The organism is Gordonia sp. NPDC062954, from assembly GCF_044543825.1.
Taxonomy (GTDB): Bacteria; Actinomycetota; Actinomycetes; order Mycobacteriales; family Mycobacteriaceae; genus Gordonia; species Gordonia tangerina.
Genome location: NZ_JBITWL010000002.1, coordinates 1 through 56,667, shown reverse-complemented (window position 1 = coordinate 56,667; position 56,667 = coordinate 1). Strand labels below are relative to the sequence as shown.

The window sequence follows — 56,667 nt, the reverse complement described above, 5'->3', positions numbered from 1 at the left end:
CTTCTTGCGATCCTCCATGCCGGCTTCCGAGATGCGGTCGTCGGCGCGTGTCGCACCACGCTCGGTGACGCGGGTGATGGCGATCTCGTCGATCACCTTCTCGACGGTGTCGGCGGTGCTGAGCACACAACCGGTGCAGGTGGCGTCGCCGACGGTGCGGAATCGCACGGTCTCGATCTGGGTCTGCTCACCCGGATACGGCTCCAGGAAGCGGGTTTTCGCCAGATACATGCCGTCGCGCGGTATCACCTCGCGCTGGTGGGCGTAGTAGATGGGCGGCAGTTCGATGTTCTCGGCCGCGATGTACTGCCAGATGTCGAGTTCGGTCCAGTTGCTCAGCGGGAACACCCGGATGTGCTCACCCTTGTGATGGCGGCCGTTGTAGAGCTGCCACAATTCGGGTCGTTGAGCCCGCGGGTCCCATGCCCCGAATTCGTCGCGGAAGCTGAACACTCGTTCCTTCGCACGCGCCTTCTCCTCATCGCGCCGCGCACCACCGAACACTGCGTCGAACCGGTTCTCCTGGATGCCGCGCAGCAACGCCGTGGTTTGCAGCCGGTTGCGACTCGCCCCCGGGCCCGTGTCCTCGACGACCCGACCCGCGTCGATGTCGTCTTGTACCGAACTCACCACCAGGCGGACGCCGGTCTGTTCGACGACCCGGTCGCGGTACTCGATCACCTCATCGAAGTTGTGGCCGGTGTCGACATGCATGAGCGGGAAAGGCGCGGGCGCCGGCCAGAACGCCTTGCGAGCGAGGTGGAACATCACCACCGAGTCCTTGCCGCCGGAGAACAACAGCACCGGCCGTTCGAACGTCGCCGCCACCTCGCGCATGATGTGCACCGACTCGGCTTCGAGCGCCGCGAGATGTGTCAACTCATAACCGTGGTGTACACGACCGTCTCGCGCACCCGCGTCTTTTGCACCCGTAGCGCTCGAAACCATTCGTTCTCCTTGACATGTCGAATACTCGACACTAAGCATTGACTATGTGACACAGACCGTAGGCGAGTCTGCTGACGCACGTCAACCGGGCTCGCCGCCGACCGCGCGTGTGATCAGCATCGTCGAACTCCTCGCCGGATCGGATCATCCGTCGCTGACGCTAGCGGAGATTGTCCGTCACACCGGGTTCTCGCGAGCCACCGCACACGCCATTGTCGGTGAACTCGTCGACCATGGTTGGCTGCTTCGCGAACCCGGCTCCGGCAGGTATGCGATCGGTCCGGGGTTCGTCACGCTCGCCCGCACAGCCCGACAGGCCGATCATGTAGACCGATGGGCCGCTGTGGCCGCCCACCAACTGAGTGAACGGTTCGGCATCGCCTACTTCGTGGCCCGCCGCGTCTCGCCGGATATGATCACCGTCGCTGATCATGTCGTTCCTGCGCCACTGGCCGACGACGACACCTCGCCATGGTTCCGGCATGGTCAGCGCGTTCGGTTGCGGCCCCCGATCTGCCGCGAGTTCATCGCCTTCGAACCCGAGCACATCCGCTCTGCGTGGCTTGCCCGAGCCCCGCAGACCACTCGCGCCCGCCTTCGCGACGTTCTCGACGTGGTGGCCCAACGCGGCTATTCGATCGAGCGGATGACCGACGACCACGTCGCCATGGTCGAGGCACTGAGTTCCCTCGACACCATGTCCGAACGCCTCCGGTCGCGGGTCGGAGACCTACTCACCGAACTGTCGATCATCGACTATCTGCCGCACGAGATCGTCGGTGACGTCGCGGTCGTGACGGTCGGGACACCCGTCCGCGACGCCGACGGCCACGCCGTCGCAGCCATCGTCGCCTGCCCCAACACCACGCTGAGCGCCGCCGAACTCACCGAGCTCGCCGAGGCGACTCGCTCGGCTGCGGCCGAGATCGCGGGACATCTGCGCTGACGGCACGCGATCGGCGACGCCACCACCAGCCCAGCAGGATGACCGCCAGCGCCACGATGACGACGACGTCGAGCACCGGGCTCGCCAGCATCGACGCGCCGTTCTGCAGCCACTGCTGAGTGTCGAGCCCCACCGGCTCGGGCACACCGAGGAAACCATCGGTGAGCCAGAATCCGATTCCCACCACGATGAGCAGCAACCCCGTGACGAGATGCGTGGTGTGCACCCGCACCCGACCGACCGACAGTTCACGCCCGCGCAGCCTCGATCGGCCGTCGTCGCCGAGTCGGTTCCAGATCGCAGCGATCGCCATGAGCGGCACCACCATCCCCATGCCGTAGACCGCGAGCAGGAGCCCGGCACCGCCCATCCCCCGTGACGCGGCCATCGTCAGCACCGCCCCCAGGATCGGCCCGGTGCAGAAGCCGGCGACCCCGCTGACCGCACCCAGCAGCAGCGTCTTGGCGAGGCCGGATCGCTGCATCGATTCGGCCTGAATACGCGACATCCCAGGCATCAGTCGCGTGAGGTCGAAACCCCGGCCGAAGATCTGCAGAACCCCGAGAAGGACGATGAGTACCGACGCACCGGTGATGATCTGGGACCGATGGTCGGCCACCAGGGCTGCGAGCGCACCGACCCCGATACCGACCGGCAGCAGCGTGATCATCAAGCCCACGTAGAAGACCACGCCATGCACGATCAGCCGCCCGCGTGCACCCACCGACGACGCGAAGAACGCCGGTAGCAGCAGTGCGGCACAGGGACTCAGCAGGGCCAGCGCTCCGCCGGCGAACGCGGCGAGTAGTCCGATGTCCACCGTCAGTTCCCCTCCAGCCCCGTCAACTCGTCGAGGGTGTCGAGAAAGACCTTCGTCGGCTGCGCGCCGGCAATCGGCTGGCCACCGAGAATGAAGCTGGGGGTCGAGAACGCTCCGGCCGTGGCTCCGAGCTGCTCATTCGCATCGATCGCCGTGCGTGTCGTCGCCGAGTTCATCTGCTCGCGGAACAGGTCAACGTCGAGATTCAGGTCGCGTGCGGTCTCGACCAAGGCCTCGGCGGACAACCCGGCACCCGTTCGGGGATGCCCACCGGCGAAGAGCGCGTCGTGGTAGTCGAGATAACGCCCCTGCAATGCCGCCGCATACGCGGCCAGCGCGGCACGCCGCGACGCCTCACCGAACACATTCACCTCCCGCATCTCGATGCGGAGTTGACCGTCGTCGACCCGCTTGAGCAGGACGGGCAGGGTGTCGTGGGACCACTTCGCGCAGAAGGGACACTGGAAGTCGCTGAACACGATCAGCGTGATGGGCGCATCGACCGCCCCCAGTGCCAAGGGATCGTGCGGGTCACGTCGTTCGAGCCCGATGTCGTAGGGGAATTGGTCGGTGCTGTTTGCAGCAGTGTCGCCGGACGTCGGTTGCGCATCGTCGTTCGTTTCGTAGATCACGACGAAGGCGACCAGGGCGATCGCGATCGTCACGATCACTCCGGGGATCAGCCACGACGACCAGAACGAACGCTGCACAGGCATGGGCACTCCGATTTCCACCTCGACATTACTATCTCGGATAGTAAACAACTATGCGAGATAGTAATCAATGTGGCATCGTCGGCGGCATGTCCGATGTCGCTGCACAGGTGTGGGCCGCCCTCCGCACCTCACCCCGGCTGGTCGCCACCGCCGTCCGCGACGCGACACGCGTCCAGATGGCCGCGGCAACCGCCGTACCCGTCGCGGTACTCGTCGGGGTGGCCACGGTGCTGATTCCCAACGACGTCTTCTCCCGCGAGGTCGCGCCCGTCGCCTGGAACTATCCGACGCTGCTGGTGACGGCGGTGCTGTCGGGGCTGCTGGCGGCGACCTATGTGCGAACCGACTCGTCCAGCCATAACAGCGAGACCGCAGATCCGGCGGGTGCACCCCCATCCCGGACCGACGGGCTCGGTCCGATTGGGGTCGTGTTCTCGTGGTTCGCTGTCGGCTGTCCGGTCTGCAACAAGCTGGCGGTGCTGGCGCTCGGGTATTCGGGTGCGCTCACCTGGTTCGCGCCGCTCCAGCCGGTGCTGGCGCTCGCGGGTATCGCGTTGCTGTGGACTGCGTTGGCCGTCCGGTTGAACAACCAGCGCAGTTGCCGACTCCCCCGCCACCATCGGGCAAGCGCGGCGTGATCGAGGACCGGACGGTGTACCCGTGCGCATGACAACCGGCACAGTCCGCCAACAGTTGGTTGCACTGGCGGCGACGGTGGCGGTGGCGGTCGCGGTGGTGATCGCACTGCTGACGAGCAACGACGATCGGTCGGCCGGTTCGCCCGCACCGGCGACGACACCGTCGGCCACCAACGTCAATCTGGGCCCCGCCGGCGATACGCCCCGCCGCGCCGACGACGACCCGCTGGTACTCGGTTCTCCCGACGCACCGGTGACCATGGTGGTGTTCGAGGACTTTCGCTGCGAGTACTGTGCGCACTTCACCCGTACGATCCAACCCGCTCTGATCGACCGCTATGTCGACACCGGAGTGCTGCGGATCGAGTGGCGGGACGCACCGATGGCCGGACCACAGTCACGCTCGGCAGCTCGCGCCGGTCGCGCCGCCGCAGCTCAGGGACACTTCTGGGCGTTCGTGCAGACCGTGATGGAAGCAGCTCCGGCGCAGGAACGGCCGGATCTGACACCGGAGGTGCTCACCTCTTTCGCCCGGCAGGCCGGTGTCGACGATCTCGACCGATTCGAACGCGACATGCGCAGCGACACCTTCGACTCCGAGATCGAGTCCGATCTCGCACTCGCGAAACGCCTCTTCATCCCGCCGGTTCCGGCGTTCTGGATCAACGGCACCCCCTTACTCGGCGGCCTGCCTCTCCAGGTGTACGTGAACGTCATCGAGGGCGTCCGACCACCGCGATGAGGGTCGAGCGCAGAACGAACCCACCCGGCAGTCGACTATCCCACATAGTCGAGGTACGGCATACTCGGGTCGTGTGGGAATCGGGTCAAACTGCGCGGGGGGCCACCCGCGCCGGCGAACGACGAACTCGTGGGCGCATCGTCGTTCGTTCATCGTCGGAGCTGATCGACGATGAATGATCGCAGCCCACAACAGCTCCCCTCGCCCACGCCCGATCCGATGCGGCTCGGCGCCCTCGAACAGCAGGTGATGGATGTGGTCTGGGACAAGCATCCGGTGGCCATCCGCGACATCATCGACGCACTGCCCGGCGAACCGGCCTACACCACCATCGCCACCGTCCTGCGCAACCTCGAGCGCAAGGAGATGGTGCGACCCAAGCGTCGACCGGGGTCGGTACGCTATCGGCCGGTGCGCGACCGCGAGGAGTACGCCGCGCACCTGATGCAGCGTGCGCTCAACACCGCCGGCACGAACCGCGAGTCGTCGATGCTGCATTTCGTCGAGACGCTCTCCACCGACGACATCGATGTCCTGCGTCGCTATCTCGCCGAGAACGCCGAGGGGCGATCCGAAGACCGATGACGTTCCTCCTGATGTTTCTGATCGCTGCGGCTGTCATCGCGTGGTCGGTCCTCGGCCCTCGCGCCCTGCGTCGTGCCGCCCCCTACCTGGCCCGGATGCCGCGAGCTGCGACGCTGGGCCACCTGGGTCTGATCGCGTCATGGGCGGCCGCCGCGCTGGCCATCGGACCGATGTTCGCCTGGATACTCACCGGCCCGGAGGTCCTGTCACCCGACACCACCGAGGTCTGTCAACGCTGCCTGGCCACCGCAAGCCCGATCGCCGGCGTCTCGATTCGCACCGGCCTGCCGACTGTTGCATTGCTGGTCGCCCCGGTTCTGGTTGCCGCCGTGGGCCTCGGGATGAGCGCCGTCCACGCCGCGCGCGCATGGCGCCGCGCGCGAAGCGACGGCTCAGATCTACAGACGAGAACCACCTGGCACCGAATCGCCGGACGGCGGGTCCGCGTACTCGAGCAGGACGATCCGACGGTGTTCGCGCTCCCCCGTGCCCACGGCGGCGTCATCATCTCCGAGGGCGCCTTACGCTTGCTCGACGATGACGAGGTGCGCGCGGTGCTCGCCCACGAGGACGCCCACGTGCGCCAGCGCCATCATCTGATCATGCTGATCGCGACCACCATCAGTGCACCGGTGCGTTGGGTGCCGCTGGTCGACTCGGCCATGTCCGCGATTCGCCAGTACCTCGAAATCGCCGCCGACAACGCCGCCCGCCGCGCCGTGAGCACCACCGCCCTGGCCAGTGCGCTCCTCAAGCTCGAGCCCCACCACCCCGAGGTCGGCGCCCACCATGCCGCCCTCCATGCCGGTGGCCCCAACCGGGTCCAGCAACTCGTGGCCAGACCCGATGCCCCGCGCAACGGCGCTGTCGCCGCGGCCGGGGTGGTGGCATATCTGCTGCTCTCCGCGACGGTCACGGCCGCCATTTATGCGTCCTACCTGCTGGCCGCCGACGCGTGTCTCCCCTGAGCAGCGGGTTTCTGACCACGCTGTCGGTGATCGACTCACTGTTGCCACCTCCGCATCGGGCCGGCTTGCGTACCTCACGGGACCTCCCACCTACCAACCAAGCACTTGCTAGGTTAAGCTCGGGTCATGAGTGATGCCGTCATCCCGCCCGCACTCGGCCCGGACGATCTGGGTCCGGATTCGTCGCCGGTCGCCTACGAGGTGGGTGGCCCCGAGAACGCCGTCGCCTACGTGACGCTCAACCGTCCCGAGTATCGCAACGCCCAGAACTCGGTGATGACATACTCGCTGGACGCCGCGTTCCGCAAGGCGGTCGACGACGCAGCGGTCAAGGTGATCGTGCTACGCGCCAACGGCAAACACTTCTCGGCCGGGCACGACATCGGCACTCCCGAACGTGACTTCGACACCTACTACGACAACGTCGCCACCCTGCACTGGGACCACTCCGACAAGTCCGGCGCCGACCAGCGTCTGGCCCGCGAGATGGAGGTGTACATGGGAATGTGTCGCCGCTGGCGGGAGATCCCCAAGCCGGTCATCGCGCAGGTTCACGGCGCCTGCATCGCGGGTGGGCTCATGCTGGCCTGGATCTGCGACTTCATCGTCGCCTCCGACGACGCCTTCTTCTCCGACCCGGTTGCCCGGATGGGCATACCGGGCGTCGAGTATTTCGCGCACGCCTATGCCCTCGGCACCCGACGCGCCAAGGAGATCCTGTTCACCGGCGAACGGTTCACCGCAACCCAGGCCGCGGAATGGGGCATGGTCAACCATGTTGTGACCCGCGACGAACTCGTCACGAAGGTCGACACCATCGCAGAGAAGATGACCGCGATGCCGATGCAGGGGCTGTTCCTGTCCAAGAAGGCCGTCAACATCTGCGAGGACCAGATGGGACTGCGCAACTCGATGGACTCGGTCTTCGGGTGGCATCACTACGCCCACGCCGCCAACGCCGAATCCGGCGGCGACTCACTTGGGGGGATGGATGCCAAGTCGATGAAGGCGTCGTCCGGCGCCGGGAGCGGGTCGAATGTGAACGGCAGCGGCAGCTGACATGGACCTCTTCTTCGACGACGACGCCGAGCAGTTCCGCGCCGAGGTGCGTAGCTGGCTCACCGACCACGTTCCTGCCCAACCCCTTCCATCCATGGACACCGCTGAGGGGTTCGAGGCGCACCGCGAGTGGGAACGCACCATGGCCGCCGACCGGATGTCGGTGGTGAGCTGGCCCGAGGAGTACGGCGGTCGTGATGTCGGCCTGTTGCACTGGGTGATCTTCGAGGAGGAGTATTACCGTGCTGGCGCGCCCGGCCGGGTCAGTCAGAACGGCATCTTCCTGCTCGCGCCGACGTTGTTCGAACATGCGCACCCGGATCAGCTCGCGCGCATCATGCCTCGGATGGCGCGTGCCGACGACATCTGGGGGCAGGCCTGGAGCGAACCGGAGGCCGGCAGCGACCTCGCGTCACTCCGCTCCACGGCCACCCGCACCGACGGCGGGTGGTTGTTGAACGGTCAGAAAACCTGGAGTTCACGCTCGAGTTTCGCGGACTGGGCCTTCGGCCTGTTCCGCACGGACAAAGAGGCGCAGCGCCACCGCGGTCTGACCTACTTCATGTTCGACCTACGCAGCCCGGGTGTCACGGTGCGCCCCATCGCGCAGCTCGACGGCGAGCCCGGTTTCGCCGAGTTGTTCCTCGAGGATGTCTTCGTCCCCGACGACCCGGCCGATCCAGGTGGCAGTGGCGTCATCGGCGCCGTCGACAACGGCTGGAAGGTTGCGATGAGTACCGCGGCCAACGAACGCGGGCTGTCGTTGCGTTCTCCGGGGCGATTCCTGGCCACCACCGACAGGCTGGTCGACCTCTGGAAGCGCAATCACGACGCGGTGTACGCGACCGCCAACGTCGATGCGCGCGTGGCGGATGCGTGGATCGGGGCGCGCGCGTACGAGTTGTCGACGTATCAGACGGTCAGTCGCCTCGCCGCGGGTGGACAACTCGGCATGGAGTCGTCGATCAACAAGGTCTTCTGGTCGCAGTGGGACATCGTCGCCCACGAGACGGCGCTGGACCTGCAGGGCGTGGATGCCGAGCTCGACGACGCGTGGATGGACGGCTATCTGTTCTCGTTGTCGGGGCCGATCTACGCCGGCACCAACGAGATCCAGCGCAACGTGATCGCGGAACGGCTCCTGGGCCTACCGCGTGGGGACCGGTGAACCATGGATTTTCTTCTCTCTGATGTGCACGATGACCTCGCGTCGACCGTCGACGCGCTGCTCGCCAAGGCCGACATCCCAGCGCGGGCACGGGCGTGGACCCATGGTGATCACCACCCGGTCGCAGAGGTGGTGACCGCCCTGGCCGAGACCGGGATCACCGGACTGCTCATCGACGAGAGCAGTGGCGGGTCATCGGCCGGTGCCACCGAGATGGTGGTCGCGATGGAACAGGTCGGTCGACATGCCCTGCCCGGGCCGATCGTGGAGACCGTCGCCGTACTACCGGTACTCCTGCGCAGCGCCGGCGTATCGGGCTCGCACCTCAGCGCATTGGCCGAGGGCGCACTGGCCACGTGTGCCATCCCACCCATCGCACCGCTGGCCCCCATCGCCGAAACCTCCTATGTGGTGATCGATGGCGTGCTGAGCACCGCCACCACAACCGACCGGGTAGCAACCGTCGATCCCACCCGAATCCTGGCCGAACTCGGCCCCGACGAAGTCCTCGCCGAGAATGTCGATGTTCACGACGCCGCCGACATCGGCACACTGGCCACCGCCGCCCAACTACTGGGGATGGCGAGCGCCATGCTTGCCTCGGCTGCCGACTATGCGCAGGCCCGCAAGCAGTTCGGGCGGGCGATCGGTTCGTTCCAGGCGGTCAAGCACCACCTCGCCGATGTGGCGATCGCGGTCGAGATGGCCCGCCCGCTCGTCTATGCCGCCGCCTTGGGCGTCGACGGTCTGGTGCCCGAAGGCACCGATGTCCGCCGGGATGTGGCAGCGGCGAAGGTCGCTGCCGGTGACGCCGCCTATCTCGCATCGCGACGCGCACTGCAGGTGCTCGGCGCGATCGGGTACACCACCGAGCACGATCTGTCGCTATATCTCACCAAGACGCGGGCCCTGCTGACCGCGTGGGGTACGCCCGCAGATCTGCGCCGACGAGTCCTGGAGTCACTGTGACCGCAACGACCGAATCGACGGCCATCTCCGCCGAGGATCGCGCCGCCCTCGCCGAGGCGATCAGCGAACTCGTCACCCGCCGAGGCGATTCGGCCAGCGCACGGGCCGCCATGCGACACACCCCGCGGATCGACCGCGCACTGTGGGACACCCTATGCGCCGAGATCGGGGTGGCCTCGTTGCCCATCCCGGAGGCCTACGGCGGGGGCGGTGCGTCGTTCACCGAGACCGGTGCGGTGTTGGAGGAGTTGGGTCGCTCGCTGTGCCCGGTCCCGGTGTTGACCTCTGCACTGGCGACCGCCGCCATCCTGCTCGCCGACGACGACGCGACCAATCGTGAACTCCTGCCCGCGTTGGCCGCCGGCGAACAGATCGCGACCCTGTGCTGGGCGGACCCGCGCGGTTGGTCGTCGCCGGGCGTCAACGCCGACGCCGGATTGCTCTCCGGCGCTGCCGAATACGTTATCGACGCAGAATCTGCCGATCTGTTCATCGTGTTGGCGGGCGGACGTGAGACCACGACGCTGCACGCCGTCGGAGCCGACGCCGACGGGGTGCGGATCACGCCACTACCGGTCGTCGACGCGAGTCGCCCGCTCGCCCGGGTCGAATTCGACGAGACACCGGCGACGACGATCCCGTCCGGCCCCGATCTCCCGGTTCGCCTGCGCATCCTGGCGTGGGCGCTACTGGCTGTCGAGCAGGTGGGCGGTGCCGCCGCGGCGCTCGACCTGACAGTCGACTACACCAAGTCGCGCAAGCAGTTCGGTCGCACGATCGGTTCGTTTCAGGCTCTCAAACATCGGATGGCCGACATGTACGCGGCCGTGGAGGCCGCGCGGTCAGTTGCGCGGGCCGCGGTGGCCGCGGCGGTGGCCGGCGCACCCGACGCCGAGGATCTCGCGGCGGCCGCTCACGTGCAGTGTTCGGAGGCGTTCTGTCTCGTCGCCGGCGAGGGCATCCAACTTCACGGCGGTATCGGGATCACCGCCGAGCACGACATCGCGCTGTTCTTCAAACGCGCTCACGGTAGTGCTCAACTGTTCGGGCAACCGCACGAGGTGATCGACGAGTTGAGTCGCCGCCTACTGGCCTGAGCCTGGCGGACCCGCCGCTCTCCACTCCAGGTCGCCCACGACCATCGTCACCGTCGGAAGCACTCCGACAATGATCCGGGCTCGCCGAACCCGCACTTGACTACTTCACTCCGATGCGCTTAGTGTTGCCGCTATCACAAATTGAAACGTTTCAACGCACTGTTGTTTCGAAGACCTCCACGTCGGCGTCCTGCTACCGGGCCGTCGCGATCAGCCGAACAGGAGTGACATGACGCAACGTCAGCGCGTGTGCTTCGTGATGTACCTCAAGCCCGACCGCGTGCAGGACTACCTCGATGCCCACACCACCGTGTGGCCCGAGATGCTCGAAGCCCTACGGGAGGCCGGCTGGCACAACTACTCGCTGTTCCTGCGCCCCGACGACGGCATGATCGTCGGCTACCTCGAAACGGACGACTTCGCCGCGGCCGCTGCCGCCATGGAGGCCACCGACGTCAACACACGGTGGCAGCGGCAGATGTCGGAGTATTTCCTCCCGGCGAGCACCGCCGACCAGACGGCAGGCGCCAACCCCGACACCGTCCGTAGCGAGCTGATCGAGTACTTCCACCTCGACTGATCGGAGCCTTCCCATCCCCGACCCGGCTTGACCTCATCGACCCCACCCTCTCTACTGAGATCGACGCAAGGAAGCACCATGAAAGTAGGAGCGCGCTCCACCACCGGCTGGCGGGCGACCATCTCGGTCGCCATGTCGAACTACATCGAGGCCGGCTCCATCATCGCCATCGCCACCAGCCTGGCGTTCTGGCAGGACGAGTTCGGCATCAGCAACTTCGCCGTCGGCCTGCTCGCCGCCCTGAGCGCGAACGCCTTCGGCGCCGCCATCGGCGCGGCGATCGGCGGGCCGCTGTGCGACCGGTTCGGCCGCAAGAAGATCTACACCTACGATCTGCTGGTCTACATGGCCGGCGTGCTCCTCGCGGCCTTCGCGGTCAACTACTCCATGCTGCTGGCAGCGTTCATCATCACCGGCATTGCAGTCGGGGCCGGAGTTCCGGCCTCATGGACCTATATCGCCGAAGAGGCCCCATCGGTGGAGCGCGCCAAACACGTGGGGACCGCCCAGCTCGCCTGGTCGGTCGGGCCCCTGATCGGTTTCGCGCTCGCGGCCGCGCTGGCGCCGCTCGGACTCCTCGGTTCACGATTGATCTTCCTGCACCTGTTCGTCGTCGCCGCCGTGGTGTGGTGGATTCGTCAGGGACTCGCCGAGTCGAAGATCTGGAAGGACGAGGCGGCGCGCGAGCCACAGGCGATCGAGTCCGCAGTCGGCGCTCGCGGCGTCAAGGGCCTGTTCTCCAAGAAGGTCAACATCACCGCGCTACTGTTGCTCGGCGGCATCTATCTCTTCTGGAACACCGTGGCCGGCCAGGCAGGCATCTTCATGCCGCGGGTGTACGAGACCGCGGGCCTGCACAGCGAGGTCCAGCAGAACCTGCTGCAGGTGCTTGTCTGGGGCTGCACGGTCCTGGCCACCTATTTCGGCTTCATGCGCTACGCCGACCGCGTCTCGCAGCGCGGCTTGTATGTCTTCGGCGCCGCCTTGGGCATCGCCGGCTGGCTGGTGCTGGTCCTGTTCACCGACAGCGGTATCGCGACCATGCTGGTTTTCGCCGTGCTGTGGGGCATCTCGTCGGGCATCGGCGCCCAGGCCTTCTACAGCCTGTGGGCCAGCGAACTCTTCGCCACCCCGTACCGGGCCAGCGCGCAGGGCATCATGTTCTTCGCCGTCCGTGCCGCGACAGGCCTGCTCAGTTACTTCTTCCCGACGATGCTCGCGGCCACCGGCCTGCCGGCGGTGGGCGCTTTACTCGTCGGCCTGCTGACCGTCGCCCTGGTGATCGGCGCGATCTGGGCGCCCAAGACGCAGGGTAAGACGCTGCAGGAGATCGAGGTCGAACGCTACGGCACGCCACTCTCGCCGGAACTGGGTGGCACCCCCTCGGGCACTGATCTCGCGGCCCCCCGGCCGGTCACGCACACTCCAGCCTGATCGCCGCCTACACCCCCTAATTGAAACGTTCCAACACTTCCGCCGCCGGTGCTTCCTCCCGACGCCGGCGGCGGGGGCTCCACCGAAGGACCCCTCATGACCACCATTGACGAGACGATCCTCGACAACCTCCAAATCGAGCTACCCTCCTGGGCGTTCGGCAACTCCGGCACCCGGTTCAAGGTGTTCGGCACCCCGGGCACCCCGCGCACCGTGCACGAGAAGATCGCCGACGCCGCCAAGGTCAACGAACTGACGGGCCTGGCGCCCTCGGTCGCTCTGCACATCCCGTGGGACACCGTCGACGACTACCGCGCGCTCGGCCGGTACGCCGAGGATCTCGGGGTTGCGCTGGGCACCATCAACTCCAACACCTTTCAGGACGACGACTACAAGTTCGGCAGTCTCACCCACACCGACAAGACGGTCCGGCAGAAGGCCATCGACCACCACCTCGCCTGCATCGACGTGATGGGTCAGACCGGTTCGCGCGATCTGAAGATCTGGCTGGCCGACGGCACCAACTACCCCGGACAGGGCGACATCCGCGGCCGCCAGGACCGTCTCGCCGAGTCACTGGCCACGATCTACCAACACATCGGCGACGACCAGCGACTTGTTCTGGAGTACAAGTTCTTCGAGCCCGCCATGTACGTGACCGATGTGCCCGACTGGGGCACTTCCTACGCGCACGTCAGCGCGCTCGGCGAACGGGCGATGGTCTGCCTCGACACCGGACACCACGCCCCGGGCACCAACATCGAGTTCATCGTCGCCCAGCTGCTCCGCCTCGGGAAGCTCGGCTCGTTCGACTTCAACTCCCGCTTCTACGCCGACGACGACCTCATCGTCGGCGCCGCGGACCCGTTCCAGCTGTTCCGCCTCCTGTTCGAGGTGGTGCGCGGCGGCGGCCTGGACACCGGCTCACCGGTGGCGCTGATGCTCGACCAGTGCCACAACGTAGAGGACAAGATCCCCGGCCAGATCCGATCGGTGCTCAACGTGCAGGAGATGACCGCACGTGCGCTGCTCGTGGACACCGACGCCCTGACCGCCGCCCAGGAGGCCGGCGATGTGCTGGGCGCCAACGCCATCATGATGGACGCCTTCTACACCGACGTCCGCCCGATGCTCGCGCAGCGCCGCGAATCCCGCGGCCTACCGGCCGATCCGATGGCCGCCTTCGCCGCCTCCGGGTACGCCGAGCGCATCGCCGACGAGCGCGTGGGGGGCACCCAGTCCTCCTGGGGCGCCTGACCTACCGAACCCATCCCGAGGAGAACCGAACTCATGACCAACCCCACCGTCACCGAACTCATCGCGCGGTCCAACCGCCTCGGCGCCGATCCGAAGAACACCAATTACGCCGGCGGCAACACCTCGGCCAAGGGCACCGACACCGACCCGGTCACCGGCGAGGACGTCGACCTCCTGTGGGTCAAGGGCTCCGGCGGAGATCTGGGCACGCTCACCGACAAAGGGCTGGCTGTGTTGCGGCTAGACCGGATGCGCGCGCTCGTCGACGTCTACTCCGGCCTCGAGCGTGAGGACGAGATGGTCGCCGCCTTCGACTACTGCCTGCACGGCAAGGGCGGCGCCGCCCCGTCCATCGACACCGCCATGCACGGCCTGGTCGACGCCGCACACGTCGACCACCTGCACCCCGATTCCGGCATCGCGATCGCCACCGCCGCCGACGGGGAGGCGTTGACCCGCAAGATCTTCGACGACCGCGTCGTGTGGGTGCCGTGGCGCCGACCGGGCTTCCAGCTCGGCCTCGACATCGCCGCGATCAAGCAGGCAAACCCGCAGGCCATCGGATGCATCCTCGGCGGTCACGGCATCACCGCGTGGGGAGACACCTCCGCAGAAGCCGAGGCGAACTCGCTGGAGATCATCGAGTCCGCCGAGCGCTACATCAGCGCCAACGGTCGCCCGCAGCCGTTCGGCTCGCAGCTCGACGGTTACGGCGCATTGCCCGCCGACGAGCGTCGCGTCAAGGCTGCTGCGCTGGCGCCTTTCATCCGTGGCCTCGCCTCAGTGGACCGTCCGCAGGTCGGTCACTTCACCGACGTCGACCCAGTGCTGGAATTCCTGGCGGCCTCCGAACATCCGCGCTTGGCCGAGCTCGGCACCAGCTGCCCGGACCACTTCCTGCGCACCAAGGTCAAGCCGCTGGTGTTGGACCTGCCCGCATCGGCGACGATCGAGGAGAGCAAGCAGCGTCTGGCCGAACTGCACGAGAGCTACCGCGCCGACTACCGCGCCTACTACGATCGGCACGCCACCGCCGACAGCCCCGCGATGCGCGGTGCCGACCCGGCGATCGTGCTCATCCCGGGCGTCGGCATGTTCAGCTTCGGCAAGGACAAGCAGACCGCACGCGTGGCCGGTGAGTTCTACCTCAACGCGATCAACGTGATGCGCGGGGCCGAAGCCGTCTCCACCTACGCACCCATCGACGAATCGGAGAAGTTCCGCATCGAGTACTGGGCACTCGAGGAGGCCAAACTCGCCCGCATGCCCAAGCCCAAACCCCTGGCCACCCGCATCGCGCTGGTGACCGGTGCGGCATCGGGTATCGGCAAGGCAATCGCTGCGCGTCTCGCCGCCGAAGGTGCCTGCGTCGTCATCGCCGACCTCGACGCCGCGAAGGCCCAGGCCGCGGCCGAGGAAATCGGGTCGACAGATGTGGCGATCGGTGTAGCCGCCGACGTCACCGACGAAGCTGCCGTGCAGGAGGCGATTGATGCCACGGTGCTCGCCTTCGGTGGCATCGACCTCGTGGTAAACAATGCCGGGCTGTCGTTGTCGAAATCGTTGCTCGACACCACCGCCGCCGACTGGGATCTCCAACACAACGTGATGGCGCGCGGTTCGTTCCTGGTGAGCAAGGCCGCTGCCCGCGCTTTGATCGACCAGAAACTCGGCGGCGACATCCTCTACATCTCGTCGAAGAACTCGGTTTTCGCCGGCCCCAACAACATCGCCTACTCGGCCACCAAGGCCGACCAGGCCCACCAGGTGCGGCTGCTCGCGGCCGAGCTCGGCGAGCACGGCGTCAAGGTCAACGGCATCAATCCCGATGGTGTGGTGCGTGGTTCGGGGATCTTCGCCGGCGGGTGGGGCGCCCAGCGCGCCGCGGTGTACGGCGTCGAGGAGAAGGACTTGGGCAAGTTCTATGCGCAGCGCACCCTGCTCAAGCGCGAGGTGCTACCGGAGAACATCGCCAACGCCGCGTTCGCGCTGTGCACCTCGGACTTCTCGCACACCACCGGTCTGCACGTGCCGGTGGACGCGGGCGTCGCGGCCGCATTCCTGCGATGAGGCGCTCTGACCGGTCGGCCCAGGTCGCCGCGATCGACCTGGGCGCGACCAGCGGACGTGTCATGCTCGCCGACATCTCGCCGGGCCGGCTCGAACTCGAGCAGGTCGCCCGGTTCGGCAACGACCCGGTCCACCTCTTCGACGGCCGACGGACGGCACTGCACTGGGATGTGCCCGGCCTGTTCCGCGAGGCCTGCGCCGGACTGGCCGAAGCCGGCCGCCGATCCGACGACCTCGTCGGGATCGGAATCGACTCCTGGGCCGTCGACTACGCACTACTGCGCGACGGACGCATGCTGGGGCTGCCGCATCACTATCGTGACGACCGGACCGCCCCCGGTGTGAAGGCGGTGCACGCAGAACTCGACCCGGCGGATCTGTATGTGCGTAACGGGCTGCAGTTCTTGCCATTCACCACCGTGTATCAGTTGGCCGCCGAGAAGCGCTATGGCCTGCTCGACCACGCCGACAGCGCGCTGCTCATCCCCGACCTGCTCGCCTACTGGCTCACCGGACGCCGCGGCACCGAACGCACGAACGCCTCGACCACCGGGCTGCTCGGTATCAACGGCCAGTGGGATACCGCGATGATGGAGCGCCTGAATCTGCCGGTCGGGCTGTTTCCCGAGATCGTGGAAACCGGATCCGATCTGGGATCGCTGCTTCCCGAGGTCACCGACCGGTTGGGGCTGGCCGACGCGCCACACGTGACCGCGGTCGCCTCACACGACACCGCCTCCGCAGTTGCGGCGATCCCCATGGACCCATCGTCGGCGGCCTATATCTCGTGCGGCACCTGGGGTCTCGTGGGTGTGGAACTCGAGTCACCAAACGTCTCGCGTGCCGGATGGAAGGCCAACTTCACCAACGAGGTCGGCGCCGACGGCCGGATTCGCTATCTGCACAACGTGATGGGCCTGTGGCTGCTCAGTGAGACGGTGCGGCACTATCAGCGCGACGGCTACCGGGCAGATCTGTCCGAACTGCTCGCCCAGGCCGCCGATGTCACACCGGCGTTCGACGTCTTCGACACCGACGACGCGCGATTCCTACCGCCCGGCGACATGCCCGGGCGTATCCGGGATTGGTACGCCGAACGCGGCATGCGGCCGCCGATGACGTTTCCGGAGATGGTGCGGGCCATCATCGAAAGCCTCGCCGCGGCGTTCGCCGAGACCGTGCAGCGGGCCGCCACACTGTCCGGGAAAACGGTGCAGACAGTACATCTCGTCGGAGGCGGATCGCAGAACCGGTTGTTGTGTCAGCTGACCGCCGACCGTCTGGGTCTACCCGTGCTGGCCGGGCCGGTCGAGGCGACCGCGCTGGGCAACGTGTTGATCACCGCGCGCGCCCATGACCTCATCGACGGTGACCTGGAGGCGATGCGCCACATCGTCGCCGACCGCTTCCCACCGCAACACTACGTTCCCCGCCGCACGCACGTGCCCCCGCGCCGCGACGCGGTTGGGGCAGGAAAGGCATGATCATGAAACGTCGAGTTCCCAAGGTGGCAGATCTCGCTCCGTTGATGCAGTTCAAAAAGCCGCAGTTCGACGCCAAGAAGCGGCGTCTGGACGCCGCGCTGACCATCGACGATCTGCGCACGATCGCCAAACGCCGCACCCCGAAGGCCGCGTTCGACTACACCGACGGCTCAGCCGAAGCCGAACTGTCCATCGCCCGGGCCCGACAAGCGTTCGCCGACATCGAATTCCACCCGGCGATCCTGCGTGACGTGTCCAAGGTCGACACCTCGTGCACCATCCTGGGCGGACGTTCGGAACTACCCTTCGGAATCGCACCGACCGGCTTCACCCGCATGATGCAGACCGAAGGCGAATACGCCGGCGCCCGCGCCGCCGGCCACGCCGGCATCCCGTTCTCACTGTCGACGATGGGCACCGCCTCCATCGAAGACGTCAAAAACGCGAACCCGTCGGGCCGCAACTGGTTCCAGCTGTACATGTGGAAAGACCGCGAACGCTCGATGGCACTGGTCGAACGCGCCGCCAACGCCGGCTACGACACCCTGCTGGTCACCGTCGACGTACCGGTCGCCGGTGCCCGCCTGCGCGACAAACGCAACGGCATGTCCATCCCACCGGCATTGACCGCGAAAACCGTACTCAACGCCCTGCCCCGGCCACAGTGGTGGATCGACTTCCTCACCACCGAACCACTCGCGTTCGCCTCGCTGGACCGCTGGTCGGGCACCGTCGCCGAACTGCTCGACACCATGTTCGACCCCACCGTCACCTTCGACGATCTGGCCTGGATCACACGCCAGTGGCCAGGCAAACTGGTCGTCAAGGGCATCCAGACCATCGACGACGCCAAAGCCGTCACCGACCTCGGCGTCAACGGCATCGTGCTGTCCAACCACGGTGGACGCCAACTCGACCGCGCACCCATCCCGTTCCACCTGCTGCCCGAGGCGGCCCGCGAGGTCGGCAACGACACCGAGATCATCCTCGACACCGGCATCACCTCCGGCGCCGACATCGTCGCCTCCATCGCCCTGGGTGCCCGCTTCACCCTCATCGGCCGCGCCTACCTCTACGGCCTGATGGCCGGCGGCGAAGCCGGCGTGAACCGAACAATCGAGATCCTCGCCGAGCAGATCACCCGCACCATGCGCCTACTCGGAGTCGCCTCGCTCGACGAGCTGACACCGGCGCACGTCACCCAACTCCAACGGTTGGCGCCACGCGATCGTCACGTGCAGTCCCAGCCACCTGCCATGTAGCACTCGGCCGCGAGCCGAGCGTCGGCCCAACGCCGGTCGCGCAGCGACGAACGGAGTGAGGGGCGTATCGAGACCCCCGCCGGCGCCTCGATACGCCCCTACACCGCCGCGTCGACCTTCCGCCGCTCCGCGAACTGATCGCTCAGCCCGACGACCAAAGCGATCAACACCAGCCCGGCCGCGGTCATCAGGCCGAAGCGGAACGCGTGCGCCCAATCTCCATGCGTGGCCACCACCTGGCCAAAGAACACCGCGCCGACCAGTGCGATGCCGGCCGCCGAACCGATACGCTGCCCGGTCTGCAGCACGCCGCCGGCGATACCGGCCTTGGTCACCGGGATCTCGTCGAGACTCAAGGTCAGGTTGGGTGAGATCACCAGTCCGGACCCGACACCGGCAACCAGCAGCGGGAACGCCGCAGCGTAGCCGACGTTGTGACCCGGCACGAGGTAGGCGGCCAGCACCGTGGTGAGCATGCCGACGAACACGAGCGCAAGTCCGACGATCACCAGTGGCCTGCCAGTCTTCTCGACCAGCTCACCGCCGACACGCGCCGACACCGCGGAGCCGAGCGCAAACGGAGTCACCGCCAGGCCGGCCATCAGGGCCGAATATCCCAGCCCCTGTTGGATATACAGCGTATAGATGAAGAACACCGTGGTGAAACCGGCGAAGTACACCAGGGCGATCATGCATCCCAGACTGTACGAGCGAATGGTGAACAACGACAGATCGACAAGCTGTTGACGCCCTTGTCGACCCTGATGTCGTTCCCACATCACGAAAGCCGCGATGGACACCGCGGCGATGATCAGCAGCAGCCATTTCCCATCTCCGGTCCACTGCTGGGCCTGCACCATCGGCAGCATCAGACTGAGCACACCCACGCCGAGAAGAACCACGCCGACCGGGTCGAACGACGACAACCGCAGGGCCTGTTTGGTTTCGGCCGGCCGAGCCGGGATCAGTCGAAGTGCCGCAACGAATGCGACCACGCCGATCGGGACGTTGACGAAGAACACCCATCGCCAGCCGTGCTCGGCGCCGCCGAGTTGGATGAGGACACCGCCCAACAGTGGCCCGACCGCGGTGGAGATGCCGATCGTGGCCGCGAACATGCCGAAGGCCCGGCCACGTTCGGCTCCGCGGAACAACAACTGGATCAGTCCGGACACCTGTGGTGACAGGATGCCGCCGGCCACGCCTTGGACCAACCGGGCGATCACCAGCGTCATCGGTCCCTGTGCAAGCCCACACGCCGCCGATGCGACGACGAACAGTGTGAGCCCCACGAGGAAGGTCGTCTTGCGGCCACGCGCATCGCCTACCCGGCCGGCGGGGACAAGTACCAACCCGAACGCGAGCGCGTACCCGGAGACGATCCACGACAGGTCGGCCGACGATGCGCCGATCCCCTGTTCGATCGAGGGCAGAGCGACGTTGACAATCGATACGTCGAGGAGTGTCATGAAGCCGACGACCAGACAGACGGCGAGTGCCTTCCAGCGTCGGGGGTCCGGCTGGTACTGGTCGGAGAACGGGTCGCCGGGTGTGGCCATGTCTGTAGTCAACCATCGCCGACCGTGTCGGGTCGGTTCCCCGAGCCCTATCTGGTGAGATGAACTCATGGGTGTGAGCATGCGCGACGTCGCCACCGCGGCGTCGGTGTCGGTCGGCACGGTCTCCAACGTGCTCAATTCCCCCGACAAGGTGTCCCCGTCGACGGTTGCGCGGGTCCAGGCAGCAATCGACAGTCTCGGTTTCGTGCGCAACGACGCCGCCCGCCAACTCCGCGCCGGACGGTCGCGATGTGTGGGGCTGGTGGTGCTCGACGTCGGCAACCCGTTCTTCACCGACATCGCGCGCGCGGCCGAACGCGAGGCCGGTGACCACGACCTGACGGTGCTGCTGGGTACCTCGGATGAGGATGCGTCCCGCGAGTCCGCCTACGTCGACACCTTCGATGAGCAGCGGGTGTTCGGCCTGATGGTCTCGCCGGTGGGGGACGATCTCGGACGACTCGACGCGTTACGTCGCCGTGGAACGCCGGTGGTGTTGGTCGACCGTGACGCGACCGGTTCCCCATTCGACTCGGTCGCCGTCGACGACATAGCAGGTGGGCGGATGGCGGTGGACCATCTGTGCGGGCTCGGCCGTCGCCGGATTGCCTATGTGGGCGGCCCGTTGACCCTGCGGCAGGTGGCCGACCGCCGCCGCGGGGCCGAGGCCGCGATCGCGGCGGTGCCCGGGGCGAGCTTGGAGGTCATCGAGACACCGACCCTGAGCGTGCTCGCGGGACGCGGCGTCGGCGACGAACTGCAGCGCCGGCGCCCGGCCGAACGACCCGACGCGGTGTTCTGCGCGAACGACCTCGTCGCCATGGGTGTGCTGCAGTCGTTCACGATGATGGGCGGCTCGGTGCGGGTACCCGAGGACATCTCGCTGATCGGGTACGACGACATCGACTTCGCCCGTTCGGCGGTCGTGCCGCTGTCGTCGATCCGACAGCCAACCGCACGGATCGGCGCCACGGCCGTGGAGTTGCTCCTCGCGGCGGCCTCGGATTCACCACATCGCCACACCCCGTCGAATCCCGTGTTCCAGCCCCAACTGGTCGCCCGGGCATCGACACTCGGTGCAGGGCACCAGTGAGGGTGCGAGTCACCGAAAGCGGCGTAACAGGTTCTCCAGCGGCCCGGACAGCAACAGGAGCAGTAGCGGCCACACATCAGCGTCCGGCACGACGATGGCGATGATCAACGCGACCATCAGCAACAGCAACGTACCCACCCCGGACCGGTGGGCCAGCCAATCCTCGGTGTCCTCCCCGGCGATCAGCAGTTCCCGATGTCGCCGACCCCACGCCGTCATCGCCACCAGCGACATGATGGAGACCGCCAGCACGCCGATGTAGGCGGCGTTGGCGCGATCGACATGACGGTTGTCCATCATCGCAGTCACGAATGGCAAGATCACGATGGTCAGCAGCCACACGAAGTGAAGCTCGAACAGCACCTTGTCGTAGGCCCGGAAGTTCTCCATCATCCGGTGGTGGTTGCGCCAGAGCACCCAGATCACGATGAAGCTGACGGCGAAACTGACAATGTCGGATAGGTGGTCGGACAGAACCGTGCCGACCGAGGTCTCGTCTACGATCTCGTCGGGGATGTCGGCGAGCGGAAGCACCAGCAGTGTCAAAGCGATCGCCACCACCGCGTCGGAGAAGGCGATCAGCCGCCGGAACCCCTCCTCGGTGCGCCGGGACTGGTATTCGGACATGGGCGCAACCATACGGTGAGTCCTGCGGGTCCGCCTCCGAAAATTCCGGTCAGGGCGCGAACGCCGCCGCGACCGCGTCGTCGGTGAGCCCGTAGTCGGCAAGGCTGTACCGGTGCTGCGGTTTGCGATCCCCCGACCGACTCTCGTCGTCGAGGGCGACCATCGCCGCTCGGGCGTCGTCGGTGAAGTCGGCGCCGAGCGCTGCATAGACCCGCTCGACGGTGCCGAAGGGATCGGCACGAAGATCGGCGAAGTCGACGTCGACGAACTGTGCCGGATCGTACTTGCGTCGCGCGGCCTCGAACTCACGGAGCCCACGCGACCACAACTCCAACTGCGTGCGACCGATCGTGTCGCCGACAAAAGTGTTCGACCATCCCGGTGTCGCGTTCTCCGCGAGACTGCACATCGACGCGATGATGGTCTCGGGTGGGCGATGGGTCTGGATGACCAACGCATCGGGGTAGGCCGCCATCAGCGCATCGAGAGCGAACATGTGACTGGGATTCTTGAGCACCCAGCGCTTGTCAGGGTCGTTGAGACCGATCATCTGCAGGTTGCGACGGTGTCGCGCATAGGCCGGGGTCCAATCCTGCTCGGCCAGCCACCGCGAGTAGGTCGGCAGGTAGGCCAACGACTCATAGGAGATCGACATGACGTTCTGGCGCAATAGCTGCCAGCATTCCTCGACCTCGGCTGCGCTCATGTAGTGCAAGCCCATGAACTCGGGGTTGTCGACGTGATGCTGTTCGAGTCCGGCGTCGATCTGTTGGTAGATCGGGTTCGACGCCCAACTGTCCCGGGGCGGACGCGGCTGCGGGAACTCCGCCAGCCACATCTGTAAACCCTGGTGTGCGGGGTCTGCGTTCAACAGGCGGTGCAGCGCGGTGGTTCCGGTGCGCGGCAGTCCGGTGACGAAGATCGGACGGGTCAGGGAAACCTCCGCATACGCGGGATTGTTCTTCCACGACGACTCCGACAGCAGGCGTGCGATGAGCGCGCCTTTGAGGAAGAAGCGGAACATCTTGCTGCCTATCTCCGTGAGATCGGCATCGCGTGCATACGATTCCAGCAAGACTTCCAGGGCCGGCAGGTAGTCCTGATCGCCGAAGTCGTCGAGACCTGTTGCCCGGGTGGCAGCTTCGTGCAGATCGTCGACAGTCCCGACGTCGCGCCGGGGTGCGACACTAGTCATGGTATTCTCCGCAGTTCACGTCGAGGGTGTGTCCGGTGATGGCGCTGGCCATCGGTGAGGCAAGAAACACCACGGCCTCGGCGATCTCGTCGGGCTCGGGCAGCCGTTTCAGGTCCGACTTGCTCGCGGTCTGCTCGTAAACCTGCTCGGGCGTGATGTCGTACTTCTTCGCGATCTCGCCGAAGTACCACTTCAGCTGGTCGTCCCAGATGTATCCCGGCGCCACGGTGTTGATGCGAATACCCTTGTCGCCCAGCTCGGTCGCCAGCGTCTGCGACATCGCCAGCAGGGCCGACTTCGCCAACTTGTAGCTGCCGTATCGGGGTTCGGAATGGCGGATCACCATCGAGTTGATGTTGACGATCGACCCGCACGACGTCGCCAACGGGTCGGTGAAAGCCTTGATGACTCGCAGCGTGCCGAGCACAGTCAGTTCGAGACTGGCGCTGATCTGATCGAAGTCGGTGCGCGCGAGTGGCTTCATCGACGGTAGCGCGAAGGCGTTGTTCACCAGCACGTCCGCGCGGCCGAACTCGTCGTTCGTCGATGACACCAGGGCGTCGACCGCGTCGTCGTCGGAGATGTCGGTCGGCACCACGAAGGATCGCCCGCCGCTGCCGAGCGCATCGATCTCGGCGGCAACCTCTTTGAGCCGGGACTCGGTGCGTGCGGCGAGGACGACATGTGCGCCCGCCGCCGCAGCGCGCAGGCAGATCGACCGACCCAGACCAGGTCCGACCCCGGACACGACGACGACCTTGTCCGCGAGCAATCCGGTACCGCTCACAGCAGCATCCTCTCCGCGAACGCGCGCTGACGCGCCGCAATACGCTCGGCCCAGCCGGCCGCGTCGACCGTGTTGTGGGACAGGTAGGGCAGATGCTGCGCCACATCGCCGATGTCGATCACCTGAGCTCTCGGGCCGTCGTCGGTCGTGATCGGCTGATCGGTCCGCTGCCACCGGAACTGCATGATGCCGCTGGTGCGGCCGGTGGTCTCGATCCAGTTCGCGATGCCGGGGTTACGGCGCGACACCACCATCCGGATCATGCCGTCGGGGTCCACCTGTGCCTGTGCCGAGTTGAGGCTGGTCTGGTGGTTGACGTAGTCCAGCGAGATGTACCACATGCTGCCCAGCTGGAAGCCTTGATATGGGGCCGACGTCTTCGGAACGGTGATGACCATTGCCTCGTTGTCGGCGAGTCGGAAGTGCCCGACCGACGAATACTGGGTCGCCAATCCGCCTGGCGTAAGCCGTGGCGTGGTGAAGGTGTTGACCGGTTCGTCGAGGTAAAACCACTTGGGGAAGTTGAACCAGGTGTTGATCCGCGATGTGAGCATCTTGCCTGCGGTGGCGTAACGTCTCGTCACCCGCGCGAGGTCGGGTTCGGTCGGTGCCGTGCCCGCGGTGCCGAGTCGTTCGATCCAGATGGCGCCCTTGTGCTGCGTCCAGTCGCTGTACACCTCTCGAACCGACAGCATCGAGGCGCCGTCGGCGAGTACGAAGTAGTCCGGCCGCTCGCCCTCGATGGGCGGGCCGAAGGTGATCTCGAAGTCGCCATTGGCGTCGATCGGGATGCGCCGGTCGTCGAAGGCGTCGTCGCCGCCGGGGACCGACGACGGCGTGTAGTCCCCGGTTAGCACCTGAAAGCTGAGATCCGCTGTGCTGCCACGATGTCCGCGGACGACGTAGGTACCACCGTCTTCCAGGTCGGCGTGATAGTAGAGGGTGTCCGGGTTGTCGAGCCCCATCTTGGTGGTCGGGCCCGTCGACGTGATGAAGTTCGGGTGGCTCTTCTGTCGCGACCGGACGAGCTGCACGATGGCTGCGATGCTGCCGGCGAGGTAGTCGTACCCTTCGGCAAGGTCTTGTTCGCTGTTCACGAAGTCCGCCGACGCGATCATTTGCTCGGCCTCGGCGATGGCGTCGGTGAGCGGCGCGGTGACGCCGACCGGCGGGGTAATCGAATGGGACACAACTTCCGATTGATCGGTCACTCGTACCCCAACCCGATGATCGAGTAGGCGACGAACGGAGTGAGGAGCCGTATCGAGATCATAGCCAGGTATCGCCTCCGGTCCAGGTGAGGAAGTTCTCCAATTCTGCTTGCGCCGGTGTCACGCGCGGGTGTTCGGTCGACAGGTAGCCGCCGCGATAGAACAGCAACGGCTTGTCCTGCAACACTTCACCGAGGGTCAGCGCGCGACCGATGACAATGTGATGGTCGCCGCCGTCGGTCACCCGTTCCACGTCGCATTCCACCCAGGTCAGTGAGTGGCGTATCACCGGCAGCCCGGCCGGCGACGGGTCCCAGGTGACATGGCGGAACTTGTCGTCGCCAGGTGCTCCGAAGGCCGCGCTCACGTCCTGCTGCCGGTTGGACAGCACGTTGACACAGAACTTTCCGTTCTCCTCGATGACCTTCCAGCTCCGCGACGTCTTCATGGGGCAGAACAGCACCAACGGCGGGTCGAGCGACAACGCGGCGAACGACTGACAGGCGAAGCCCACCGGGCCACCGTCTGCGTCGGTCGTGGTGATCACGGTGACACCGGTACAGAACTGACCCATCGCGGTGCGGAACTGGCGACTGTCGAAGTCGGCCGAACCGTACGGGGTACGGGTCGTATCGGTGCTGGTCATCTCACTTGAACCCGACTGTGAAGTCGTGACCCCAGAGACTGACCGCGGTGCTCTCCCGGGCGATCCATTCGTTGTCGTCGACTGTTCTTCCCTCGCAACCAAATTCGATGTCGAACCCACCGGGCGTCTTCATATAGAAGGACAGCATCAGATCGTTGACATGGCGACCCAGAGTCGCCGACATCTTCACCTTCTTGCGCAACGCGCGATCCAGGCAGAGGCCGACGTCGTCGGAGTTCTCCACCTCCACCATCAGGTGCACGATGCCGGTGCTGTTGGGGATCGGCAGGAATGCCAACGAATGATGACGCGGGTTACAGCCCAGGAATCGCAGCCATGGCGACTCCTCCCCCTCCTCGCGTCCGACGGCCTGCGGCGGCAGGCGCATCGAGTCACGCAGTGCGAAGCCGAGCACGTCGTGATAGAAGGCCAGCGCAGCCTTGTCGTCGTCGCAGGTCAGCACGACATGCCCCAACCCCTGCTCGCCGGTGACGAACTTGTGGCCATACGGGCTCACCACCCGCCGATGTTCCAGTGCGACACCGTGGAACACCTCCAGGGTGTTGCCGGCGGGATCGTCGAACACGATCATCTCGACCACCCGACGGTCCGCGAGCTCGAAATCCTTGGCCTCGCGGAACACCACCCCGGCCGTCGACAAGCGATCTCGAACATCTTGCAGCGCTGCGGCGTTCGCACACTCCCAGCCGGACACATCGAGACGGTCGTGTTCACCCGGAACGATCACCAGCCGCGCTGGGAAGTCGTCCATCCGCAGGTAGAGCCCACCCTCGGTGAGCCCCTTGCCCTCCACCATGCCGAGCACTTTCAGGCCGTATTCGCGCCAGGCATCGACGTCAGTCGCCTCGATCCGCATGTATCCCAGGGATCGGATCGGACTGTCACTCATCTGTTGACTCCTCTAGATTGTCACGCACCAGCGGGACGTGTTCCTCCACCTCACGAGGAGTCACACCATCGTGTCGCCGATGGGAATCCCGAACTCGCCGTTGCCGAATGCCACGTACGCCCGCTCCGGATCGTTGGCGGCATGTACCCGGCCGGCGTGCGCGTCGCGCCAGAATCGCTGGATGGGGGTGCCGTTCTCCAACGCGTGCGCCCCGGAGTTCTCGAAGAGGCGGTCGATTGCCGAGATCGCCCGGCCCGAGGCCCGCACCTGATCCCGGCGCGCAGCCAACCGCAATTCCATCGGGATCTCTTCACCGGCAAGGATCAGATCGTACTCCGCTTGCAGGTTGCCCGACAATTGCCGCCATGCGGCGTCGATGTCGCTGGCCGCCTCAGCGATCCGCACCTTGGCGAACGGATCCTCCTTGGCCTTCTCACCGGCGTAGGCGGCACGCACCCGCTTTCCCTGATGTTCGACGTGGGCGTGGTAGGCGCCGTAGGCCATGCCGACGATGGGAGTGGCGATGGTGCTCGGATGAATTGTGCCCCAGGGCATCTTGTAGACCGGTGCGGTGTTCTGCTCGAGTCCGGGGCTCTGCCCCATGCTCATGGTCCGCATGCTGAGCATCCGGTGACGCGGCACGAACACATCCTTGACCTGGATGGTGTTCGATCCGGTGCCCCGCAAGCCCACCACGTTCCACACGTCCTTGATCGTGTAGTCGCTGCGCGGGATCAGGAAGCTGACGAAGTCGACCGGCTTGCCGTTCTTGATGACCGGGCCACCCACGAACACCCAATCGGCGGTCTCACAGCCCGACGACCACGCCCACGAGCCGTTGACCTTGTACCCACCATCGACCACTTCGCCCATCCCCATCGGCGCGTACGACGACGAGATACGGACGTTGGTGTCGGCACCCCACACATCTTCCTGCGCCTGCTGGTCGAACAGGGCCAGATGCCAGTTGTGGATGCCGATGATCCCGGAGACCCAGCCCGTGGAACCGCATGCGGACGCGATCCGACGCACCGCCTCGTAGAAAGTCACCGGGTCGACCTGATGGCCGCCCCACTGCTCGGGCTGCATCAGCTTGAAGAAGCCGGCACCCTCGAGGCTCGACACCGTCTCGTCCGGGATGCGCCGCAGATCCTCGGTCTGCTGCGCGCGCTGCTCGATCTCGGGGAGGAGAGCATTGATCTTCTCCAGGACCTGTTCGGCCGCTTCGCTACGTTGATGTGCTGGCATCTCGCCCGCTCCTACTCGTTGCTCGACGACCTCGACGGCCGCCCCTGGTTCCCATCTGCTGATGAGATTAGAACACGTTCTCATTTATGTCGAGCACTGGGACTTTGGGCCCATTTGCTGGTCCTAATCACCGCCACATGCGGCGATCGACTCGTCATTTTTGTAACATGTTCTAGTATTGAGACCGTACCGATTCGAGCGGAACGAGCGAATCACACGCCAGAACAGGAGTAACGGATGTCAGCGACCCCCGAGGCGACCGCAGGCGTCACCGCCCACGGCGACGACGTCGCCGTTCGCGAGATCGACACCGGCACGCCCCCGACCCGGTTCGCGCGCGGCTGGCACTGCCTTGGCCTCATCGACGACTTCACCGACGGCAAGCCGCACTCCGTGCACATCTTCGGCACCAAGTTGGTCGTGTGGGCCGATTCGAAGGGCGAGATCAACGTCCTCGACGCCTACTGCCGACACATGGGCGGAGACCTCTCGCAGGGCAGTGTCAAGGGCGACAACGTGGCATGCCCATTCCACGGCTGGTTGTGGAAGGGCAACGGCCGCTGCGCCGGCGTTCCTTACGCCAAGCGCAACCCGAAGCTCGCCAAGACCCGAGCGTGGCCGACGATGACCCGCAACGGTCAGGTGTTCGTCTACAACGATCCCGAGGGCAACCCGCCGCCCGAGGAGTGCATCATCCCCGAGCTCGACGAGGTCGGCTCCGACGAGTGGACTCCGTGGACGTGGAATCGCATCGTCATCGAGGGTTCCAACTGCCGCGAGATCATCGACAATGTCGTCGACATGGCGCACTTCTACTATGTGCACTTCGCCCTGCCCGACTACTTCAAGAACGTGTTCGAGGGCGAGGTCGCCGCGCAGTACATGAACTCGCACGGGCGACCGGACGTCACACTCGGCACCAATTACGGTGACAGCCGGCTGGAGTCGATCGCCGCGTATTACGGCCCGTCGTACATGCTCAACCCGATGGTGCAGTACTACGGCGGTTTCGCGATCGAGACGATCCTGACCAACTGCCACTACCCCATCGACGAGAACTCGTTCGTGCTGATGTACGGCGTGATGGCCAAGGTTCCCGAGGGCCTGACCGCCGAACAGGCCGCGAAGATGGCGTCGAAGATCACCGCCGGCGTCGAAGTCGGATTCTTGCAGGACGTCGAGATCTGGAAGAACAAGACGCGCATCGACAATCCACTCCTCGTCGAGGAGGACGGACCTGTCTATCAGCTGCGCCGCTGGTACGAGCAGTTCTACGTCGACAAGGCCGATGTCGACGAGGAGATGACGCAGCGCTTCGAATACGAGATCGACACGTCGAAGGCCCTGGAGAGCTGGGGCGTGGAGATCGAGGAGAACCTGCGGCGCCAGGAGGAAGAGGCTGCCGAAGAGTCCGGGGCGCCGGCGGCCGAGCCCACAGAGAAGGCGCAGGTGTGAGGCGATGACACGGGCGGCCGCGCGCCAGGTGGCGTCGGGAGGTCGTGGCTGGGCCAAGGCCCCCGACTTCGACGACGATCCCGAGCGCCTGGCTGCCGTGCAAGCCGCCACCGAACGCGATCGCGCACACTATCTACGTGGCGGGATGCGCGAAATCGAGTGCCGGTCGTGTCATGCCTGCGTGCTGGTCAAGAAGACCAGCACGTTCCACACCAGCGTGCAGTGGACCGCCGACGCCCGCGAGCGCTGCAACGAACTCGAGCGGGCCGACGACGGGGGCAAGGCCTTGTTGCCGGGCGCGATGATGCCGACGTGCCCGCGGCTGTCGGCCAGTATCGACCACGGCGTGGCCGAGGGCATCATCCCGCCCGAGTCTCCGGAGAGCGATCCCGACGGGTACTGGTGAGGCGAGATCCGGCCGATTCCTGCGCGCTCTGCCCGCAGCACCTCCCTGCCCACTCGCCGAAGACCGCGACACTGCCAACGACCCTCTTCACCAATCTCAATCGAAACTTGAGACAAGCGCAGCATCGTCGGTCACTCTGATGGCATGCACAACATCCGACGCCGCCTCGTCGGTGCGCTGTGCGCGGCCGGCGTCGCGGCGGGCGTCGGCTTCGGTGCAGGGGCCCCGGCTCTCGCCGACACCGGCTCATCGGGGTCCTCGGGCTCCGTCGAGATCTACCTGCCGGTTCCCACGCCGGCAGGAATGCAGGCGCTGACCGCCGCGATGACCCAGGTCGGGCGGCCGTATCAATGGGGTGGGACGGGCCCGTGGTCGTGGGATTGTTCCGGCCTGATGCAATGGGCGTTCTCCACCGCCGGCATCCGACTGCCCCGGACCAGCCAGGAGCAGGCACGGGTCGGCCACGCGATCCCGTTGTCGGCGCTGGCCCCGGGCGACATCATCATCTTCTATCGCGACGCCGGCCACGTCGGCATCTACGCCGGCTTCGGCCAGGTGTTCAACGCCTATGGGCCAAACGGGGCACCGATCGGGTTCACCCCGCTGAATCACTGGTCGTACATCAAGACGATCCGTCGGCTGGGGTGAGTGCGGCCGCCACGACCAGTCCGATGAGCGCTATCGCGACGATCAGAATGCCGAGCAGTCCGTAGCCCACGTCAACCAGCGGTGACTCCACCCGAATCGCGTCCTGCACCTGCTGGTCGAACAGATGACCCCCGGGATCGGCCAGTGCCGGGATCGTCACCACCAACGTCGCGACGGCACCGAACCCGACGATCGCCACCGCCGGCCACCGCAGTCGCGGGCGCCACCACGCAAGGAGGGACACGACCGTTATGACGGCCCCGAACGTCACCGTCCACAGCCCGGGACGCAGGGTGTGCTCCTCGAGAAATGCGACATCCTCGGCGGTGGCGCCGGGCACCCGAACCCGGCCGAGTCCGGTGATCGACGGCTGCACTCCTTCGTCGGAGATCCCCCACGGGACGAGACTGAAGCCGATCAACAGCAATCCACCGAGTGCAGCGATCGGCCAGGTGAATCGACGGATCGTGGCTCGTGCCCGGTCGGCTCCGTCGCTCATTCCTCCAGGGTGCCATGCGGCCAGAACGGATCGCGGCCGGTCAGACCGGCCAGTCTGTCGATGAGACGGGCTTCGTCGGGGACAGCGACGACGGGCCCGAACATTCCGTCCCGCTCGCTCTGCGGGCCCGGCGGATGGTGGAAGTCGAACACAACCTGGAGGATTTCCTCGGGCAACGCATAGTCGATGCCGATCGCGCGTGCCACATCCCAGCCGTGCAGCACCAGCTCCGACAGGGCAATGGTGCCCATGACCTCGGCCGGGGCCTCGACACCGCCGGCCTGTGTCATACCGTCCCAGGCCCCGGGAGTGTTCCATGCGTCGGCGAGATCCCGCACATGACGACGCAGCGCATCGGGCCAGTCCGGTGCCAGCTCGCTGTGCGCCGGGTCCGGCGGCGTCGATGTCAGCGGGCCGAAGTCCTTTCTTGCGGCCGCGGCGAACGCCTGCGACAACCCGTCGACGTGGCCCAGCAACGCGGCCAGGTCCATCTCGGCGCAGGGACTCGGGCGGCGCAGCATCGCATCGGTGATCGGGTCCGTCATCGCGATCATCTCGTCGGCGGCCACCGAGATCTGCCGGGCGTGGGTGGTGTCGTTGGGCATGTCGGTACTCCTCACGTCGGTTCCACTCATCGGTGTCGACCGATCGGCGGGCCGTTTTTCATCGGTCTGCCGGTTCGCAGCGTGCCTGCGATGACTTTCGGTCACGCTTGAGGTCAGCAGTGGTGTTCTATCCCGAATCCTCGAAAGGATGCATGATGAGCGACTACTCGGCACCGATCGGCGCACCGATCTGGTTCGATCTGATGAGCAGTGACCCCGACAAGGCCGCCGAGTTCTACGGCGCGCTCTTCGGGTGGGAAGCGGAGGCGGCCAATCCCGACTTCGCCGGCTATCGCAACTTCCTCAAGAACGGCAAACGGGTCGCCGGATGTGGACCTGTGATGGACCCGTCCGGTCCGTCCGACATCTGGTCGGTGTACTTGCACAGCGCCGATCCGGCCGCCACCGTCGCGGCCGTGGAGAAGGCGGGCGGTTCGATGATGGTGCCGCCGATGGATGTCGGCGACATGGGCACCATGATGGTCGCCACCGACAGCGCGGGTGCCGTGATCGGCTGGTGGAAGCCCAACACCCATCCCGGCTTCCTGGAATGGGGCACCCACGGGACACCGTACTGGTTCGAGTGCCAGAGCAAGGACTACAAGAAATCCATCGAGTTCTACACCGACGTCATCGGCGCGAGGATCGAAGAGGTCGGCACCGGCGGGGACCCGGACGCGGTGGGCCCTGACTTCTACGGACAGGTGTTCGTCGGCGAGAGCTCATACTCCGGGATCATGGACGCGTCCAAGCTCTTTCCGGCCGAGGTACCGTCGTTCTGGCAGGTCTACATCACCGTCGACGACGTGGACGCGACCGTGAAGCAGGTCGAGTCGCTCGGCGGCGGAGTGATGATGGCCGGAGAGGAAACCCCCTACGGCACTCTTGCAGCAGTGACCGACCCGTTCGGGGCGGTGTTCTGTCTGGGGCATCCGCCCGCCGGCTGGGAGGGGTAGCCGTCGGGCTATCGATCGGCGCAGGCTTTGCGCGGGTCAGCTCCGAGGGCGCGAGTCGTCGACGGCCTGCGCGGACCGCGCCGACCTGCGCCATCAAGGTCCACCCGCGTTGTGAATACGATGGCACCGATCCGTGCTGTGCTGCGTCCAACTTCTATGGCACCCTTCCCCACCGATCGCCACGGCCTGATTCACCGCGCCGCCGTCCTCGCCGCCCAGTTCTCCGACGACGACTACCGACACTCACTGCGACAGAAGGAGACGGTGTCGATAGCACGGGGCGTCTGTGTGCCCGCAGCCACGCGTACACCGAGCGAGTGGCACAGACTCAAGGCCATCGCGGCGGCCGTCACGAGCGAGGTCACGCCCGTGGTGAGCCATCAGTCGGCCGCCACCGTCCGCGGTTTGGAGATGCTGAAACCCAATCTCCGCCGCGTCCACATGACCACCGGCAACCCGGACGGTGGCTACCGCACCGCCACCCAGCATCGACACGTCGGCATACTCGACGACCCACATCGTCGAGGTCGACGGCATCCATGTCACGTCGGTCGAGCGCACCGCGGTCGACGTGGCGTGCACGAGTTCCATGGGTTTCGCCGGTGCGCTCGCTATTTTCGACTCCGCGATACGCAACGGAGCCGATGGTGAGGTGATGGCTGGGATGCTCCGCGGAAAGCGCCGTGGAGCACAGCACGCACGACGTGCTCTGCACCATGCGGACGGATTGTCGGAGAACCCCGGTGAATCGTGGGGACGCGTCCAGATGATCGAGGCCGGGCTCCCGATTCCGCGGCTTCAGCACGAGGTCGTCGACGAGGACGGCACTCTCATCGCACGCACCGACTACGACTGGGCGGGCCTGCTGGTCGGCTCGGATGGCGCAAGCCGTCGACGGCCCGCGCGGACCGAACCGACCCGCGCGACCAAGACGGCCCGCGCAAGGCCGCCGAAGCGTCAGACCCCCGCGTTCGCGTCCTGCTTCTTCTTGAGCTCCAGCGCGATGTCGATCAGCTGGTCCTCTTGCCCACCAACCAGTTTGCGGTTGCCGGCCTCGAGCAGGATCTCGGCGGCCGAGACGTTGTAGCGTTCGGCGTGGCCCTCGGCGTGCTTGAGGAAGCTCGAGTAGCAGCCGGCGTAGCCCATCATCATCGCCGAGCGATCCACCAGACATTCCGACGGCATCGCCGGACGCACCACGTCCTGGGCGGCGTCGGCGATCTTCATGAAGTCCACGCCGGTGGTGATGCCCAACTTGTCGCAGACCCCCACGAACGCCTCAGTCGGTGTGTTGCCGGCACCGGCACCGAAGCGGCGGATCGACCCGTCGATCTGCTGCGCGCCGGCACGAATCGCGTTGATGGAGTTGGCCACCGCGATGTCGAGGTTCTCGTGCCCATGGAAACCGATCTGCGCATCATCACCAAGCTCGGCCCGCAACGCCTGCACCCGGTAGGTCACATCCTCGAGCACCAGCGCACCCGCCGAATCCACCACGTACACACACTGACAACCGGCGTCGGCCATGATGCGGGCTTGTTCGGCCAGCTTCTCGGGCGGCTGCGAATGGCTCATCATCAAGAATCCGACGGTCTCCAACCCGAGATCGCGGGCAAGCCCGAAGTGCTGAATCGACACGTCGGCCTCGGTGCAGTGGGTGGCGATGCGGCAGATCTGTCCACCGTTGTCCTGCGCAGCCCGGATGTCGTCCTTGGTGCCGAGTCCGGGCAGCATCAGGAACGCGATCTTGGCCTGCTTCGCTGTCTCTGCGGCGGCCTTGATCAGTTGCTGCTCCGGGGTTTTGGAGAAGCCATAGTTGAACGAGGATCCACCGAGTCCGTCGCCGTGAGTCACCTCGATCACCGGCACACCCGACGCGTCGAGCGCGCCGACGATGTCACGCACCTCCTGCTCGGTGAACTGGTGACGCTTGTGGTGGCTGCCGTCGCGCAACGACGAGTCGGTGATCCGGATGTCGAGGGCGCCGGAGTACTTGCGGGCGTTGGCCATCAGATCTGTGGTGGCAGTGCTCATGCCGATGCTCCCAACTTGGTCTTCGCGATCTCCTCGCCGACCTTGGTGGCGGCGGCGGTCATGATGTCGAGGTTGCCCGAGTACGGCGGCAGGAAATCGCCGGCGCCTTCGACCTCGACGAAGATCGAAACCCGGGCGTGGCCGCCGTTGATGGCCGAGGGCGGATCGAACTGCGGGTCCTGCAGCAGCCGATAGCCCGGCACATACGACTGGATCTCTTTCTCACGCTTGTGGATCGACTCGGCGATCGCGTCGGTGTCGGCGTCCTCGGGAATCGCACAGAAGATGGTGTCGCGCATGATCATCGGCGGATCGGCCGGATTCAGTATGATGATCGCCTTGCCGCGCACGGCGCCGCCGATGGTCTCGATACCCTTCGACGTGGTCTTGGTGAACTCGTCGATGTTGGCGCGGGTACCCGGCCCGGCCGAGACCGATGCGACCGACGCGACGATCTCCGCATACGGCACCGGCACGACCGAGGACACCGCATGCACCATCGGAATGGTGGCCTGACCGCCGCAGGTGATCATGTTGGTGTTGGGTGCGTCGAGGTGCTCGCGCAGGTTGGCCGGCGGGACCACGGCGGGGCCGACCGCCGCGGGAGTGAGGTCGACAGCGGTGATCCCGGCTGCCTCGTACTTCGGCGCGTACTCGCGGTGCACGTAGGCCGAGGTGGCCTCGAAGATCAGATCAGGTTTGTCCGACGACCCTAGCAACTCGTCGGCACCGCCGCTCATGGTGATCAGCCCGTGGTCGGCTGCTCGCTTCATACCCTCCGAGTCGGCGTCGATACCGACCATCCACCGGGGCTCGATGACCTCAGATCGTTGCAACTTGTACATCAGGTCGGTGCCGATGTTGCCCGACCCGATGATCGCTGCGGTCAGCTTGGCTGCCACGTGCGCCTCCTGTGTGGTTTGACGGATAAATGTCGTTTGGACTAATCGAAGTCGAGGGTGACCGAACCGAGACCGGCGAACTCGGCGACGAAGTGATCGCCCGAGCTGATGTCGATCGCCCGCGTCGCCGTACCGGGAAGGATCACGTCCCCCCTGCGCAACCGCACTCCGAAACTGTCGACCTTGCGCGCCAACCACGACACCGCGTTGAGCGGGTGGCCCAGCACTGCCGACGAATTGCCTTTCGCCACGATTTCCCCATTACGGTGCAACACCGCGTCGATATCGCCGGTGTCGATCTCGCTGATCGGGATGCGCTGCTCCCCCAGAATCCATCCACACGAGGAAGCGTTGTCGGCGATTGTGTCGCACAGGGTGATCTTCCAGTCGGTGATGCGCGAATCGATCAGCTCGATAGACGGCACCACCCATTCCACGGCGTCGACGACGTCGTCGTTGGTGCAGCCCTCTCCGGGCAGATCCTTGCCGAGGATGAATCCCACCTCGACCTCCACCCGCGGGAAACACAGCTTCGCGGCGTCGATCGGGGTCTTCTCGAAGTACTGCATCTCGTCGAGCAGATGCCCGTAGTCCGGCTCGTCGACGTTCATCATCTTCTGCATGGCCTCCGACGCTAGGCCCACCTTGTGCCCGGCGACCTTCGCGCCGGCGTCCAGGCGTTTGCGGATATTGATCAGCTGGATCTCATACGCATCGACGACGTCGAGGCCCGCGTGGGAGTCCGTAGGACGATCGATCGCCACCGCCGACTGCTCCGCGTTCCACAGATCGGCCGCGATCCGCTCCCGAACTGCCTGGTCGACCGCCACTTCGTCTCCTTCTGGGTAGAGTGAACGTGTTCTAGTTTAGAACACGTTGCAGATTTGCGACACGCCCCTGGTTCACGCGTGTGAACCACCGTCGACGCGCACCTCGGTGCCGGTGACAAAGGCGGCATCCTCGCTCGCCAGCATGGCGACGACACCTGCCACCGTCTCCGGCGGCGCAAACCCACCGCCGAACAGCAACGGCGTGGGAAACAACGAGAAGTCGGCGTCCTCGGGCAGGCCCGGCCCCAGGCTCTGTCCACTGGCCCCCGTGCCGTCGGTCATCCCCGACGAGATCGAGCCCGGCTGGACGGCGTTGAAGCGGATGCCGGCCTTCCCGTACTCGGAGGCCAACGCGTGTGTCATCGCCTGGATGCCGCCCTTGCTGGCCGCATAGGCAGCCATGTAAGGGTGGGCGAACGCCGCCGACGTGGAGCTGAAGTTCACGACCGCCGGTGAGTGACCCTGCCCCAGCGCCGGGATTGCCTCGCGGATCATCAGGAACGTACCGGTCAGATTGATGCGGATGACCGACTCGAAGTCCTCGAGCGCCAATTCGTGGGTGTGCGCCGACCGCAGTATTCCCGCGGCGTTGATCAAGACGTCGAGGCCACCGAGACTTTCGATCGCGGCGGCGACCCCGGCACGCACGGATGCCTCATCGGCAACGTTGATCGCCACCGTCGTCAGCTTCGACGAGGCCCCTACCTTGCTCTTGGTGTCGGCGAGTCCGGCTTCGCTGATGTCGGCGGCGACCACATCGGCGCCTTCGTCGAGGAGCCGCAGCACGGTCGCCTGACCGATCCCCGATCCGGCACCGGTGATCAGGACCCGTCGTCCAGCAAATCTGTGCATCGCAACCCCGTTCCCTGGCCCAAGTCTCCCTGAGGAACAGTGGCGGTAATCCGGTCGGTCCACTGAGCGGGATCACCGTGACAACACCAACCGACACTCCTCTGGCGCCACATTTCTGCAACGTGTTCTAATTTTAGGTGAGAACACGTTCCACCCGTGGCGCATGAAGGGACTTCCATGGCCGGCGCGACCGAACCAGCAGAGACCACCACTTCCCCGCAGTCCAACACCGAGACCTACGACGTGATCGTCGTCGGTGCGGGCGCCGCCGGCCTCAGCGCGGCCATCACCGCGGCCGCGAGTGGCCTGAAAACCGTGATCATCGAGAAGTCCCCGTACTGGGGTGGCTCGACGTCACGGTCGGGTGGCGGTGTGTGGATTCCGAACAACTCGGTGCTCAAGCGCGACGGCGTGGACGACACCGTGGAGAAGGCACGCGAGTACGTGCACGCGATCATCGGCGAACACGCGCCCGCGGAGAAGATCGACGCCTACATCGATCGTGGCCCAGAGGCGCTCGATTTCTTGATGAAGCATGCGCCGCTCGACCTCGAGTGGGTCAAGAACTATTCCGACTACTACCCCGAGGCACCCGGCGGCCGACTGGCCGGACGGTCGGTGGAGCCGCGTCCGTTCGACGCCCGGGCACTCGGCGACGACCTGAAGACGCTGCACCCGCAGTACACCAAGGCGCCGCTCAACATGGTGGTGCTGCAGTCCGACTACCGCTGGCTCAACACCGGGCTGCGGCATTGGCGTGGCCCGTTGCGGATGGCGAAGGTCGGTAGCCGATTCTTCTGGGCCCGTTCCCGCGGTAAGAAGCTGATCGCGATGGGTGCCGCTCTGGCAGCAGAATTGCTGCTCGGGGTGCGGAAACTCGGTGTGCCGCTGAAGCTCAACACCGGCCTGACCGATCTGCTCACCGAGGACGGCCGGGTGGTCGGGGTGCTGGCCGAATCCGAGGGCACCCAATTCGCCATCCACGCCCGCCACGGCGTGATCCTCGCCTGCGGCGGTTTCGAGCACAATGCCGAGATGCGGCAGAAGTACCAGCGCGAGCCGATCGGCTCGGACTGGACCACCGGCGCACCGTCCAACACCGGTGACGGCATCACCGCGGGGCTCAAGGTCGGTGCGGCGGTGTCATTGATGGACGACTCGTGGTGGGGCCCGACGATCCCGCTGCCGCGCGGACCGTGGTTCGCGTTGTCCGAACGAGCCGTGCCGGGCACGTTCATGGTCAACGAACGCGGCGAGCGGTTCATGAATGAGTCACTGCCCTATGTGGAGGCCGTGCACCAGATGTACGGCGGCGACTTCGGGCAGGGCGACGGCCCGGGTGAGAACGTGCCGTCGTGGTTGATCATGGATCAGACCTGCCGTAATCGGTACCTGTTCGCGGGCGTCAATGCGCGCCAGCCGCTCCCGAAGAAATGGTTCGAGGCCGGGGTGGTGGTCAAAGCCGGGTCGATCCGTGAGCTCGCCGACAAGATCGGCGTGCCGGCCGACGCCCTGGCGAACACCACCGAGCGGTTCAACGGTTTCGCCCGCTCCGGGGTCGACGCCGACTTCGGACGCGGTAAGAGCGGCTACGACCATTACTACGGCGACATCACCAACAAGCCGAACCCAAGCCTGGGCGCGTTGACCAAGGCACCGTTCTACGCGGTCAAGATGGTGCCCGGCGACCTGGGCACCAAGGGCGGCATCGACACCGACGCGTCCGGCCGCGCACTGCGGGCCGACGGTTCGGTGATCGAGGGTTTGTATGCCGCCGGCAACACCAGCGCACCGGTGATGGGCCACACCTATGCCGGACCGGGCGCCACAATCGGGCCCGCGCTGGTCTTCGGCTATCTCGCCGCGCTCGACGCGGCGTCGAAGTCCACCGCCACCAGCAACCCTGCGACCAGCACAGGAGCCTGACGCCATGCCCATCGATCCCACGGTCGCCGTCGGTGCCGAACTCCCCGAGATCAGCTTCCAATGGTCGGCCTCAGATGTCGCGCTCTATCACCTCGCGGTCGGTGCAGCCGCCGATCCGATGGACACCGCCGGACTGGCCTACGTCGACGACAAGGGTCCGAAGGTGTTGCCGTCGTTCGCCACTGTTGCCGCGTCCTTCCACGCGACCGAGGCTCCCAGGGTCTCGTTTCCCGGCATCGACATAGACCTGGCCAAGGTGGTGCACGGCAGCCAACAGGTGACCGCGCATCGACCGTTGCCGGCCAGCGGCAAGGCCACCACCCGCACCACCATCGCCGAGGTGCAGGACAAAGGTTCTGCGGCAGTGATTATTCAGGAGTCGGTGACCACCGACGACTCGGGCGAGCCACTATGGACTGCACGCTCATCGATCTTCGCCAAGGGCGAGGGCGGCTTCGGCGGCGAACGTGGATCGTCGAACAAGGTCGCGTATCCCGATCGCGAACCGGACCATCGTCTTTCGGTGCCGACGCTCCCGCAACAGGCGCTGCTATATCGCCTCTGCGGTGACCGAAATCCGTTGCACAGCGATCCGGCATTCGCTGCCGCCGCAGGCTTTCCACGACCGATCCTGCACGGCCTGTGCACCTACGGCACCGTCTGCCGCGCGGTCACCGACGCCTTGCTCGACGGCGACGTGGCGGCGGTACGTGACTACTCATCGACCTTCGCCGGTGTCGTGTTCCCCGGCGAGACATTGAATGTCAACGTCTGGGATGAGAACGGAAAATTGCTGATCACCGCGACCGTCGCCGACCGCGACGACGCGCCTGCACTCGGGAATGTGGTGTTGGCGCTCTGAGCGTGAGCCCGCTGGCGAGTGGTAACGGGGTTGACCAACCGCCGGTCGAGTAGCGACAACCCGAGTGACCAACCGCAGGTCGAGTAGCGACAACCCAAGTGACCAACCGCAGGTCGAGTAGCGACGAACGGAGTGACCATCCGCGCTGGTCGAGTAGCGACGAACGGAGTGAGGAGCGTATCGAGACCCGGTGACGTGGTCTCGATACGCCCTCGGCTAGCGCCTCGGACTACTCGACCACCGGGAAAGCCCGGCGCCCCGCACAAATCGACCACCGAGAACGCCCAGCCCTCCCGAACACACCGGCCACCGGGAACGCCCGGCGCCCCGCACAAAACGGCCACCGGAACGCCCGCCATCCCGAACAAACCGGCCACCGGGAAAGCCCGCCGCCCCGAACAAACCGACCACCGAGAACGCCCGCCCCTCCGAACAATCGACCCCGAGATAGGCTCCCACACAAGGAGATCAGGCACCTCAACCGCTGATCGAGTAGGCTCCGAGCCGCCAGGCGAGGAACCGTATCGAGATCAGTCACCCCGCGGCAGCAGATCGACCAACTGCCCCAATTCGCCGTCGCCGGGCACCTGCCGCCCGAAGACAATGCGGTACAGCAGAAATCCGGCCCACCCGTCGACCACGACGTCCACCGGCAACGACTCCGGCAGCAACCCGGCAGCAACCCAGCGCTGCAGCATGCGCAGGCCCGGGCCACGTCGGGCCCGCAGGATGTCCCGCAGGCCGGCTTCTCCCTCCTGCCCACGTTCAGCCAGTGCACTGGCCACCACCGACGGATCGCCGAGCAGGGTGAGTGTCTCGACGATCTCCCGGAGGTAGGCCAGCACGTCGGTGCGCAACTCACCGGTGTCCGGCGTCGGCGGCTCGGCCAGTTCGTCGGCGAAGGCATCGGTGATGACCGATGCCCGATTGGGCCAACGCCGATACAGCGTCGCCTTGCCCACCCGCGCACGCCGCGCGATCGATTCCATTGTCACCTGGTGATAGCCGAGCTCACCCACCAGTTCACGCGCTGCGGCCAGTACCCGGTTGTCGACGTGCGGGTCGCGCGGGCGCCCGCGTCCGCGCTGGGCCCCGACGGCGTCACCGCCGATGCAGTCTGCAGACTCGCTGCTCGTTCCGGACGTCACCCTCGTATTCAACACCCGGAAATATCGGAACGCTACGTCTCGTTATTGTGGGTGTAGGCGGCCCGCCACCGCGACGGACCGATTTCGCGAAGGAAGGGACTTTCCATGACCACACGCTTCACCGACAAGGTCGTTCTCATCACCGGCGCCGGTTCGGGCCTCGGCCGCGCCGCGGCCCTCCAACTCGCCTCCGAAGGCGCGTCACTGTCACTGATCGACGTCAGCGAGGCCGGACTCGCCGACACGGCTGCGCAGGTGACCGAGATCGCCTCGGGCACCAAAGTGCTGCAGCTAGTCGCGGACGTCAGCAACGAGTCCGATGTCGAGTCCTACGTGCAGAAGACGGTCGAGGCGTTCGGTCGTATCGACGGCTTCTTCAACAACGCCGGCATCGAGGGCAAGCAGAACCTGACCGAGGATTTCGGGTCCGAGGAATTCGACAAGGTGGTGTCGATCAATCTGCGGGGCGTATTCCTGGGCCTCAAGTATGTGCTGGCAGTGATGAAGGATCAGGGGGCGGGACATGTCGTCAACACGGCGTCCGTCGGAGGCATCCGCGGTGTGGGGAACCAGTCCGGCTACGCGGCCGCCAAGCACGGCGTGGTGGGCCTGACCCGCAATTCCGGGATCGAGTACGGCCAGTACGGCATCACAGTCACCGCCATCGCTCCCGGCGCGATCATGACCCCCATGGTCGAGGGGTCACTCAAGCAGATCGACCCGGACAACTGGGAAGAGGCTGGCCGTCAGTTCGTCAGCGCGAATCCGATGCAGCGGTTCGGACGCCCAGAGGAGGTCGGCCACCTCGTCGCGTTCCTGCTGTCCGACGACGCCTCGTTCATCAACGCCACCACCATTCCGATCGACGGCGGACAGTCCGAGAAGTATTGATCCCCGATACCTCCCGTGGTTCTCACCACACCGTGGTGGGCGTCGTCCCGAGACGACGAATCGGACAGTAGTCTCGACGCGGACCATCCGCAGTCAAACCCCGCCCGCACCGGGCGATCCCGCGAGGAGACCTGATGAGTGATTCGCTGCAGTCCTTACTCGACACCAACCGCCCGGCCGTGGTGGCCGACCTCGTCGACGTCATCGACGCCGAGGTCGCGGATCAGAAGGGACTCGGCGGCGCTGCAGTCAAGACCGCCTACGCCGCCGCGCAGAAGGTGAAGCCGGGTGTGGTCACCTCGGCGACCAACCTGTTGCTACCCGATTTCCTGACCGCGCTGCAGCCGTTCTGGGATAACAAGCCGGCCGACGTATCGTTCGCCGACCATCTGGCCGCCAACAGCGATGCGGCCGCCGAGGCGCTGTTGACCGTCACCGACGATCAAACGGCCACGGCCCGCCCTGCACTCGCCAAGGCCTACGGCTCGCTACGCGGAAAGGCCAAGGGGTATGTCGCGGCGTCACTTCCGCGGGTAGGCGCGGCGATCGAGAAGCACGCCGGCTAGCACGTCACGAATCCGACCCACGCGTCCATCGACCAGCCGTGACGGTTGATCGGTGGGCGCTGTCGTATGCGCTTGCGCCCAGCGGCGGCTGGTCAGGCGGCCGAGGTGACGATGAGCAGCAGGCCGACGACGACGGCGATCAACGCGCCGAGCATCGACAACACCCGCCACACATGCACCCGCGCCGGTGTGTAGTCGGAACGTTGGGAAGAGGCGACTTGTGGTGACGCCATGACTTCTCTCTTTCAGTAGTCCGGGTCAACGCTGACCAACTGGACGGCGATCACCGGTCTTGGTACTGCAGTGATAAATGTGTCACATGTTTCGTGGTGATCGCGCTCACCGACGACGCGTGTCATGATCACGAAAAGGCAACAGGTCGGAGGACAGATGGTGCAGACGGCAACGACGACCACGCGTGGCTTCGACCTTCGCTCGGTATGGCTGATCGCCATCGCGTGTGCGGCCGTGAGCATGGTGGTGGCCGCGATGGCCGCGCTGAACACCGCCCTACCGGAGATCGCCGTCGACACCGGCGCCGATTCCGGTCAGATGACCTGGATTGTCGACGGATACACCCTCGCGTTGGCGGCGTTGCTGTTGCCGGCCGGAGCGATCGGTGATCGGTTCGGCCGACGAGGTGTACTCATCGTCGGACTCTTCGCCTTCGCGGTCGCGTCGATGCTGCCGATCTGGATCAACGATCCGGTGCAATTGGTCGTGACTCGCGTCCTGGCCGGTGCGGCCGCCGCGCTGATCATGCCCGCGACGCTCTCGCTGATCACCTCCGGCGTGCCCGAGCATCGCCGCGCCATCGGCGTCAGCATCTGGGCAGCCGTCGCCGGTGGCGGCGCCATCGCCGGTTTCCTGGTCACCGGTGTCCTGCTCGAGTTCTTCAGTTGGCATTCGATCTTCATCACCTTCGCATCGTCGGCACTGCTCACCGCGTTGCTCAGCCTCACCATCGGCACCTCGCGCGACAGCAACCCGGGACGCTTCGACATCGCCGGGTCGGTGACGTCGATCCTGGCCGTCACCGGTGTCGTCCTCGGCCTGCTGGAGGCCCCGCATCGGGGATGGGCCGACCCGCTCGTACTCATCAGCCTGGTCGGCGGCATCGCACTGGCGGTCGCCTTCGTCGTCCTCGAATTACGGCGCTCCTCTCCACTTCTGGATGTCCGGCTGTTCACCAACCGCGCTTTCGGTTCCGGTTCGCTGTCGATCGCAATGCAGTTCTTCGCGTCGTTCGGCGTGTTCTACCTGATGCTGCAGCAACTCCAGTTGGTGTTCGGCTACACACCGTTGCAGTCGGCGTTCGCGCTGATGCCGATGGTGGCGGGCGTCGGTGTGTTCGCCTTGATCGGCAACTGGATCGCGGTACGGTTCCACGCCCTGCGGTTCGTACTGGCCGGCGGCATCATGCTGAGCGGGATCGGCATCGTGCTGCTGGGCACGATCGAATACGACACCTACTGGGCTGCACTATGGATCATTGTGTTGTGCGCCATCGGTATCGGCTTGGCGACCGCGTCGTCGACGACGGCAATCATGTCCAACACCCCGACCGACAATCAGGGGGTGGGTTCGGCGGTCAACGACACCGCACGCGAACTCGGCGCCGCCATCGGCATCGCGGTGGCCGGGAGCATCATGGCCGCCGGATATGCGTCGCGGATCGGGCCGGTCGCCGACAACGCGCAGGCTCAGCTCACCGCAGCTGGTGAACAACGCATCGCCGCCGGCGACCCGATCGTCGGTCAGATGCTGGTGCAGCAGGCCGGCGAAGCCGCCGAATACATCCGGCGATCGCTGGCCGAGGCGACCGCCGTCGTCGAACGACTCAGCGAACAGGCCGCGCCGCTGGCGATGCAGATCGCCGCCGACGCCCAGAACGCGTTCCTGGAACCGATGCGGCAGGCCTACATCGTGCTCGGGTCGGTGCTGATGGCGAGCGCGGTGGCGCTACTGTGGCTCGCGCCGCGTCGCGTGGTCCCAGAGCCGGACGGTGTCGATGCCACCCGTTCGACCGATGAGATCTCCGTCGGCGCAGCCATCGACACCGAGACCTCGGCGCGCCCTGAGACCAACCGCCCGGACTGAGGGTGCTGTCGTCTGACGGCGTCGTCGGCACCGTCCTCGCCGTCGCCGTTCTGGCGCTCGTTGTCGTCACAACGGTCACCGTGCGGCGCGGTGTCGCGACTGTCATCGCTGTGGCCTCGGCTGTGGCGGTGGTGGCGCTGGGTTTGACCGACGTGCCCGTTGCAGCCGATGAGATCCGTTTCATCGCACCGACGATCGCCTTTCTCGCTGCCATGCTCGTGGTGGCCGACGTCTGCGCCCGGACGGGCGTGTTCACCTGGGTCGGATGGGTGGTGGAAGGCTGGAGCCACGGGTCACCGAATCGACTGCTGCGCATCGTCTTCGTGGTCGCCGCCGTCACCACCGCGGTGTTGTCGATCGATACCACGATCGTGCTGCTGACGCCGGTCGCCGTGATCACTGCCCGCCGACTCGGTGCGCGTATCACGCCGGTCTCATACGCCGGAAATCATCTTGCCAACACCGCCTCCACCCTGTTTCCGGTCTCGAACCTGACGAATCTATTGGCGTTCAGTGCAACCGGCTTGAGTTTCCTGGGGTTTGCGGGTGTGATGGCGGCGCCGTGGATAGCGGCGATCGTGGTGGAGTATCTGATCTTCCGGTGGTTCTTCGCCGACGACCTGACGGTCAGATCACCACGTCGTAACAGGGATCCCGCAACGCCACCGCACACACCGCGCTGGGTGTTGACGTGTCTGGCACTTCTGTTCGTTGCTTTCGTGGTGTCCGAACCGTTGGGCGTGCCGCTGGCCGCGACGGCGGCGGTGGGCGCAGCGGTCATGTTGGCCCCGATGGCGTTTCGCGACCCAACAGTGACCGCGCGGCATACAGCCCGCGCGCTCAACGTCGGTTTCCTGGCATTCGTGGCAGCTCTCGGAGTGATCATCCTGCCGGTCCGCGAGGGCGCGATCGGGGACGCGGTGAGTCATCTGATCCCTACAGGCTCCGGCTTCCTCGCCATGGTCGCGGTGGCCGTGCTCGCCGCGATTTCGGCCAATGTGGTCAACAACCTGCCCGCCACCCTCCTGCTCGTCCCACTCACCGCCCATCAGCCGGCGCTGGTGCTCGCGGTGGTGCTCGGCGTGAACATCGGTCCCAACCTCGCCTACTTCGGATCGCTCGCGAACCTGCTGTGGCGGGACATCATGCGCCGCGACTCGCCGGCGGCCCCGAGATCCCGGGACTACCTGCGGCTCGGCGCGCTGACCGTGCCGCCGACGCTGCTGGTCGCGGTGGTGGCGTTGTGGATCTCTGTGCGCCTCGGCGGGTTGTGATCTCGCCAGGGTCTCGATACGCCACTCACTCCGTTCGCAGCTACTCGACCAGCGAAAGGGCACGCGGCCACCGGGCCACCGCTAACCCCACCAACCGCTGATCCAGTAGCCCGCGAGCCCCCAGGCGAGCGAGCGTATCGAGATCCACACACGCACCAGGGTCTCGATACGCCACTCACTCCGTTCGCAGCTACTCGACCAGCGAAATGGCGCGAGCTACGTCAGTTCGCGGCGGCCGCGGGCTCGGTGGCTTCGGCGGCGGCATTCTTGGCCCACTTGTAGTCGGCCTTGCCGGCCGGGGTGCGCTTCACCTCCTCGACGAACACCACGGTGCGCGGAACCTTGTACCCGGCGAGCGATTCCCGGCAGTGGGCGCCGATGTCATCGATGGACGGTTCCACCGCATTCTCGGCCACTGCCACCACCGCTGCCACCCGTTGGCCGTACTTGGCGTCGGGCACCGGCACGACGAGCGCGTCGGCCACGGCGGGGTGGGCGTGCAGAACCGCCTCGACCTCTTCGGCGTACACCTTTTCGCCACCGGTGTTGATGCACTGTGAACCTCGGCCGAGGAAGACGATGGTTCCGTCGGCCTCGACGGTGCCCATGTCGCCGAGGATCGAGATCCGTGTTCCGTCCGGCAGGGTCGGGAAGGTCTTCGCCGTTTTGGCCTCGTCCTTGTAGTAACCCAGCGGCACGTTCCCGATCCGTGCGATGTAGCCGACGTCGCCCGAGCCGGGCTCGATCTTGTTGAGCCGCTCGTCGACCACCATCATCTTGTCGGTCGGCGGTACCCGCAGGTTGCCGTTCTCATCCATCATGATCTCGCCGTCGTTTCCCGATTCCGAGGCACCGAAGTTGTCGCGCAGCACCAGATCCGGCTTCAACGCGAGGAACCGGTCCCGCACGTGTTGGGACCAGATCGCCCCACCGGAGGTGACCGAGAACAACGACGACAGGTCGACCTCGCCCTGGCGTCGCTCGAACTCCTCCACGAGCGGCATACCCATCGCGTCGCCGACGATCAGGATGATCTGCACCTTCTCCCGCTCGACTTCGGACACGATGGCCGAGGGTTTGAAGTCACGTTGGATGACCAGCCGACCACCGAGGGTGAAGAAGGTGAACAACGAGTACGACGCCGCGCCGTGCATCAGCGGTGCAGCGAGCAGAAACGCCATCGAGGGGAAATCCTTGACCGCGGTAGCGATCTCCGCGAGGTCCTTGCGTGCCTCACCGTACGGGTTACCCCCGGACAGAGGTTTGCGGAAGAAGTCGTCGTGCTGCCACATGACCCCCTTGGGGTACCCGGTGGTGCCTCCGGTGTAGAGCAGGTACAGCTCTTCGCCGGTGCGCGGTTCGAAGTCACGCTGCGTGGGCGTCGTCGCCGCGTCGGAGAAAGACACGATCTCCACCGACCGGTCGCCGGGCAGGTCCACCGCCGCGTCGGACAACTCGGGAGCCAGCTCGCCGATGACGAAGACCACCCGCACATTGGGCAGCTCCGGCAGGAGTTGCGCCACACTGCGCTGGTGTTCTTCCAGCTCGACGATGATCGCCCGCGAGTCGGAATTGTCGAAGATGTAGTGCAGTTCGGAGTTGGTGTACCGGTAGTTGATATTGACCGGAACGGCGCGGATCTTGAGCAGGCCCAGCAGGCTGGTGACATGCTCGACGCTGTTCTTCAGGAACAGCGACACGTTGTCGTGCGCGCCGATTCCCGACTCCGACAACAGGTGCGCGACCTGATTGGCCAGCTGGTCGAGTTCGGCATAGCTGATCTGGCGGCCCTCGTAGCTCAACGCGATCCGGTCAGGTACCGCATCGGCGACCGTCTCGAACACGTCGGCCAGATTGAACTTCATGTCGTCTCCTTGCTGAGCGCGGTGTTAGGTGGTTCGGGTGAGGACCAGGCCGCTGGTCGGAACTCCGGTGCCGGCGGTGACCACGACCTGCGCGGCACCGTCGACCTGGTTGACCGAGGTTCCGCGTACTTGCCGGACGGCCTCGGCGATGCCGTTCATACCGTGAATGTAGGCCTCACCGAGTTGACCGCCGTGGGTGTTCAGCGGCAGTTGCCCACCGACCTCGAGCGCACCCGGCTCTCGCACCAGATCTTTCGCCTCGCCCCGTGCGCAGAACCCGAGTTCTTCCAGTTGCATGAGGGTGTAGGGGGTGAAGTGGTCGTAGAGGATGGCGAGGTCCATGTCGGAGGGAGCGAGACCTGACTGTTTCCACAATTGACGGCCGACCAGGCCCATCTCGGGCAGGCCGGCGAGGTCGTCGCGGTAGTAGCTGGACATGATGAACTGGTCGTCGGCGCTGCCGGCAGCGGCCGCCGCGATCACCGCGGGGGTGTGCGGCAGGTCCCTGGCCCGCTCGGCGGAGACCACCACGATGGCGACACCGCCGTCGGACTCTTGACAGCAGTCGAGCAGATGCAGCGGCTCGGCGATGTAGCGCGACTGTTGATGGTCGTCGAGGGTGATCGGTTTGCCGTGGAAGAACGCGTTTGGGTTCACTGCGGCGTGTTTGCGGTCCACCACCGCGATCTGTCCGAAATCCTCACTGGTGACACCGTATTCGTGCATATAGCGCTGGGCGACCATCGCAACGAAAGCCGCCGGCGTGGACAGGCCGTGTGGATATGAGAACGCGTTGTCGGTGCCCGACGAGTTCTCTTGATTGGCCACCGCGCTGTTGACCTGGCCGAATCTCAAGCCCGATCGTTCGTTGAACGCACGGTAGGCGACGACGACATCGGCAACACCGGTGGCCACCGCCATCGCCGCCTGCTGAACCGTCGCGCAGGCCGCACCGCCGCCGTAGTGGATGCGGGAGAAGTAGGTCATCTCCTTGATACCGACCGAACGGGCGACGGCGATCTCGGCGTTGGTGTCCATCGTGAATGACACCAGTCCGTCGACATCGGCCGGTGTGAGTCCGGCATCGGCGATCGCGGACTGGACCGCTTCGGCCGCCAGCCGCAGTTCGCTGCGTCCGGAGTTCTTGGAGAACTCGGTGGCACCGATGCCGGCGATGGCTGCTCTGCCCGACAAACCGCCCATCATGCACCACCCCCGATCGTCAGGGTGACCGTCGAGATCACGTGCTTGCCCAGTGAATTGGTTCCGGTCACCGACACCGTGAGGACGTCGTCGGCAATGTCGGACACCTCACCGGTGAAGGTGACCGAGTCGTAGGCGTACCACGGCACACCGAGTTTCAGATTGATCGAGCGGATGCGTGCCGATGGTCCGGCCCAGTCGGTGACGAACCGCTCCACCAGCCCGGTGTCGGTGAGGATGTTGACGAAAATGTCTTTGGACCCTTTGGCCTGTGCCAGGTCCCGGTCGTGGTGCACGTCCTGGAAGTCGCGAGTGGCCAGCGCCGTCGCCACCACGAATGTCGGCGATGCGTCGATGGTCAGCGGTGGCAACGTGTCCGCGATCCGGACCGGTTGCGGGGCAAGACTGGTCACGGCTGTCCCTTCGTTGTCGCAGGGGTCCAGGCATACAGGGTCCATGGGTCGGTTCCTGTCTCGGTGTCGGCCGGGAAGTCCAGAAACGTGACCTCCACCGCCATCCCGATCGTGACAACCGCCGGGTCGACGTCGCGGAGCTCACCCAGCATCCGGACACCTTCCTCGAGTTCCACCAGCGCCACCACGAACGGCAACTGCCGACCAGGCACCTTCGGGGCGTGGTGCACCACGTAGCTGAACACCGTGCCCCGGCCGGAGGCGACGAGGTAGTCGGTGGTGGGTACGGTTCCGTCTGCCTGGCGCGGTTTCCACGTCGCCGGAATCGGCGGGTGGCGCAACGTGCCGTCGTCGAGCTGCTGGATGCGCAGTTCATGGGACGCGACACCGTCCCAGAAGAACGCGGTGTCGCGTGATGCGCTCGGCTTGAGCATCCGGGTCGGATCGAGATCATCCGGTACTTGCGGTTCCGCCGGTTCCGCCGGTTGGGTTTTCGCCGACGGCCGGAATTTCAGGATGCGGAAAGACATCTCGGCGACCACCTCGTCACCGACCGACCACACGTTGCGGGTGGTGAAGAACCAACCTTCGCCAAGAGCCGTCTGCTTGGGGCCCACGACGTCGGTGAGATCAGACGAGATGGTGACCTGTTCGCCGGGCCGGGTGTAACGGTGATAGACGGTGTCGCAGTTGGTCGCGACCACCGAGGTGTAACCGGCCTGATCGAAGAGCTCGGTGGCGCGTCCCAGCGGGTCGTCGGCGGCCCGCTGTGCGCGCAGTCCGCGCATCGTCCACACCTGCGCCATCGCCGGCGGCGCGACGACCCCAGGGTGCCCGGCAGCGCGAGCGGCGTCGTCGTCGACGTAGACGGGATTACGGTCCCCCATCGCCTCCACCCAGTTGTGGATCATCGGCTGGTTGATGGGATCTCGGCCCGCTCTGGGGGCGCTGGGTCCGTCGGCCTTGATGGCCTCAGCTGCGGAGAGGATGTCGGTGGGTGTGCTCATCATCGCCCTCGCAATCGAAGGTCGGCGGGGGTGGTCTCGATACGCCGCTCGCCTAGCGGCTCGCAGCTACTCGACCACCAGAGGGCAGCCCCCGTCCCCACCGGACGAGGACACGACCACCAGAGGGAAGGACCCGTCCCCACCGGTCGAAACACCGACCACCAGGGGGAAGCACCCGTCCGCACCGGTCGAGACGCCGACCACCCGAGGGCAGCCCCCGTCCCCACCGGACGAGACACCGACCACCCGAGGACAGCCCCCGTCCCCACCGGACGAGACACCGACCACCCGAGGGCAGCCCTCCGGCGGGACGAGTCCTTTCCCGCCGGTCGAGTAGCCGACGAGCGGCAGCGAGGAGGCGTATCGAGACCTCGTGACACCCTCGCCCTCATCGCTTGGCCCTCGGCAATCCCAATCCGGCGGTGGCGATCATGTCGCGCATCACCTCGTTGACGCCACCGCCGAAGGTGATCACGACGTTTCGCTTCTGCTGCACGTCGAGCCAGTCGACCAACGCTGCAGTCTCGGGATCGGTGAAATCGCCGTAACGCCCGACGATGTCGTTGATCAGTCGGCAGACGTGTTGCAGCCGCTCGGTGGCGAACACCTTGGTGGCCGCGGCGTCGGCCATGGAGATCGCCTCCCCGGTCGAGGCGACCTGCCAGTTGAGGAGTTCGTTGATGCGGGCGTAGGCATCGATCTCGGCCAGGGCCCGCCGGACGTCGGAGTGCTTGGCGATGACGGTGCCGTCCGCGCCGGACTGCTGAGCCCAGGCTCGTACCCGCGCGGCGAGTCCGTCGATCCGGCCCGCGGGCCCGAGCATCACCCGCTCGTGATTGAGCTGGGTGGTGATCAGCTTCCACCCGTCGCCCTCATTGCCGACCCGCATCGACACCGGCACCTGCACGTCGTTGTAGTAGGTGGCATTCACGTGGTGCGCACCGTCGGCGGTGATGATCGGGGTCCAGCTGAATCCCGGGTCGCGGGTGTCGACGATGAGGATCGAGATGCCCTTGTGCTTCGGTGCGTCCTTATCGGTCCGGACGGCCAGCCAGATGTAGTCGGCGTCATGGCCGCCGGTGGTGAAGATCTTCTGTCCGTTGACCACATAGTGATCGCCGTCGAGCACTGCGCTGGTGGTCAGTGAGGCCAGGTCGGTCCCCGCTTCGGGTTCGGTGTACCCGATCGCGAAGTGCACCTCACCGGCGAGGATGTCGGGTAAGAACTTTCGCTTGAGCTCGTCGGTGCCGTGTTCCTGCAACGTGGGTCCGACGGTCTGCAGGGTCACCGAGGGCAACGGGACGTCGGCGCGGACGGCCTCGTTGGTGAAGATCTGCTGTTCGATCTGACCAAAACCTTTGCCGCCGTATTCTTTCGGCCACCCGACACCGAGCCACCCGTCCTTGCCCATCTGTCGGATCACCGCGCGGTAGGTCTCGCCGTGACGTTCGGTGAGCATCACCCGCGCGTCCTCGGCGCTCACGAGATTCGTGAAGTATTCGCGCAGTTCGACCCGCAGCGCCTTCTGCTCGGGGGTGAGATCAATGAACATCTGTTGCCTGCCCTTTCGGGTCGAGACGGGCGTCGGAATCGTCGGCGATCTCGTCGAGACGGGCGTCGGGCCCGCCGACGAGCCGGGCGAGGTCCTTGGCGATCGAGAAGTACCGGTGCAACGGATAGGTCACGTCCACACCGATCCCGCCGTGCAGGTGGGTCATGGTCCGCAGGGTTGCCGGTATCTCGGCGGCTACCCAGTAGCCGGCGATTCCCAGATCCTGTGTGGCGTCGAGTCCTTCACTCATTCGCCAGGCAGCCGCGGTCGTCGACAGATCCAGTGACCGGGCGACCACATAGATGTCGGCGAGTTGTTGTCCGACGGCCTGGAACATCGCGATCGGCTTGCCGAACTGCTCACGATGGGTGACGTGGTCGGCGGTGAGTCGAGCGGCACCGGCGACGAGTCCCTGCGCATACGTTGCCAGCAGCAGGCGATACCGATCGCGAACGGCTCCGGCTTCGGTGGCGACAAGGTCGTCGGTGCCGACCGCGACGCCGTCGAAGCGCACGGTGTACTCGCCCCACCCGCTCGAGGTCGGTGTGCGCGTCATGCTCACCCCGTCCGCGTCGGAGGCCACCAGCACCGCGCCATCGTCGGTGGTCACCAGCAGCGCCGACGATCCCTCCGCATGCAGGACTCCCGTCTTGATGCCGGTGAGCCGGCCGTCGCGCACGGTGGTGCGCGGCGTCTCGGTGAGGGCATCGCCGAGCTCGCCGATGGCGATGGCATGCCAGGCGCCGTTCGCCACCGTAGGCGACCACGTCCCGCGGACCGACCGCTCGGCGGCACCGAGCGCCAGGGCCGACACGAGTGATCCCACGGCTGGCGTCACAGCCGCCGACTCCCCCATGCGTCGGAGCAGCGGCAGTAGGTCGATCACGGAGACGTCGTCGCCTCCGACATCGCCAGGTAATGCGAGCGCGGCGAGTCCGGCGTCGACAACCGACCGCCACAACGCGGTGTCGAATCCGCCGGGCGCGTTGCTCTGCCGATCGCGCCGACCGAACGTGGATTCCCAGTCCGGTTGGTGCCGCGCGAATACCTCTGCGGCGGCATCACGAACTGCTACCGCCGTGTCGTCGAGGGCGAAGTCCACCCCGGTGCCTCCTTGCCACAAATTAGAACTTGTTCTAGTTGTATCAGATGGCGTGTCCGGTGTGGGAGTTATGGCCTCTCAACTGCAGATTTCCCGCGCGCTCCGGGCGTCGTCACAGGTCAGCCGCGGGGCAGACCGAGAATCCGTTCCGCGGCTGCGGTCCGCAGGATCTGCGTGGTGCCCCCGGCGATGGACAGGCACCGGTTCTGCAGCAATGCGTCCGACGCGTCGGAGGCGGCCACCCCGTCGACGCCCAGCAGATCGAAAGCGAATTCCGGAACCGACTGACGATGCTGGACGCCGATCAGTTTGCGCACGCTCGACAACGCCCCCGGGTCGTGACCTTCCAGACGCCGGGTGACCGCACGGGCGTCGATGACGCGACCGGTGTGGGCTTCGGCCACCAGGCGCCCGAGGCCGGCCAACTCGTCGGGAGTCAGCTCGCGGGCCATCGCCTCGACCTGACGCAGCAGGGAATCCATCTCCTTGCCCAGGCCCGAACCGCCCATCGCCACGCGTTCGTTGGCCAGGGTCGTACGGGCCAGCCGCCAGCCGCCGTTGACCGGGCCGACGACGCACTCGTCCGGGACGAACACGTCGTCGAGAAACACCTCGTTGAAGTTCGCGCGGCCGGTGAGTTCGCGCAGCGGCCGGATGTCGATACCGGAGGTGTTCATGTCGATCAAGAAATAGGTGATGCCCTTGTGTTTCGGTGCGTCGGCGTCGGTGCGCGCCAGGCACACCCCCCAGGATGCGTTGTGCGCCTGGGAGGTCCAGATCTTCTGCCCTTGCAGCCGCCAGCCGCCGTCGGCGCGAGTGGCCTTGGTACGCAACGCCGCGAGGTCCGAGCCCGCCTCGGGCTCGCTGAACAGCTGACACCACACGATGTCGCCGGTCAGGGTCGGCGACACGAATCGTTGCCGCTGTTCGTCGGTGCCGTGTTCGAGGATCGTCGGGATCGCCCACGCGCCGATCACCAGGTCGGGCCGCTCGATCCGCGCGCGCTCGAACTCGTCGTCGATGAGCAGTTGTAGGGCCGCGCCGGCACCCAACCCATAGGGCGCGGGCCAATGCGGCATCAGATAGCCGGAATCGGCCAGTCGCGCCCGACGCCGCGACGGATCGAGGGCGGCGATGTCGTCCACTGCTGCCCGGACCTCCGCGCGCCGGTCCTCGACTGCGGACAGATCGATCCGAAAGTTCCTTCGGTGCCCGGCCATTCCGAGCCGGGCGAGTTCCCGAGCCGACGACATACCCTGGCCGATGGCGACGCGAGCGGTCAGCGCTGCCCGCAAATAGAGATGAGCGTCGTGTTCGTAGGTGAAGCCGATGCCACCGAGGATCTGCACGCAGTCCTTGGCATTGGTCGTGGCGGCTTCGGCCGCGATGACGTCCGCCGCGCACCTGCTGACGGCGAGCTGGGCAATGACCTCCTCGTCGTCGGTCGCGAGACGTTCGTCTACCGCGCGCGCCAGATCCCATGCGACCGCGGTGAGCTCTTCGCTGCGGCAGAGCATGTCGGCGCAGATGTGTTTGATCGCCTGAAACGAGCCGATGGGTGCACCGAACTGGGTGCGCACCGTAGCGTAGTCGACGGCGGTGTCCAGCGACCACCGAGCGATGCCGCTCAGGTAGGCGGCGGTCGCGGCCGACAGACTCGCGGTGACCAGATCACCGTCCGGCAGGTCGATGAGGTCCCCACCCTGCACGCCGGTGACCTGCACCCGCGACACCGACACGGTGCCGCTGATGACGCCGTGTGCCTCGGCGGTGGTGGCACCAACGCCCGGGGGCAGGATTCGCCAGGAGACCCCGTCGCCTCCGTCTTCGAACGGGATCGCCACCGCGCAGCCGTCGACGTAACCGGGCACCAGGCCCAGGTCGAGCGCACCGTCGTGCGGAGGATTTGCCGCCATCCCGGCGTACGCAGCTGCCGGAGCGACCACGGCCACTGCCCCGGAGGCGACCCGCGCAAGCAAGTCACCGGCGCGCGCGTCGTCGGACCGCGAGAGCCCGAGCGCGGCAGCGACCATCGGACCGATAGGGCCCGGCACCAGGCTGATACCGCACTGCTCGATCATGGCGGCGACATCGATGAAGGTCGCACCGAAGCCGCCGGAGTCCTCGGGCAGTGCGCCCGCGAAGACACCGAACTCGGCGAGTTGCGCCAACAGACCGGTCCACTGGTCGGCAGGCTTGTCGATGTCGGAACGGACCAGTTCGGTGGTCGAGACGCTGCGCGCCCAGGTAGCGATCGCGTCGCAGACGGCGATCTGTTCGCTTGACGTGGCGATTGTCACGTGAATCCTCTGTATGTCAGGTTGTGACGGGCAAATAGAACCTGTTCTAATATGCCATGGGTGTTTGCCAACCGGTAGGCACCGTTCGAACCGACCACGTGAGGATGTCTTCGAGCACATGGCACGATCTGCAGCGGCCAAGGCGCCCGTCGAGCCCGCGGCCCCCACCGCCTCGGCAGCTGGTTCAGCGTCGAGCGGCACCGAGACCGGTTCAGCGGCGCAGCGCGAGCGGCGTCGTCGCATCCTGGATGCGACGCTGGCGTTGGCATCCAAAGGTGGTTACGACGCGGTCCAGATGCGCACCGTCGCCGACAAGGCCGACGTCGCCGTGGGCACGCTCTACCGATATTTCCCCTCCAAGGTGCATCTGCTGGTCACCGCCCTCGCGCGCGAGTTCGAACGCGTCGAGTCGCGAGTGGATCGCTCACAGCTGCGCGGCGACAACGCAATCGAGCGGCTGCGTCATGTGCTGGACATGATCACCTATGCGATGCAACGCGATCCGCTGCTCACTGAGGCGATGACGCGTGCATTCATGTTCGCCGACGCCTCAGCGACTGCCGAGGTCGATCAGGTCGCCGGCATCATCGATCGACTACTCGCCGGTGCGATGGTCGACGACGGTGAGCCCGGCGAAGAGGATCTGGCGATCGCCCGCGTCATCTCCGACGTGTGGATGTCGAATCTGGTGCAATGGCTGACCCGCCGCGCCTCGGCCACCGACGTCACCAACCGCCTCGAGCTGACGGTGCGGTTGTTGCTGAAGGATCGGATTCAATAGGTCTGCGGAGTCATCCGGTCTATTCGCTCGAGCCCGCACCCAACTGCTGATCGAGTAGTCCGAGCCGCTAGGAGGCTGCTGAAGAAGTGGTCTGTGTGCGGCTGGCCGTCGGTAATGCTGGGTCTGTTGATCGCGGGCGAGTGTTGCTCGGGCGCTTGCCCCGCGGGGTCAGGCGGTGGTCAGGGTCCAGGTGTTGTTGGTGGTGCTCAGCCCCAGGGTGATCAGGCGGCGCAGGTTGATCGCGGCGGCGCGGTGGTGCAGCCAGTTGTTGTTCGCGGTGACTCCTCGGTACGGCACGCGGCGGCTACCGCGGGTCAGCCAAGCGATCGAGCGTTCCACCATAGGCCGATGCTGTCGATATGATTGCTGGATCATGTTGTTGGTGAACTGTTTTCGATGGTCACGCTGGAGCCGATGGTGTTCACCGAGGTGGACGGAGCGGCCCTTGGCCGAGGTGGTGCACCGTGCCCG

55 protein-coding genes (1 of these 55 only partly in view) are annotated in these 56,667 nt (G+C 66.0%); 28 read left to right on the top strand and 27 right to left on the bottom strand.

From position 1 onward, the window contains the following. Positions 1-948 carry the 5' portion of a sulfate adenylyltransferase subunit CysD gene (cysD, locus tag ACIGKQ_RS02875; protein WP_287015912.1) on the bottom strand. 15 nt of this gene lie to the left of the window's left edge, so only the first 948 of its 963 coding nucleotides appear in the window; the start codon lies at positions 946-948; its stop codon lies beyond the left edge, outside the window. Positions 949-994: 46 nt separating this feature from the next. Between cysD and ACIGKQ_RS02870 the strand changes: the two genes are divergently transcribed. Beyond that, the gene (locus ACIGKQ_RS02870; RefSeq protein WP_287015913.1) at positions 995-1,894 is read left to right on the top strand and encodes an IclR family transcriptional regulator; all 900 of its coding nucleotides are present in this window, start codon (positions 995-997) and stop codon (positions 1,892-1,894) included. Here ACIGKQ_RS02870 and ACIGKQ_RS02865 read toward each other — a convergent pair. After that, positions 1,833-2,714, bottom strand: coding sequence for a cytochrome c biogenesis CcdA family protein (locus tag ACIGKQ_RS02865; RefSeq protein WP_287015914.1), 882 nt, complete (start codon positions 2,712-2,714; stop codon positions 1,833-1,835). The two genes, ACIGKQ_RS02870 and ACIGKQ_RS02865, sit on opposite strands and share 62 nt — an antisense overlap. 2 nt (positions 2,715-2,716) lie before the next feature. Then, a complete protein-coding gene (locus ACIGKQ_RS02860; RefSeq protein WP_396572252.1) occupies positions 2,717-3,430 on the bottom strand; it encodes a DsbA family protein in 714 nt (237 codons plus the stop codon). An 86-nt stretch (positions 3,431-3,516) separates the two neighbouring features. Between ACIGKQ_RS02860 and ACIGKQ_RS02855 the strand changes: the two genes are divergently transcribed. The 14 genes from ACIGKQ_RS02855 to ACIGKQ_RS02790 all read left to right on the top strand — a co-directional run bounded on the left by ACIGKQ_RS02855 (position 3,517) and on the right by ACIGKQ_RS02790 (position 18,743). After that, entirely contained in the window at positions 3,517-4,068 is a 552-nt protein-coding gene (locus ACIGKQ_RS02855; RefSeq protein ID WP_396572250.1) for a hypothetical protein, read from the top strand. Positions 4,069-4,096: 28 nt separating this feature from the next. Then, complete coding sequence (locus ACIGKQ_RS02850; RefSeq protein ID WP_235725270.1) at positions 4,097-4,810, top strand: thioredoxin domain-containing protein; 714 nt, start codon at positions 4,097-4,099, stop codon at positions 4,808-4,810. Positions 4,811-4,981: 171 nt separating this feature from the next. Further along, positions 4,982-5,395 (top strand): BlaI/MecI/CopY family transcriptional regulator, encoded by a 414-nt coding sequence (locus ACIGKQ_RS02845; RefSeq protein WP_396572248.1) that lies wholly within the window; start codon positions 4,982-4,984, stop codon positions 5,393-5,395. After that, a complete protein-coding gene (locus ACIGKQ_RS02840) occupies positions 5,392-6,363 on the top strand; it encodes a M56 family metallopeptidase (RefSeq protein WP_287015917.1) in 972 nt (323 codons plus the stop codon). The genes ACIGKQ_RS02845 and ACIGKQ_RS02840 overlap by 4 nt, the downstream gene beginning before the upstream one ends. Positions 6,364-6,489: 126 nt before the next feature. Continuing rightward, complete coding sequence (locus ACIGKQ_RS02835; protein ID WP_396572246.1) at positions 6,490-7,422, top strand: enoyl-CoA hydratase; 933 nt, start codon at positions 6,490-6,492, stop codon at positions 7,420-7,422. Position 7,423: 1 nt separating this feature from the next. Beyond that, positions 7,424-8,590 (top strand): acyl-CoA dehydrogenase family protein, encoded by a 1,167-nt coding sequence (locus ACIGKQ_RS02830; RefSeq protein ID WP_266060492.1) that lies wholly within the window; start codon positions 7,424-7,426, stop codon positions 8,588-8,590. Positions 8,591-8,593: 3 nt separating this feature from the next. After that, entirely contained in the window at positions 8,594-9,559 is a 966-nt protein-coding gene (locus ACIGKQ_RS02825; protein ID WP_396572243.1) for an acyl-CoA dehydrogenase family protein, read from the top strand. Next, entirely contained in the window at positions 9,556-10,656 is a 1,101-nt protein-coding gene (locus tag ACIGKQ_RS02820) for an acyl-CoA dehydrogenase family protein (RefSeq protein WP_235725264.1), read from the top strand. The genes ACIGKQ_RS02825 and ACIGKQ_RS02820 overlap by 4 nt, the downstream gene beginning before the upstream one ends. Positions 10,657-10,885: 229 nt before the next feature. Then, positions 10,886-11,236 (top strand): L-rhamnose mutarotase, encoded by a 351-nt coding sequence (locus ACIGKQ_RS02815; protein ID WP_235725263.1) that lies wholly within the window; start codon positions 10,886-10,888, stop codon positions 11,234-11,236. 78 nt (positions 11,237-11,314) lie between these two features. Further along, complete coding sequence (locus tag ACIGKQ_RS02810) at positions 11,315-12,670, top strand: MFS transporter (protein WP_396572241.1); 1,356 nt, start codon at positions 11,315-11,317, stop codon at positions 12,668-12,670. Positions 12,671-12,766: 96 nt separating this feature from the next. Continuing rightward, positions 12,767-13,927, top strand: a complete 1,161-nt coding sequence (rhaI, locus tag ACIGKQ_RS02805) for an L-rhamnose isomerase (RefSeq protein WP_396572239.1) — start codon at positions 12,767-12,769, stop codon at positions 13,925-13,927. Positions 13,928-13,960: 33 nt separating this feature from the next. Further along, complete coding sequence (locus tag ACIGKQ_RS02800; protein WP_287015923.1) at positions 13,961-15,997, top strand: bifunctional aldolase/short-chain dehydrogenase; 2,037 nt, start codon at positions 13,961-13,963, stop codon at positions 15,995-15,997. Then, positions 15,994-17,481 carry a rhamnulokinase family protein gene (locus ACIGKQ_RS02795; protein WP_396572237.1) on the top strand — a complete coding sequence of 496 codons (1,488 nt, stop codon included), beginning with the start codon at positions 15,994-15,996 and terminating at the stop codon, positions 17,479-17,481. The genes ACIGKQ_RS02800 and ACIGKQ_RS02795 overlap by 4 nt, the downstream gene beginning before the upstream one ends. Positions 17,482-17,483: 2 nt before the next feature. Beyond that, positions 17,484-18,743 (top strand): alpha-hydroxy-acid oxidizing protein, encoded by a 1,260-nt coding sequence (locus ACIGKQ_RS02790; protein WP_396572235.1) that lies wholly within the window; start codon positions 17,484-17,486, stop codon positions 18,741-18,743. Between the two features lie 98 nt (positions 18,744-18,841). Here the strand turns inward: ACIGKQ_RS02790 and ACIGKQ_RS02785 are convergent, their stop codons facing one another. Then, positions 18,842-20,302: an MFS transporter gene (locus ACIGKQ_RS02785; RefSeq protein ID WP_396572233.1), complete on the bottom strand. Its 1,461-nt coding sequence runs from the start codon at positions 20,300-20,302 to the stop codon at positions 18,842-18,844. Positions 20,303-20,369: 67 nt separating this feature from the next. Between ACIGKQ_RS02785 and ACIGKQ_RS02780 the strand changes: the two genes are divergently transcribed. Beyond that, a complete protein-coding gene (locus ACIGKQ_RS02780) occupies positions 20,370-21,395 on the top strand; it encodes a LacI family DNA-binding transcriptional regulator (protein ID WP_235725257.1) in 1,026 nt (341 codons plus the stop codon). A gap of 9 nt (positions 21,396-21,404) precedes the next feature. Here ACIGKQ_RS02780 and ACIGKQ_RS02775 read toward each other — a convergent pair whose 3' ends face one another. The 7 genes from ACIGKQ_RS02775 to hsaA form a co-directional block, all read right to left on the bottom strand. Beyond that, positions 21,405-22,022: a TMEM175 family protein gene (locus tag ACIGKQ_RS02775; protein WP_396572231.1), complete on the bottom strand. Its 618-nt coding sequence runs from the start codon at positions 22,020-22,022 to the stop codon at positions 21,405-21,407. A gap of 49 nt (positions 22,023-22,071) precedes the next feature. Further along, positions 22,072-23,217 (bottom strand): sulfotransferase family protein, encoded by a 1,146-nt coding sequence (locus tag ACIGKQ_RS02770; RefSeq protein WP_396572229.1) that lies wholly within the window; start codon positions 23,215-23,217, stop codon positions 22,072-22,074. Then, positions 23,210-24,004, bottom strand: coding sequence for an SDR family oxidoreductase (locus tag ACIGKQ_RS02765; RefSeq protein WP_396572227.1), 795 nt, complete (start codon positions 24,002-24,004; stop codon positions 23,210-23,212). Before ACIGKQ_RS02765 ends, ACIGKQ_RS02770 begins: the two co-directional genes overlap by 8 nt. Next, positions 24,001-25,194, bottom strand: coding sequence for a hypothetical protein (locus ACIGKQ_RS02760; protein WP_396572226.1), 1,194 nt, complete (start codon positions 25,192-25,194; stop codon positions 24,001-24,003). Before ACIGKQ_RS02760 ends, ACIGKQ_RS02765 begins: the two co-directional genes overlap by 4 nt. Positions 25,195-25,273: 79 nt before the next feature. Continuing rightward, a complete protein-coding gene (gene hsaB / locus ACIGKQ_RS02755) occupies positions 25,274-25,861 on the bottom strand; it encodes a 3-hydroxy-9,10-secoandrosta-1,3,5(10)-triene-9,17-dione monooxygenase reductase subunit (RefSeq protein WP_328713629.1) in 588 nt (195 codons plus the stop codon). A gap of 1 nt (position 25,862) precedes the next feature. Beyond that, a complete protein-coding gene (gene hsaC / locus ACIGKQ_RS02750; protein WP_266060473.1) occupies positions 25,863-26,771 on the bottom strand; it encodes an iron-dependent extradiol dioxygenase HsaC in 909 nt (302 codons plus the stop codon). A 60-nt stretch (positions 26,772-26,831) separates the two neighbouring features. After that, a complete protein-coding gene (gene hsaA, locus ACIGKQ_RS02745) occupies positions 26,832-28,019 on the bottom strand; it encodes a 3-hydroxy-9,10-secoandrosta-1,3,5(10)-triene-9,17-dione monooxygenase oxygenase subunit (RefSeq protein WP_396572223.1) in 1,188 nt (395 codons plus the stop codon). 237 nt (positions 28,020-28,256) lie between these two features. Between hsaA and ACIGKQ_RS02740 the strand changes: the two genes are divergently transcribed. The 3 genes from ACIGKQ_RS02740 (at position 28,257) to ACIGKQ_RS02730 (ending at position 30,528) form a co-directional block, all read left to right on the top strand. Next, positions 28,257-29,474, top strand: coding sequence for a Rieske 2Fe-2S domain-containing protein (locus ACIGKQ_RS02740; protein WP_266060470.1), 1,218 nt, complete (start codon positions 28,257-28,259; stop codon positions 29,472-29,474). 4 nt (positions 29,475-29,478) lie between these two features. Beyond that, positions 29,479-29,880: a hypothetical protein gene (locus ACIGKQ_RS02735; RefSeq protein WP_396572222.1), complete on the top strand. Its 402-nt coding sequence runs from the start codon at positions 29,479-29,481 to the stop codon at positions 29,878-29,880. A 144-nt stretch (positions 29,881-30,024) separates the two neighbouring features. After that, positions 30,025-30,528, top strand: coding sequence for a C40 family peptidase (locus tag ACIGKQ_RS02730; RefSeq protein ID WP_396572220.1), 504 nt, complete (start codon positions 30,025-30,027; stop codon positions 30,526-30,528). Here the strand turns inward: ACIGKQ_RS02730 and ACIGKQ_RS02725 are convergent. Both ACIGKQ_RS02725 and ACIGKQ_RS02720 read right to left on the bottom strand, forming a co-directional pair. Next, positions 30,503-31,027, bottom strand: a complete 525-nt coding sequence (locus ACIGKQ_RS02725; protein WP_287015933.1) for a hypothetical protein — start codon at positions 31,025-31,027, stop codon at positions 30,503-30,505. The two genes, ACIGKQ_RS02730 and ACIGKQ_RS02725, sit on opposite strands and share 26 nt — an antisense overlap. After that, a complete protein-coding gene (locus ACIGKQ_RS02720) occupies positions 31,024-31,632 on the bottom strand; it encodes a TIGR03086 family metal-binding protein (RefSeq protein WP_396572218.1) in 609 nt (202 codons plus the stop codon). The genes ACIGKQ_RS02725 and ACIGKQ_RS02720 overlap by 4 nt, the downstream gene beginning before the upstream one ends. A gap of 155 nt (positions 31,633-31,787) precedes the next feature. Here ACIGKQ_RS02720 and ACIGKQ_RS02715 point away from each other — a divergent pair, with 155 nt between their 5' ends. Continuing rightward, on the top strand, positions 31,788-32,588 hold the full coding sequence (locus tag ACIGKQ_RS02715) for a VOC family protein (RefSeq protein WP_396572217.1): 801 nt from the start codon (positions 31,788-31,790) through the stop codon (positions 32,586-32,588). A gap of 120 nt (positions 32,589-32,708) precedes the next feature. Beyond that, entirely contained in the window at positions 32,709-33,239 is a 531-nt protein-coding gene (locus ACIGKQ_RS02710) for a hypothetical protein (RefSeq protein ID WP_396572215.1), read from the top strand. A 306-nt stretch (positions 33,240-33,545) separates the two neighbouring features. On the opposite strand, the gene dmpG is transcribed toward ACIGKQ_RS02710, so the two are convergent. The 4 genes from dmpG to ACIGKQ_RS02690 form a co-directional block, all read right to left on the bottom strand. Next, positions 33,546-34,622 carry a 4-hydroxy-2-oxovalerate aldolase gene (dmpG, locus tag ACIGKQ_RS02705; RefSeq protein WP_396572213.1) on the bottom strand — a complete coding sequence of 359 codons (1,077 nt, stop codon included), beginning with the start codon at positions 34,620-34,622 and terminating at the stop codon, positions 33,546-33,548. Continuing rightward, positions 34,619-35,524 carry an acetaldehyde dehydrogenase (acetylating) gene (locus ACIGKQ_RS02700; RefSeq protein WP_187586001.1) on the bottom strand — a complete coding sequence of 302 codons (906 nt, stop codon included), beginning with the start codon at positions 35,522-35,524 and terminating at the stop codon, positions 34,619-34,621. Before ACIGKQ_RS02700 ends, dmpG begins: the two co-directional genes overlap by 4 nt. Before the next feature lie 41 nt (positions 35,525-35,565). Next, entirely contained in the window at positions 35,566-36,354 is a 789-nt protein-coding gene (locus ACIGKQ_RS02695; protein WP_396572211.1) for a 2-keto-4-pentenoate hydratase, read from the bottom strand. Positions 36,355-36,426: 72 nt separating this feature from the next. Next, on the bottom strand, positions 36,427-37,206 hold the full coding sequence (locus ACIGKQ_RS02690) for an SDR family NAD(P)-dependent oxidoreductase (RefSeq protein WP_396572209.1): 780 nt from the start codon (positions 37,204-37,206) through the stop codon (positions 36,427-36,429). 177 nt (positions 37,207-37,383) lie between these two features. Here ACIGKQ_RS02690 and kstD point away from each other — a divergent pair, with 177 nt between their 5' ends. Further along, entirely contained in the window at positions 37,384-39,132 is a 1,749-nt protein-coding gene (gene kstD / locus ACIGKQ_RS02685; protein WP_396572208.1) for a 3-oxosteroid 1-dehydrogenase, read from the top strand. 4 nt (positions 39,133-39,136) lie between these two features. Next, on the top strand, positions 39,137-39,994 hold the full coding sequence (locus ACIGKQ_RS02680; protein WP_396572206.1) for a MaoC/PaaZ C-terminal domain-containing protein: 858 nt from the start codon (positions 39,137-39,139) through the stop codon (positions 39,992-39,994). Positions 39,995-40,524: 530 nt separating this feature from the next. Here the strand turns inward: ACIGKQ_RS02680 and ACIGKQ_RS02675 are convergent. Continuing rightward, the gene (locus ACIGKQ_RS02675; protein ID WP_396572204.1) at positions 40,525-41,142 is read right to left on the bottom strand and encodes a TetR/AcrR family transcriptional regulator; all 618 of its coding nucleotides are present in this window, start codon (positions 41,140-41,142) and stop codon (positions 40,525-40,527) included. 105 nt (positions 41,143-41,247) lie between these two features. On the opposite strand from ACIGKQ_RS02675, the gene ACIGKQ_RS02670 reads away from it, so the two are divergent. Together ACIGKQ_RS02670 and ACIGKQ_RS02665 are read left to right on the top strand one after the other, a co-directional pair. Further along, positions 41,248-42,033 carry an SDR family oxidoreductase gene (locus ACIGKQ_RS02670; RefSeq protein ID WP_287015942.1) on the top strand — a complete coding sequence of 262 codons (786 nt, stop codon included), beginning with the start codon at positions 41,248-41,250 and terminating at the stop codon, positions 42,031-42,033. 134 nt (positions 42,034-42,167) lie between these two features. After that, positions 42,168-42,599 (top strand): DUF6918 family protein, encoded by a 432-nt coding sequence (locus ACIGKQ_RS02665; protein ID WP_235725239.1) that lies wholly within the window; start codon positions 42,168-42,170, stop codon positions 42,597-42,599. Positions 42,600-42,691: 92 nt separating this feature from the next. On the opposite strand, the gene ACIGKQ_RS02660 is transcribed toward ACIGKQ_RS02665, so the two are convergent. Then, positions 42,692-42,832, bottom strand: a complete 141-nt coding sequence (locus ACIGKQ_RS02660) for a hypothetical protein (RefSeq protein ID WP_235725238.1) — start codon at positions 42,830-42,832, stop codon at positions 42,692-42,694. 157 nt (positions 42,833-42,989) lie between these two features. Here ACIGKQ_RS02660 and ACIGKQ_RS02655 point away from each other — a divergent pair, with 157 nt between their 5' ends. Together ACIGKQ_RS02655 and ACIGKQ_RS02650 are read left to right on the top strand one after the other, a co-directional pair. Next, on the top strand, positions 42,990-44,699 hold the full coding sequence (locus ACIGKQ_RS02655) for an MFS transporter (RefSeq protein WP_396572202.1): 1,710 nt from the start codon (positions 42,990-42,992) through the stop codon (positions 44,697-44,699). A gap of 2 nt (positions 44,700-44,701) precedes the next feature. Next, positions 44,702-45,973 carry an SLC13 family permease gene (locus ACIGKQ_RS02650; protein ID WP_396572201.1) on the top strand — a complete coding sequence of 424 codons (1,272 nt, stop codon included), beginning with the start codon at positions 44,702-44,704 and terminating at the stop codon, positions 45,971-45,973. Between the two features lie 221 nt (positions 45,974-46,194). Here ACIGKQ_RS02650 and ACIGKQ_RS02645 read toward each other — a convergent pair whose 3' ends face one another. The 7 genes from ACIGKQ_RS02645 to ACIGKQ_RS02615 form a co-directional block, all read right to left on the bottom strand. After that, positions 46,195-47,838 (bottom strand): AMP-binding protein, encoded by a 1,644-nt coding sequence (locus tag ACIGKQ_RS02645; protein ID WP_396572199.1) that lies wholly within the window; start codon positions 47,836-47,838, stop codon positions 46,195-46,197. A 24-nt stretch (positions 47,839-47,862) separates the two neighbouring features. After that, the gene (locus ACIGKQ_RS02640; RefSeq protein WP_396572438.1) at positions 47,863-49,041 is read right to left on the bottom strand and encodes a lipid-transfer protein; all 1,179 of its coding nucleotides are present in this window, start codon (positions 49,039-49,041) and stop codon (positions 47,863-47,865) included. Further along, entirely contained in the window at positions 49,041-49,454 is a 414-nt protein-coding gene (locus tag ACIGKQ_RS02635) for a MaoC family dehydratase (RefSeq protein WP_308191726.1), read from the bottom strand. The genes ACIGKQ_RS02640 and ACIGKQ_RS02635 overlap by 1 nt, the downstream gene beginning before the upstream one ends. Further along, positions 49,451-50,461, bottom strand: coding sequence for a bifunctional MaoC family dehydratase N-terminal/OB-fold nucleic acid binding domain-containing protein (locus tag ACIGKQ_RS02630; protein ID WP_396572197.1), 1,011 nt, complete (start codon positions 50,459-50,461; stop codon positions 49,451-49,453). The genes ACIGKQ_RS02635 and ACIGKQ_RS02630 overlap by 4 nt, the downstream gene beginning before the upstream one ends. 388 nt (positions 50,462-50,849) lie before the next feature. Further along, positions 50,850-52,013, bottom strand: coding sequence for an acyl-CoA dehydrogenase family protein (locus ACIGKQ_RS02625; RefSeq protein WP_287015880.1), 1,164 nt, complete (start codon positions 52,011-52,013; stop codon positions 50,850-50,852). After that, on the bottom strand, positions 52,003-53,115 hold the full coding sequence (locus ACIGKQ_RS02620) for an acyl-CoA dehydrogenase family protein (protein WP_396572196.1): 1,113 nt from the start codon (positions 53,113-53,115) through the stop codon (positions 52,003-52,005). The genes ACIGKQ_RS02625 and ACIGKQ_RS02620 overlap by 11 nt, the downstream gene beginning before the upstream one ends. A 119-nt stretch (positions 53,116-53,234) precedes the next feature. Beyond that, a complete protein-coding gene (locus ACIGKQ_RS02615) occupies positions 53,235-55,415 on the bottom strand; it encodes an acyl-CoA dehydrogenase family protein (RefSeq protein WP_396572194.1) in 2,181 nt (726 codons plus the stop codon). A 118-nt stretch (positions 55,416-55,533) separates the two neighbouring features. Here ACIGKQ_RS02615 and kstR point away from each other — a divergent pair, with 118 nt between their 5' ends. Then, positions 55,534-56,196, top strand: a complete 663-nt coding sequence (kstR, locus tag ACIGKQ_RS02610) for a cholesterol catabolism transcriptional regulator KstR (protein WP_235725230.1) — start codon at positions 55,534-55,536, stop codon at positions 56,194-56,196. A gap of 168 nt (positions 56,197-56,364) precedes the next feature. On the opposite strand, the gene ACIGKQ_RS02605 is transcribed toward kstR, so the two are convergent. After that, positions 56,365-56,667: transposase (locus ACIGKQ_RS02605; RefSeq protein ID WP_396572192.1), on the bottom strand; the 303-nt coding region annotated here is incomplete at its 5' end.

Bases quoted from the DNA above. Each gene is read 5' to 3' on its own strand.
- ACIGKQ_RS02860 (WP_396572252.1), bottom strand. From the start codon at position 3,430: ATGCCTGTGCAGCGTTCGTTCTGGTCGTCGTGGCTGATCCCCGGAGTG.
- ACIGKQ_RS02855 (WP_396572250.1), top strand. From the start codon at position 3,517: ATGTCCGATGTCGCTGCACAGGTGTGGGCCGCCCTCCGCACCTCACCC.
- ACIGKQ_RS02850 (WP_235725270.1), top strand. From the start codon at position 4,097: ATGACAACCGGCACAGTCCGCCAACAGTTGGTTGCACTGGCGGCGACG.
- ACIGKQ_RS02845 (WP_396572248.1), top strand. From the start codon at position 4,982: ATGAATGATCGCAGCCCACAACAGCTCCCCTCGCCCACGCCCGATCCG.
- ACIGKQ_RS02840 (WP_287015917.1), top strand. From the start codon at position 5,392: ATGACGTTCCTCCTGATGTTTCTGATCGCTGCGGCTGTCATCGCGTGG.
- ACIGKQ_RS02835 (WP_396572246.1), top strand. From the start codon at position 6,490: ATGAGTGATGCCGTCATCCCGCCCGCACTCGGCCCGGACGATCTGGGT.
- ACIGKQ_RS02830 (WP_266060492.1), top strand. From the start codon at position 7,424: ATGGACCTCTTCTTCGACGACGACGCCGAGCAGTTCCGCGCCGAGGTG.
- ACIGKQ_RS02825 (WP_396572243.1), top strand. From the start codon at position 8,594: ATGGATTTTCTTCTCTCTGATGTGCACGATGACCTCGCGTCGACCGTC.
- ACIGKQ_RS02815 (WP_235725263.1), top strand. From the start codon at position 10,886: ATGACGCAACGTCAGCGCGTGTGCTTCGTGATGTACCTCAAGCCCGAC.
- ACIGKQ_RS02810 (WP_396572241.1), top strand. From the start codon at position 11,315: ATGAAAGTAGGAGCGCGCTCCACCACCGGCTGGCGGGCGACCATCTCG.
- rhaI (WP_396572239.1), top strand. From the start codon at position 12,767: ATGACCACCATTGACGAGACGATCCTCGACAACCTCCAAATCGAGCTA.
- ACIGKQ_RS02800 (WP_287015923.1), top strand. From the start codon at position 13,961: ATGACCAACCCCACCGTCACCGAACTCATCGCGCGGTCCAACCGCCTC.
- ACIGKQ_RS02795 (WP_396572237.1), top strand. From the start codon at position 15,994: ATGAGGCGCTCTGACCGGTCGGCCCAGGTCGCCGCGATCGACCTGGGC.
- ACIGKQ_RS02790 (WP_396572235.1), top strand. From the start codon at position 17,484: ATGAAACGTCGAGTTCCCAAGGTGGCAGATCTCGCTCCGTTGATGCAG.
- ACIGKQ_RS02785 (WP_396572233.1), bottom strand. From the start codon at position 20,302: ATGGCCACACCCGGCGACCCGTTCTCCGACCAGTACCAGCCGGACCCC.
- ACIGKQ_RS02780 (WP_235725257.1), top strand. From the start codon at position 20,370: ATGGGTGTGAGCATGCGCGACGTCGCCACCGCGGCGTCGGTGTCGGTC.
- ACIGKQ_RS02775 (WP_396572231.1), bottom strand. From the start codon at position 22,022: ATGTCCGAATACCAGTCCCGGCGCACCGAGGAGGGGTTCCGGCGGCTG.
- ACIGKQ_RS02770 (WP_396572229.1), bottom strand. From the start codon at position 23,217: ATGACTAGTGTCGCACCCCGGCGCGACGTCGGGACTGTCGACGATCTG.
- hsaB (WP_328713629.1), bottom strand. From the start codon at position 25,861: ATGACCAGCACCGATACGACCCGTACCCCGTACGGTTCGGCCGACTTC.
- hsaC (WP_266060473.1), bottom strand. From the start codon at position 26,771: ATGAGTGACAGTCCGATCCGATCCCTGGGATACATGCGGATCGAGGCG.
- hsaA (WP_396572223.1), bottom strand. From the start codon at position 28,019: ATGCCAGCACATCAACGTAGCGAAGCGGCCGAACAGGTCCTGGAGAAG.
- ACIGKQ_RS02740 (WP_266060470.1), top strand. From the start codon at position 28,257: ATGTCAGCGACCCCCGAGGCGACCGCAGGCGTCACCGCCCACGGCGAC.
- ACIGKQ_RS02735 (WP_396572222.1), top strand. From the start codon at position 29,479: ATGACACGGGCGGCCGCGCGCCAGGTGGCGTCGGGAGGTCGTGGCTGG.
- ACIGKQ_RS02730 (WP_396572220.1), top strand. From the start codon at position 30,025: ATGCACAACATCCGACGCCGCCTCGTCGGTGCGCTGTGCGCGGCCGGC.
- ACIGKQ_RS02725 (WP_287015933.1), bottom strand. From the start codon at position 31,027: ATGAGCGACGGAGCCGACCGGGCACGAGCCACGATCCGTCGATTCACC.
- ACIGKQ_RS02720 (WP_396572218.1), bottom strand. From the start codon at position 31,632: ATGCCCAACGACACCACCCACGCCCGGCAGATCTCGGTGGCCGCCGAC.
- ACIGKQ_RS02715 (WP_396572217.1), top strand. From the start codon at position 31,788: ATGAGCGACTACTCGGCACCGATCGGCGCACCGATCTGGTTCGATCTG.
- ACIGKQ_RS02710 (WP_396572215.1), top strand. From the start codon at position 32,709: ATGGCACCGATCCGTGCTGTGCTGCGTCCAACTTCTATGGCACCCTTC.
- dmpG (WP_396572213.1), bottom strand. From the start codon at position 34,622: ATGAGCACTGCCACCACAGATCTGATGGCCAACGCCCGCAAGTACTCC.
- ACIGKQ_RS02690 (WP_396572209.1), bottom strand. From the start codon at position 37,206: ATGCACAGATTTGCTGGACGACGGGTCCTGATCACCGGTGCCGGATCG.
- kstD (WP_396572208.1), top strand. From the start codon at position 37,384: ATGGCCGGCGCGACCGAACCAGCAGAGACCACCACTTCCCCGCAGTCC.
- ACIGKQ_RS02680 (WP_396572206.1), top strand. From the start codon at position 39,137: ATGCCCATCGATCCCACGGTCGCCGTCGGTGCCGAACTCCCCGAGATC.
- ACIGKQ_RS02670 (WP_287015942.1), top strand. From the start codon at position 41,248: ATGACCACACGCTTCACCGACAAGGTCGTTCTCATCACCGGCGCCGGT.
- ACIGKQ_RS02665 (WP_235725239.1), top strand. From the start codon at position 42,168: ATGAGTGATTCGCTGCAGTCCTTACTCGACACCAACCGCCCGGCCGTG.
- ACIGKQ_RS02660 (WP_235725238.1), bottom strand. From the start codon at position 42,832: ATGGCGTCACCACAAGTCGCCTCTTCCCAACGTTCCGACTACACACCG.
- ACIGKQ_RS02655 (WP_396572202.1), top strand. From the start codon at position 42,990: ATGGTGCAGACGGCAACGACGACCACGCGTGGCTTCGACCTTCGCTCG.
- ACIGKQ_RS02645 (WP_396572199.1), bottom strand. From the start codon at position 47,838: ATGAAGTTCAATCTGGCCGACGTGTTCGAGACGGTCGCCGATGCGGTA.
- ACIGKQ_RS02640 (WP_396572438.1), bottom strand. From the start codon at position 49,041: ATGGGCGGTTTGTCGGGCAGAGCAGCCATCGCCGGCATCGGTGCCACC.
- ACIGKQ_RS02630 (WP_396572197.1), bottom strand. From the start codon at position 50,461: ATGAGCACACCCACCGACATCCTCTCCGCAGCTGAGGCCATCAAGGCC.
- ACIGKQ_RS02625 (WP_287015880.1), bottom strand. From the start codon at position 52,013: ATGTTCATTGATCTCACCCCCGAGCAGAAGGCGCTGCGGGTCGAACTG.
- kstR (WP_235725230.1), top strand. From the start codon at position 55,534: ATGGCACGATCTGCAGCGGCCAAGGCGCCCGTCGAGCCCGCGGCCCCC.